This window comes from Gorillibacterium sp. sgz306347 (genome assembly GCF_059735245.1).
Genome location: NZ_JCAPET010000005.1, coordinates 115,343 through 156,419, shown reverse-complemented (window position 1 = coordinate 156,419; position 41,077 = coordinate 115,343). Strand labels below are relative to the sequence as shown.

Here is a 41,077-nt window from a genome sequence, read left to right as displayed (position 1 = left end):
TTCATTTTCTGTGGTGCCCGCCAGGGCATGGGTGGCTAACGGTTGTGGTGGAGCTTATTTGGCCAAAAAACCCCTGTCTCTTTTTCTAACGGTTGTGAGCGAGCTTATTTGCTCCAGAAAGACGAAAAACCCCCTCCTCATGGCCAAATAAGCTCCGTGGCAACCGTTACATTTTGAAAAGGCTCGTTTTAAGCTCAATAAGCTCGCTGGCAACCGTTAGAATTTTCCCGACCGCTGCAAACCGCTCCCCACCCTGCACCAAATAAAAAACCGCCCGATCGCACTGCGGCGAACGGACGGTTTGCGGCGGGCACGCCATGACCCGCGGATACGCCCGGATCGGCGGGGGCGCCCCAATCGGCAGGCGCACCCGGATGGGGGCCCGGATCGGCGGGGGCGCCCCAATCGGCGGGGGCGCCCGGGCCGCCGGGCTGGCCGCGAGGAAAACTCAAGGCTTGCGCACGATATAGTCCAGGTAGCCTTGGCGCAGGACTTCGCCTTCGTAAAGCCGCGTCACCCGGCGTTCCTCCTTGAACAGAATGTCCAGTCCGCCGAAATGGCGGCGCTCCGCCTCATCTTCATCATAGTAGCTGTGGACCACCATTTCCCCGTACTCCTCCTGAAGGAACTCGTCCGGGCCAAGCGCCTCGCCGGCTCCGTACCAGCCGTCCTCCTTGGACAAAAAGTTGAAGCAGGCCAGTCCGCCGGGCTTCAGCACCCGCAGCAGCTCTCCGACCGACCGGTCGATGTCTTTTTTGACCATATGAAAAATTGCGTTATACGAGTACACGCAGCCGAACGATTCCGACTCGTAAGGCAAGCTCCGCATGTCCCCCTGGATCAGGTTCAGCTCCACGCCGTGCGTTTTGCAGAAATCGCGGGCTTTGGCCAGCTGCGGCTCGCTGAGCTCGATCCCCGCCGTGCGGAAGCCGTGCTCGGCAAACAAGGCGAGCGGGGGATTCGCTCCTCCCGCCCCGCCGTCCAATACGCTTTTTTCGGTCGGGTGCGCCATGCAATAGCTGATAAACCGGTAAAGCTGTACCTGTGCGACCAAATGTCCCATTCCGTATGTCTCCCTTCCCTCCACTGCCGGCGGCTCCCCGCGAAGCCTGTCCGGGTCGTTATCAGCTTAGCAAGCGGAACAGCGCCCCGCCATGCCAAATATCACGTGCCAGCGAAGGCTTGCAAAAGAGGTTGAAAAACGGGTATCCGCCTAAAAATATGCACCTTTACACACTTCGGGCGGTACACAATAATGGAATTATCGAAACCGGTTTCGTGAACCGGCGTCCCTACTCGCACAGGAAAAGGATGATACCGAATGAAACATGATCGCAAGCCGCCCGCCGGGTGGCATTTTACAGACGGCCAAGGCGGATTTGCTCTGGAGGACCCGGGGGCCAGCCGTTATCTTTATTTTCCCCTGGTGAATGAAGCGGGCATGATGTCCTCCGTTACCCCTACGCTGGCCGGAGACGTCAAGGCGGGGCATAACGCCTTTCTGACTCCGCCCGTGTCGGCGGAAGATCTGCATGAGTCGCGGGCGTCCCGCAATTTCTGGGTTTACGCAGACGGCAAAGGTGCCTGGTCCGCCGCAGGCAGGTCCGCCCGGCAGACCGCGAAGGCGTTTGCGCCTGCGGAAGAGCGCGAGCAGGTTCGGCTGGAGGCCGGCTTCCTGTGGCACCGGGTAACCCGGCGCAGCGCCGAAATGGGCCTGGAGGCCGTCATCACCAGCGTTGTTCCGGCGACCAGCCCGGACAAGGTCGAGCTGATGCAGGTGACGCTGACCAATATCGGAACGGAGCCGCTCACGATCACGCCCACCGCCGCCATTCCGCTGTACGGCCGTTCCGCGGACAATCTGCGGGACCACCGCCATGTCACCTCTCTGCTCCATCGGACCTCCACGTTCGCAAACGGGGTGGCGGTCCAGCCCAGCCTGTCCTTCGACGAGCGCGGGCACCGCGTCAACCGGACGGCTTACGCCGTGTTCGGGGCCGACCAGGACGGCAATGCGCCGGCCGGCTTTTTTCCGGACCTGGAGGAATTCACCGGCGAGGGAGGAACGCTGGACTGGCCGGAGGCGGTCGTCGCCAACCTGTCCCCCGCAGCCGGTCCCGGAGAAACGCGGGAAGGCTATGAAGCGGTTGGCGCGCTTCGCTTTGCGGACCGCACGCTGGCCCGGGGCGAATCGGTGTCTTATGTCGTGGCGATGAGCATCACGGAAGGGTTCTCCGACCTTGCGCGGCTGACCCGCGAGTACGCGTCCGTTTCGCGCTTTGGCGAGTGGCTCCGGGAAACCGAGCGGTTCTGGGAGGAAAAGCTGGCGGCCGTGTCGTTTCAATCCGCCGATCCCGACTTTGACCGCTGGATGAAATGGGTGACGCTCCAGCCGGTGCTGCGCCGCCTGTTCGGCAACTCCTTCCTGCCGCATCACGACTACGGCCGGGGCGGACGCGGCTGGCGCGACCTGTGGCAGGACTGCCTGGCGCTCCTGATGATGGAGCCGGAAGGCGTGCGCAGCCTGCTCCTGAACAATTTCGCGGGCGTCCGCTTTGACGGCAGCAACGCCACCATCATCGGCGCGCGGCCGGGCGAATTTGTGGCGGACCGGAACAACATCCCCCGCGTCTGGATGGACCACGGGGCCTGGCCGCTTCTGACCACGCTGCTTTATCTGGAGCAGAGCGGCGACCTCGGCTTCCTTTTTGAAGAACAGCCTTATTTCTATGACCGGTTCCTCCGGCGCTGCAAAGACCGGGACAACGAATGGACGCCGGAGCAGGGGAGCGTGCTGCGGACCGCGGACGGAACGGAATACCGGGGTTCTGTTTTGGAGCATCTGCTGGTGCAGAACCTGGTGCCCTTTTTCCACGCCGGGGAGCATCACAACCTGCTGCTGGAGGGCGCGGACTGGAACGACGGCCTCGACATGGCCGCCGACAAGGGGGAAAGCGTGGCGTTCACCGCCTTTTACGCGGGCAACCTGCGCCAGCTGGCGGCTCTCGCCGGAGAAATCAAACGCCGCACCGGCCGCACGCACGCGGAGCTGGCCGAGGAGCTGCTGATTTTGCTCGATACCCTGGAGCATCCGATCAACTACGCTTCGGTTTCGGACCGGCGGCGCCGGCTGTCCGGCTACTATGACGCCATCGGAACGCGGATCAGCGGACGCCGGAGGGCGGTCGGGCTGGACCTGCTCGCGGCGGACCTGGCGGCCAAGGCGGATTTTCTGACCGGACATCTGCGCCAAAACGAGTGGATTCAAAGCGCGGACGGCGAGGAATGGTTCAACGGTTATTACAATAATGACGGGGAGCGCGTGGAAGGAGACCATCCGGAGGGCGTGCGGATGACGCTGACCGGCCAGGTGTTTGCGCTCATGAGCGGCACGGCCACGGAGGTTCAAGCGCGCCGCGTCGTCCGCGCCGTAGACCGCTACCTGTATGATCCGCGCATCGGCTACCGCCTCAACAGCCGGTTCGGCGGCATTCAGCAAAACCTGGGCCGGGCGTTCGGCTTTGCCTTCGGCCACAAGGAGAACGGCGCGATGTTCAGCCACATGACGGTCATGTACGCCAATGCGCTGTACAAACGCGGACTCCCCGCCGAAGGCCGGAAGGTGCTGGACTCCGTTTACCGGCTCAGCAGCGACTTTTCCGCAAGCCGGATGTATCCGGGCGTGCCCGAATACATCAACGAGAAAGGGCGCGGCATGTACAGCTACCTGACCGGCTCGGCCAGCTGGCTGCTGCTCACCCTGCTGACCGAAGTATACGGGGTCAAAGGTTCGTTTGGCGATCTGGCGCTGCGCCCCCGGCTGGCGGCGGAGCAGTTTGACGGCAACGGCGAAGCGGCCGTACGGGCCTTGTTCGCGGGGCGGAAGCTCCGCGTTGTGTACAGCAACGCCGCCCGGCTGGAGCCGGACGGGTATAAGGTCACCGCTGTCGAGATCGGCGGCCGGGCCCGTTCCTTCCAGCCGTTGGACGGAGGAGCGCTTTTGGCCCGGGAGGCTGTTCTGGCCTTGGCCCCGGAGGAGACGCACGACATCCGGGTTACGCTCGGATAAGACGGGCGGGAGGGAGCGGTTTCACCGTGTTCAAGCTGAGCAATGATCAACTGGAGGCAGACATCGCCTCCCCACATCATCCGGCGCGTCCGGGCAGGACCATGGTCCGGTTTGACCGGACGGCCTTTATCACCCAGGTGCGTTTGAAAAAAAGCGGCCTTTCGTTCTGCGTGCCGGAAACGCCGGAGGCTGGTGAAGGCTGCGGCGGCGCGGGCCTCTGCGGGGAATTCGGGCTTGAAACCCCCGACGGGTATGAGGAGGCAGCGCCCGGCGAGCCGTTCCCCAAATGGGGCGTCGGCCTTCTCACGCGGCTCGATGAAACGCCCTACGATTTTTTCCGCCCCTACCCCGCCGAGCCCTTTCGGATCGAGACGGAGGCGGGCGCCGATTGGGCGCTGTTCACGGTGCAGCCGCGCGAATGCCGGGGTTATGCGGCCCGGTTGACCAAAGCCGTAGCCTTGGACGGCGCTTCGCTGACAATCCGTTACCGGCTGGAGAACACCGGAACCAGGCGGATCGAAACCGCCGAATACGTCCATAACTTTTTGCGAATCGGCGATCATCCGATCGGGCACGGCTATACGCTCTCGTTCGCCCGGCCGTTTGCGCCGGCGGCGCCGGAGCCCGGGCTGATCCGCCCCCTGCGGTTAGAGGGGGCGGCGGTTCGCTGGCGCGAGGAAGCGGCGGCCCTCTTCTACGCCGCCATGCCGGTTGCGCCGCCGGAAGCCGCGGAACCCGCTTTGCCGGAAGGTGCGGCCTTCCTCCCCGGGCGGGCCGTCGCTTCCCGTTTCCGTCCGGGGACGGAGGGCAACGGCCTCTCCCCGCGCTGGGAGCTCCGCCACGAGCCGACCGGGGCCGCCGTACGCGAATCGGGCGATGCGCCCGCGGTCAAGCTGGCCCTCTGGGGCCACGCTTCCGTCGTTTCGCCCGAGGTGTTCGTGGCCGTGACGGCGGAGCCCGGAAGCCAGATGGAGTGGACGCGCCGCTACGACTTTCTGGCGGACTGAAAGCGGCTTGCGCACGTCAGACACACGCTTGGGCAGAAAGGCCCGCTCCCGGCAACCCGGGCGGCGGGCCTTTCGGTTATTGTCCCTGCGGCGCGTACACGCGGATTTCCGTCACTTCGGCGCGCGGGCAGCCGTTGGTCGCTTCGACGGTCAGGCGAAGCCGCTCCGCCCGGACCGGCCGGGCGATCCGGTGCACCCGCTTGCGTTTGCGGTTGCCCGTCTCCCGGTGCAGGAGCTGCCACTGGCCGCCGGCATACGCTTCAAGCCGGTAATCCCGGACCAGCTCGGGGATGACCGGGAACGGGGTGAAATGATGGTGCAGGTTGATCAAATCTTCATTGACGTCGTCATTGAAGACCAGCTGCACCTTCCCGATCTCGACCGGCTCGTTCCAGGCCAGCGCCAGCCAGGCTTCTTGCTCCGGCGCAAGCGGCTCGGACACCCACAGGTGCGGCCCGCCGTAAGGCCGCAGGTAGCCGCCCGCCGCTTCCCGCGCTTCGTACGCTTCCGTCTCCGGATAAGCGCGGAAGCAAAACGGACGGCGCGGAAGCCCGCTCATCGCCCATTCCACCACCGGCTGCTTGGGCGCGGTCTCCTCCGGCTCGCCCGTCAGGTTCGGCGCCTTGCTCCGCTTCAGGCACAGAACGCCCGTGAGCGGCTGCGAGGCTTGGCGCAGCGACACGCTGGAGTTTGCTCTGAGAATAACAAAGGCGTTTTGCGCCTCATCCGGCCGCCAGGCAAACGGGAATGACACCCATTTGCGCTCCCCCGCCGCCACCTGCGCTTCTCCGGCGGCGATAAAAGCATGGGGCACGTAATTTTCCGGCCGGCCGGTCGCCCACAGCTCCGCTTTCAGCACGGTTTCCTCCGAAGCGTCCACCAGAAGCTCCAGCCCCGTCAGCTCGGGGTGAACGGGGAACAGCAGCCCTGCATCCTCGTCCAGCCGGTGCACCGCCCCCGCTGCCCCCGCCTCCTCCGGCTCCTCCACCGCCAGCCGGCGGAGCGTCGAGGAGGCCTTCGCGGCCGCCCGGCGGGCCAGGTCCGCTTCGTCCCGGTTGGCGATTCCGAGCACCGAGCCGTCCTGCCGCAGCAGCGTCTGCTGCAGCTCCTCCAGATGCCGATCGTAAACGCCGCGCGGCGTGGTGCCGTGCCGCAGCGCAAGCGCCGCGCCCGTCCCGGCGGCTTCGCCCATCACCGCACAGGTCGCCATCACCCGGGTCGTGCCGAAGGCGACATGGCTGGCGCTGATGTTCCGGCCGGCGAACAGCAGGTTCGACACGTTGGCCGAATACAGGCAGCGGAACGGAATGTGATAGTTGCCGTCCATGTGCAGGTGCTTCGAGCCGCTTTCCGCTGCATACATGCCCTGCGGCGGATGCAGGTCGATCGACCAGCCGCCGAACGCGACCCGGTCCGCAAACCGGCGCTGGGCCAGAAGATCGTTCTGGGTCAGCACGTAATCGCCGACAAACCGGCGGTACTCCCGCTTGCCCGGAATCGAGCCGACCCATTCCAGCGTTAAATGATCGGCCTCAAAGCGTCCGGAATTTTTGATGTAAGCCCAAATGCCGTAAATCACGGCCCACAGCTCGTCCCGGATGCGCTCGTTTTCATGCAGCACGTCATGCTCGCCGCCCCATTCGATCCACCAGTAGTGGCAGCCGGAATCGCCGCTTTTGATGACCCGGCGCAGCGGAATCGGAGTCGCGGCGATGTCCTTGGCGAAGGCCGGCGGCACAAAGGGGACCGGACGGCCCGCGTCCTTGGTGTAAAACAGGAGCGTGCTGCCGAGCGTAATCCCGTCCGCTTGCTCCGGCGCCCAGGCCTCCCCGTACTCGTCCCGCGCTTCGCGCCCGATGCGGTGCCGGGCTCCGGCCAGAAAGCCGACCAGCCCGTCCCCGGTGCAGTCGAGAAACATCCCGCTTTCAAACCGGAGCATCCGCTCCGAGCCCATCATCCAGCCGGTGACGGACAAAATCCGGCGGTCCTCCTCCGGCCCTTCCGCTTCCACCTCATGCACATCCGTGTTCAAAAAAAGCCGCAGGTTTTTCTCCGCCCGCGCCGCGTCCAAAAGCACCGCGTCCCAATAATACGGGTTCCCTTCCGCGTTGCGGTACTGGTTTTCCACAAACAACTCGCCCATAATGCCGGTCTCGCGCGCGTAACGGTGCGTGCCGTGGGCGGTCGCCCCGCAGACCCAAACCCGCACCTCGCTGCTGGAATTGCCTCCGAGCACCGGCCGGTTATGCACCAGCGCCACCGTTTGCCCCAAGCGCGCCGCCGCGATGGCCGCGTTCAGCCCCGCCAAACCGCCGCCGACGACCGTGATGTCCGCCTGAATCGTTTCCCGTCTCATTCGCTCGCACCCCGTTTATCCAAAATTTCCGCCCCGCTTCTTGAAAGAGCTTCATTCGAAAGGTTATAGTGTCATTATAAAAAGGCGAATTCCCGAATGCCATGCACGGAATTAATATGTGCCTATCCATAATTTCACCCGGGAGGCTTGAATCGATGGTTATCCCCGACGCCCGGCTCGACCCGGTTGCCACTTCCCATTACTATTGGGAGGCCAAGCCGGCTTTTCAACTCGACTCGGATGTATACGAGGAATGGGTGCTGTTTGCCGTGGCCGGGGGCCGCTTCCGGTTTGGCATCGGCGAGGCGGAGGGACTCGCTTCCCGCGGCGATCTCGTGCTTTGCCCGCCGGGCGAAGCCTTCCGCCGGACGGTGGTTGAGCCCGTTTCGTTCCACTTTTTCCGGTTCCGCTGGCAGCCCGCAGCGGAAGACGGCAAAGCGCCGATCCCGCTGCCAAGGGGAGGCCGGCTGACGCTGCTGGACCGGCGGCGGGTAGACTCGACCTACGACTACCTGGAGCGGCTGTCCGGCTCGCCTGCCGAGCCGGCCGCCCTGCTTCGGGCCGGCCATTTTCTGCGGGACCTGTGGCAGCTTGCCTGCCTGGAAGCCGACCGGCCGGGAGGCCCGCCGGCGGAACCCGGCGATCCGGCGATGCGGGAGGCCGCCGAGCTGATCCGTCGCCACGCGTTCGACAAAACGCTGCTGAAGGACCTTTCCGCCCGGCTGGACCTGTCGCCCGTCCAGTTTACGCGCCGCTTCCGACGGACGCACGGGCAGACCCCGATGGAATACGCCACCTCCCTCCGGCTGGAGCACGCCCGGCGGCTTCTGCTGGAAAGCGGCCTGACGCTGGACCGGATCGCGGAGGCGTGCGGGTACGAGAACGGATTTTACCTGAGCCGCATGTTCCGGAAGAAGTTTCATCTGCCGCCTTCGGAATACCGCAAAGCCCACCGCATGTAAGGGCCCGGCTCGCGGGGGAATGCCGGGAGAGCGGTCCGCACGCCGCCGTCCCGGCGTTCATAAACAAAGCCCGAAGGCGCCGTTATCATGGCGTTTCGGGCTTTGCTTCTTTCCAGACGATGGCGTGGCCGGTTCCGCTCCACCGCTCGTAAAACAGCTTTCGCTCCCGGTTGAAAAGGCAGCGCAGAAGCTGGAAGCCGAGTACGGCGTCGATCCCGAACAGCGCCCAGACATAGCCGAACCGGATAATGCCCGGCACCGGGACGCCCGTGCTCAGCAGGTACAGCAGGACGAGATGCAGCCCGCCGAGGCCCAAATAAAGCGGTCCGTACCGGAGAATCAACTCGCTGAAGCGGATTCGCTCCCCCTGCCCCGTCACGCGGATGCGGACCATCCACTTGCCGAACGTCAGCCCCCCGGTCAAAAAGGGCAGCGCGACAAAATAGACAAAGCAGCCGATGAAATAGCACATGGGGCCGTAAAAATGGATCAGCACCCCCAGCAAGGGAAACAGAATAACCCAGTCGATTCCAAAAGCCAGCAGCCGCCGCGTATACGTGACCCTTTTGGCCGAGCGGTCCAGCTTTTCGTCCAGCTTGTCGATTTTGGGCAGCCGCGAGCCGATCCACTCGCCTACTAAATAACCGAGCATGCCGCCAAGCATATTCGTCATCAGATCGTCCACGTCGAACAGCCGGTACGGATAATCAAAAATTCCGTAAAGCCCGGTCACCTGCGTCAGCTCGAAAAACAGCGACAGCGCAAACGAGGCGGCCAGACAGGCCGTCCAGCGGAACCGAAAGTAATAGCGCATGAAAAGGCCGAACGGCACCATCAAAAGCACGTTGAAGGCCACCTGCAGGACGGCCGGCTCGGTCAGCAGGCCGAGATAAGTCGCAGGGACGTCCGCACGGAAGGCCGTCTCCCGCAGAATGTCCCGAATGAATTGGAACGGGACGAGCTGCATGTAAGACGCCGCCTGGGGCGGATCGTTGTGGATGCTCGACGGAAAAGGAAGAATCACAAGAAAGAGCGCGTTCAGCAGATAAAGCAGAAACAAATAAAGCAAAACCGCGCGGGTTTTGTTTACGTAGCCGTGCCGGCGGTACTGCACCAACAGAAAAGGCAGGGTGAACAGCAGCGCGGCGAACGGAAAGCCCGCAAAGGCGTAGGAGATCGGGAACAGGTAGGAATTTAGCATTTCGTTCCCCCTTCTCCACGGCGGGCTGTCAGGCCGTGCAGCGTTTGCATCATGAATCAAATCCTTCAGGTAAGTTTTCGCCGACCACGTCCGGGTATCTCCGGGAAACGCGGTTGCGGCCATTTTGCTTCGCTTCGTACAGTGCCGTATCCGCCAGCCGGTAAATGGCCTCCAGGGGAAGGCGGGCGGCGGCGTTTACCGTTACGAGCCCCATGCTGATCGTCCGTGCGCCGGAGGAGCAGGGCGCAAGGCCGCGTTCCGCCGCACTGCGCAGCCGGGCGGCCATCCGGTCCGATTCCGCCTCCCCGGCTCCGGGCAGCGCGATCGCAAACTCGTCTCCCCCGTAACGCCCGAAAAACGCTTCCGGCGGAAGCACGGCCGTTACCGACCGGGAAAATTGAACAAGCACTTCATCGCCTGCTTCGTGTCCGCAGGTGTCGTTGACCTCCTTGAAATGGTCGATGTCGACAAGGAGGAAGGAAAGGGGCTCACCCTGTCTGCCAAGCCGCTCCAGCGCCCGCCGGGTCTCCGCGATAAACGTCCGCCGGTTCAAAATCCCTGTAAGGTCGTCCACGGCGGCCAGCACCGTCAATTCGGCGTCCGCCCGCTCCTTGGAAAGCAGAATAAAGCCCGTATTGCCCAGGATCATCACCAGATAAAGCGCCAGAAACGACATCGTCTGATAATAGCTGGCGGCAAACAGGCTGACCGTATCGCCCGAAGCCAAAGCGCCCAGGGCGCGGCCGACGAGCGCGGCCATTACGAACGCGTAAAGCCACCCCATCACATGCTTCAGGGAGGACGCGGGACGGGCCTTCAAAAGCTTGTAAGCCGGATAAACGATAAAGCCGATCGTCACCAGCGAAGCATAGAAAATCCGTACCGACTCGACGTTATAGAACAGAACCAGCAGGTGAAAGCCGGCAAGGCCTCCCAGCGTATAGGCAAAATAAAAGCGCCTTATTCCCGGCGTCAACGCCCCCAGGACAAGCGCAAGCGAGATCGTTTCCAGCGAAGCGCCCAGCATAAGCAGCGAATTCCCCAGCGTGACGGTCACATAATCCGCGGCCACACCGCGAAGCCCGAGCAGGCACCAGGCGACGGCCTGCAGCCACTTGGCTGCATAAAAGGTGTTTACGGCGTTGTCGATGGCGTGATGCCGGCGGTAGGCGGCAATCAGAATCATCGAAAACAGATGCCCGAACACCAGGGAAATCATGACCGTTTTCATATCCAAGAGCAGTTCCATCGGCAAACTCACCACCACAACCCGGAACCCGAACCGGGCCGGTTTTATTGATTATAGCACGAAAATCCGTTTGCGCCCCCGGCTTCGGACCGGTATCCGCCCGTTCCGGGGACCGGCAGGTACGTAGCTTCGGCCCAACCCCAAGCTTCTACTCCCCGCGATTCGCCTAGATATTAACACCGATTGCTTTATTTCGGCGGCCGCCGTCCCATTTCCTTCCTGCCGCCGGAAAAAGCCGCGGCCTCCGGTGCGCATGCGGCGAAACCTCCGACGTGATAATATGAGGGGAGACGAAAGAAGGAGGCCATCACGCCGATGAAAAACGAGATTGTTGAGCGGTTTGTTACCTATGTAAAAGTAGATACGCAATCCGACGACGCAAGCGACACCTGTCCTTCCACGGCCGGGCAGTGGACGCTGGCGCGCATGCTGGTCGAGGAGCTGAAAGTGATCGGCATGGAGGATGTCTCCGTTGACGACAACGGGTATGTCATGGCTACCCTTCCGGCGAATACGGATAAGCCGGTGCCGACAATCGGCTTCCTGGCCCATATGGACACCGCAACCGACTTTACGGGCGCGGGCGTCAATCCGCAGCTGGTCGAAAATTACGACGGCGGCAGCATCGTGCTGAACGAGGCGCTGTCCGTCGTGCTGACGCCGTCGGTTTTCCCCGAGCTTACGCTGTACAAGGGACATACCCTTATCACCACGGACGGCACAACGCTGCTCGGCGCCGACAACAAGGCCGGCATCGCCGAAATCATGACCGCGATGGCCTATCTGATCCGCCACCCGGAAATCCGGCACGGAAAGGTCCGCGTCGCCTTCACCCCGGACGAGGAAATCGGCCGCGGGGCGCACCGATTCGACGTCGACGCGTTCGGCGCCGCCTTCGCGTATACGGTGGACGGAGGCCGGCTGGGCGAGCTGGAATACGAAAGCTTTAACGCCGCCCAGGCGTCCGTGCTGCTGAAAGGCAACAACGTCCACCCCGGAACCGCCAAGGGCAAAATGGTCAACTCCACCAAAATGGCCATGGAGTTTCACGCCCGTCTGCCCCAGAACGAAGTGCCGGAGCAAACGGAAGGCTACGAAGGCTTCTTCCATCTGAATACGATGGTCGGAGAAGTCGAGCAAACCCGGCTGAAGTACCTGATCCGCGACCACGACAAAGAAAAGTTCCTCGCCCGGAAAGCGCGCATGGTAGCCGTAGCGGAAGAAATCCGGCAGCTCTACGGCGCGGACAGCGTGCAGCTGGAAATCAAGGACCAGTATTACAACATGCGCGAAAAAATCGAACCGGTCATGGAAATTGTCGAGGTGGCCTCGGAAGCGATGAAGTCGCTCGGGATCGAGCCCAGGATCGCGCCGATCCGCGGCGGTACGGACGGCTCGCAGCTGTCCTTCAAAGGGCTGCCGACGCCGAACCTGTTTACGGGCGGGGAGAACTTCCACGGCAAATACGAGTATATTTCGGTCGACAACATGCTGCTTGCGGTGCAAACCGTCATCGAGATCGTCAAGCGGTTCGAGGAACGGGTGGAGCAGGCGGCGAAATAACACCGACGCCTTGCGCCGAAAGCCGGCCGTTCACCCCGAAGCTCATTCTCGATCGTTCCGAGGACCCAACCGGCGATTTTCCGCCGGTTGGGTCTTCTTCGCGAATTTCCGGCAGCGGAACGGCTTCCCAGGGCGAAACGCCTTTGGGAACCGTTCCGTTTTTGCATTGCCGCCGGCCTCCATCCCTTTCGGCTCCCCCCCGCTCCACGCGCTTCTCCGGGACACCTGCTAAAAGAACCGCTCCTTGCGGCCGATAAATAGGACAGACATGAAATCATTCCCAGAGTTAGGGGCTGAAAGCTTGAGCAACGAACAGCAATCCCCATCCAAAACCAAAGGCTGGCTGAAAGGCGTTTGGGCCGCACGGCCGGAATCGGCGGACGCCCGCCCGGATTCCGGTGCACCCGGCAGCACACAGGGCTTGCCGGAATCCGGCGGCGCCGAACCGGACCAGCCGCGGCAGGACCCGCCTCCCGTACCCGCTCCGTCTATTCTGGAGCAGGACCAATTTGCGCTCGCGCTTACAGTGGCTGTTGAAAACATGCTTCACGACCGGCAATTGGCGCAGTTCAAGCTGAGGGACCTGGAAAACGCGCTGCAATCGGCCGGCGAGACGATCAACCGGCTGAAAACCGACAACGGCACCAAGGATCGCCTTTTGCTGGACAAGGACAAGGAAATCCGCAGTCTGGAAGACGCGCTTACGGGCCGGCAGATGAGCTACGACCAGCTTTTGGAGGATTACAAGGACTTTCAAAGCACGTCGGGCAGCGCAATTGACAACCTGAAATACCAGCTGGAGAAAGAGCGGGCCAAGTACAGCAAGCTGAACGAGGAGCTGGCCCGGCAGCAGCTGGACGCATTGGAGAAAGCCAAACGCCTGGAGGAGAAAATCCGCGACCTGGAAGCCGAAAACGCCCAGCTCGCCGGCCAGCAGGCGCGCATGGCGGAGGAAAAAGCGCAGCTTCTGCAAACCGTCAGCGACTTTACCGAACGGATGACCTTTTCTTTCTCCCAGTCCGATAAACCGAAATCCGCCGTCCTTCCGCAGACCGCCGACTAACCTACCCTCCGGGAGGAACGACCGATGATTCCATACACCGAAAAACGGCTGGAGCTTTTGGCCGTGGAGCATGATTCTTCCCTGTCCGGCGCCGCCTTGGTGAACGTATCCTTTGGGCAGAGCTGCGAAGTGAAATGGCGGCTCGACCGGGAAACGGCGGAGGAGCTTGCGCTTGCGCTTCCGCTGCCGCCCGGCACCCGCTGCCGTCTTTCGTTCCGGGTCCAGTGGGATGCCTCCCGGCAGCGCTATTACAGCCGCTATACCCGGACGGCCGGCGGCGTCAGCCGGCACACACGCTTCCCCTGTTCAAAGCAGTACGCCGACGCCCTCGCTTCGCTAAGGGACGCCGCCACTCCGGACGACCTGCTGCGTCTGCCGTTTCTCACCCCGCTTGCCGCAGCGGCCCCCGCCGGAGCGCAGCCGGCGGCGGAACACAGAGGCGGCGCGGCCTGCGGCGAAGCCGCCGCTTCCGGGCGGCGCGGCCCGGCAGCCCGTGCCCCGGGAAAACGCCGGGCCGGCGGCCTGCTGTCGCTCGGGCTTCTGACCGGCCTGGCGCTATTGCTCGTTTCCGGCACCGATGCGGAGCCCCCTTCCTTGCTGAACGGCGGGGCGGGGGCTCCGGCCGCACCGCCTTCCGGTTTTTCCGCCGGCAGGCCCGAGGCTCCGCTTGGACCGGCCTTGCCGATCAAAAGCGGGACAGCGGGGCCGGGCGGTTTTCTTGCGTCCGTTCCGCGCAAGGCGGAAGCGCCCGCACCGCCCGCAGCAGAGGCGGCGGACGCGGAGACGTCCGCCCCTCCCGAAGCGGAGCTGCCGGTTTTCCTCCTCGACCGGACGGTGACCTTTGACGTGCCCGAGGACTCGGTGGCGCTGACGTTTGATGACGGCCCTTCCGTCTACACGGACGAAATTGCCGCCCTTCTGAAAAAAAGGAATGCGGGCGGCACCTTCTTTTTCGTCGGCCAGCAGGCCGAGAAGTTCCCGGACCAGGTCCGGCGCGCCGCGGAGGCCGGCTTTTCGGTCGGCAACCACTCCATGAACCACCGGGACCTCAGCAAGCTGCCTTATGCCAAGCAAGAGGCCGAAATTCTTGACAGCCGCCGGCTGCTGGAGCAATTGGCGGGCGTTTCCGTTCATTTGTTCCGCCCTCCCTACGGGGCCAAGAACGAAGCCACTCTAAAGCTCGCGGAAAAAGAAGGCCTGAAAATCGTTCTGTGGAACGAAGACCCGATGGATTGGAAGGCGAAAGACAAGGACGCCATCGTGAATGCCGTCGTCCGGTCCGATCCCGCCGGCTCGATCATTCTCCTGCACGAATCGGAGGCAACCCTCCGGGCCCTTCCGGACATTCTTGCCTTCCTGGAGAAACAGCGGTTAAAACCCGTTCGGCTGCAATAAAGCCGAAATGTTAACAAGCTTGTAAAGAATGCGGGCAAGCCGAGGGCGCTTCGCGTGGTATAATGAAAATCGAATGAAAACAAGAATGATTTTAAATATTCTTACAGTAGGGATGAGTGCAAACATGAACGGCGTCTTCGCCCGGTTGGAGAAATACGGGCTTTCCCTCTATGTCATCCGTGTAACCCTGGCTGCTTCGCTGTCCTGGGTTATTGTGCATTCCCTTTACGGGGACCGTTACTTCTACTTCGCGCCTCTGGCGGCGATTCTGATTACCCAGGGCAGCGTAAAAGCTTCATTCGAAAAAGGCGTCTACCGGCTGATCGGTGTCCTGCTCGGCGGCGTCGTCAGTCTGGTCGTCGGCAGCCTGTTCGGCTTGAGCGCCCTGTCCATCCTGCTTATGCTTCTGATCGGCATCGGCGCCGCAACCGCCTGCCGGATCAACATCCTGGCCGTTACGCAGATCGGCGTCACCTCGGTGCTCGCCTTGTCCTTTTTTCATGACGATTACGTTTTGTGGCGGCTCGCCGAAACGTCCATCGGCGTGGCGCTTGCCCTCCTCGCCAACATGGTGATCGTCCCGCCGAACAGCTTTGCCGGGGCCAAACGCGCGGCGCTCGACTCCGCCCGGCTGCTGGCGGAAGCCTTGAACGGCCTGCTTCCCGGCGCAGGCAAAGCATGCCGCGACGAGGCCGCCGCTTCCCTGGACCGCGCCGCCGCCCTTCTCGAGCAGAGCGCACAGGACCAGAAAGACCTGCATTTTACGGTGGCGCATTACAAATGCCGCTTTGAGATCAAGGAGCTTGCCGCCACGACGGGCCACCTGCGAACGATAGCCGCGCTTTCCGGGCAAATCCGGGAAGATCTGGCCCTGCTGCCCTCCTACGACAACGAGATGGCTTCCCGCCTCCATCCGGTGTTCGCGCACACGGCGGATTGCATTCGGCTCTACGGGGAAGAAAGGCTTGGCGGGCCGCCCGTACCCGGCAAATCGCTGCTGCAGGCCATCCAGCAGGCCCGGGCGGAGCAGCTCGTGTTGTTCTCGGAGGTGCAGGGGGTATTTCCGCTTACGGCCATCCGGGATCTGGGCGCCGTGTTCTCGCACCTGAACCGCCTCCTGGACGACATGGAATCGGCTGTCCGCGACCAGTACGCCGCCGCTCCGCTGCCGGCGAAGGCCGCGCAAACGCGCGCGCTGCTTCCCTGAGCGGGCACTATCGCGCCCAAGCTGCGGCCCCAAAAGCGAGCGCTCGGCCGCAAGCAAGCATGAACAAAAAAGCTGTCCCCGGTTTCCCGGGGACTGATCCCTGTTTGTGAGACAGGATCAGTCCTCCCGCCGGAAGGACAGCTTTTTCGTTTGGTTTTATGACCCGGAAGGCTCGCCCGCCCAATCCAGAAAACCGTCGATGTCCCCGCACTGCAGGTAGGGCACCGCCGCTTCGATCCGATCCAGCGGCCAGTTCCACCAGCAGGTTTCGAGAAGGCGTTCGATTTGCTCCGGGGCAAACCGGAATTTGACAACCGCCGCCGGGTTCCCGGCGACAACCGAATAGGGCGGCACATCCCGGGTAACCAGCGCATTGGCGCCAATGACCGCTCCATCCCCTATGGTAACCCCGGACAGAATAGTAGCCCCCGAGGCAATCCAGACATCATGACCGATGATGACGTCGCCTTTCGATGCCGGATGGCCTTTGATGTGTGAAAAAGCCGGATGAAGGCCATTGAACGGGTAGGTGGTCACCCAGTCGGTGCGGTGATTTCCGCCCAGAAAAACCGTCACCTTGTCGGCAATGGAACAAAACTTGCCGATTCTTAGCGACGTGTCTTCTCCCCAGGATTTGATTTCCGGCGTTCCGTAAGTGAACGCGCCGATGACGACCCGCCCGTTCCGCCTTTCCGGAAATGCCGCTTTCAGCTCTTCCAGCCGCATAAGGCGTCCCCGCTTTCCGTAAAATCTCTTGCTGTTTCCCGACCTCTGCTTCATAACGGACGGAGGCTGTTTCTGTGCAGCGGATGTTCCGCTTTAAACTTATATCGGCCAAAAGTAGATCGCCTGTTAGCGCATCAACCCATTCCCTCGCACGGCTGTTCACCTGCGGTAAACATAAACCTTGGTCCGGTACAGATCGCCGCAGGTCACGACCCGTTCCGGCTGCCAGCCCGGCAAAGCGAAGTAGACGCTGACAACGCAGGCCCCCGGCTTGAGGCGCTCCGCAAGGATGCCGCTCAGCCGCCGCATACCGCCCGGGTACAAATAGCAAACCACCGCGTCCGCCTGCCCGAAGGGATACGCATAGAGATCGCCTCGCCGGAAGGAAAGCCGGCCCTTCGCAGCATGCTGCGGATGCAGGCGAGCGGCAAGCGCGGCCCGCGCCCGCGAAACCAATAGCGGGAGGGGGGAATTCTCGATTCCGGTGACGGTCAGGCCCGGATGCCGGCGGGCCAGCTCCAGCGCAAGCGCCCCCCAGCCCGACCCGGCTTCGACCACGTTCCCCCGTCCCGCAAGCGCCGCCGCCGTCTCCCTGACTGCCGCCCGGCGCGCGGGGGCGGAGGAAGGCATCGGCGAAATGCCGTTCCGGATGCTCCGGATGACCAGGGACAACAGCGCCCCAAGCATAACCGCCGCCGCAAAAGCAAACACCGCCGCTTCCATCTTCCTCCTCCTCTTCCGCAACGGTACCCGGACCGTGGAATCCGCCTCCTTAGCCGCGCAGCGCTTGCTCCAGCGAGCGCGTCCGCCGGCTGACCTTCCAGAAGACCGTGACGGTATCGATCAGGAGCGCCAGCGCGATCAGGTAGATCGTTCCTTCCGTTCCCTTGGTCCAGATGGTGCTAACCGTTTGATAGGCCTCACTCCCGGAGGCAAGAATACCGGCCTGCACCAGCTCGTTCATAAAATCCGGGTTCCATACCGCCGGGTCCGCAAAAAGAAAAGCCAGGAGCACGAGCTGAACCGCATTGCATCCTAAATTCCACACGGCAAGGGCCATCGTCCACCGGCCGCGCACCAGCTTCCAGATTTGAAAGCCGATCGACAAGGCCGTGATGACGTAAAGGAGAGGCAGGTAGGCACGGATTGTCCCCGGATCAAAGATGGGGACCATTGGCGTAATGCTTCCGTCGACCTGGGAGTATACGCCGAACAGGTGGCTGTACCGCGTGAGAATCAGCAGAAAGAAGATCGAAAAAACAATCGACACGGCCGGCTCCCCCCAGCAGATTTTGGTCCGCTGTTCCGTGATCGGAGGGAGCTGGGAGGGACTCCACGGCTTTTCTTTCCTCAAGCTGTACCCGTCCATTCGCACGCCCGCCCGCTCCACCAAAAAAACCGCCAGGGTGACCCAGGCAAACCCCTGCACAACCGCTCCAAAAAGAGTCCCGAAATAGTCGGCGGTATCCTTCGCAATGCTGGCCGGCTCAACGATGATGCGAACCGCAAAGACCGCCGTGATGCCGAGCAAAATGGAGAACCCGACGATCTTCAGGAGCTGCACATACAGATCAAACACGCCCGGGCCGATCAAATGGCGCGGACCTCCCCGGTATTTGGCCGCCAGATCGGCCGGATTGCCCAATGCCAGCAGAACCGCTTCGATGTCCTCGGCGCTTGCGGGGCCGCCTCCTGTCCGCTCCTCCAGCATGTCCTCGATCAGTCCTTGAAGTTCCTTTTCAATATCCGCCCGCTGGCTTTCCGGCAGCCGCTGACTGACGGCCTGAATATACCTTTCAATCAAGTCCATGCTCGCGCCCTCCTAAGATTGGATTAACCGCTCCATCGTTTCCGCCATGCTCCGCCATTCGTCGCACAGCCGGCGGTAGACCGTCCGGCCCGCTTCGCTCAGCTGATAATACTTGCGCGGCCGCGCTTCGTTTGTGTCCCAGCTGCTTTCCAGCAGCTCCTGCTTTTCCAGCCGCCGCAGAAGCGGGTACAGCGTTCCCGGATCGACGGCGATTCCCTTCTCCTCGAGCGTGGCGACCAGAGAATACCCGTATTGCGGCTGCTCCAGCTGGCTGAGCACGCCGATAATAATCGTTCCCCGGCGCAACTCCTGAAGCATGCCGGCTACCGCGTCCTTGTCTTCGTTCATGTCATCAGCTCCTGGAAATGATTATACTGTGTAACGCACACTATTGTAAATAGCACATTAGTGGATTATATAAAATACCCACCGAAAGGCGGACCATCTGTCGAGAAAGTCTCGATAACCTTTGACCGAAGGCACCTGTTCCGAACATCAATTGGAGCAGAGAGCCATAACCAACTCGGCCCGCCGCTGGTTTCGGACCCTATTAGCGCCCTCCGGCACCGTAATTTGGAAAAGAACGGCAAGGTGATGGGCGTCTACCGGCAAAAGGGTGCGGGTGCGAAACTCCCTATAACCAGAGGGCTTCGCGCTTGCAGGCGGGACAGGAGGTGCAAAAAAGCAACTAATCACCCCTTTATCGGCTATTTTCGATCGAATAAGTGCAAAAAGGCAATTATTTCTCCCGTTTTCTCCGGTTATTGTATCTTTAGCTAGAAATAAGTGCGTATATGAAATTATTTCGTGATTGGAACGAGAAACCACTGGAAATAAGTGTCGTTGAGCACCTATTTCCTTCTTTGGTCATCGTCGTTGGTTTGTGCTCCCTCCTAGCATTTTTCAGCCAAGCAAGCAGAAGCAGAAGGAAGAGTGAGCAAGACAAACGGGGAGCTCTGACGACGGCAGCCGTATAGAACATGAAGAAGATGGCTACCCACCAGGAGCGCCGAGACAAACGCAACGATCCCCTCGTTTTTCCCCTTTACAACGAGACAAACGCAAAAGAAACCCGCGATCATTAAAATGATCCGGGTTTCTCGACAAGCTGAGCCGCCGCAAGGCGGGTGTTCCCGTATAACGTGTGCATAAATGCGTTGCGTTTCTCCAACCAGGTTGAAAGCTCCCCTACCGGACGTACCGGAGCCCGTCTTCACCCCTGCAGCGTGCGCCAAAAATAAAACGTCGCGTACGCTTCCCAACCTGCGTATGGGAGGAACACTTCCCGCAGCTCCGCCGGAGTCGGCTTTCGTTCCATCCCGAGCAGCCGCTTGACGGCGTTCTGGAGCCCGACGTCCCCGACCGGAAAGGCTGTCGGATCGCCCAGGCACCGCATCCGCACATACTGCGACGTCCACGGTCCAATGCCCGGCATGCCGGTTAGCCGTTCCTCCACCCGCGCCGGATCGTTCCAGGCCAGCAAATCCTCGCGCCGCAGCGCGCCCGACGCCATCTGCACAGCAGCCTCCCGGATCGCCCGGGTTTTGGCCCGGCTGAATTGAAGGCCGGCCCATTCCTCTTCGCGCGAATCGGCGATCCGGGCCGGTTCGGGAAACCGCCAATACGTCCGGCCTTCCCAAACGGCGCTTTCCCCGAACGCGCGGGCCAGGTTGCCCTTCAGCTGATACGCGAAGGTCAAATTGACCTGCTGCCCGGCAATCGCCCAGCACAGCGCTTCAAACAGATCCGGAATGCCGACCACGCGAAGGCCCCGGTATTCCGCTGCGACCGGACCGAGCAGCGGGTCCGCCGCCGCCAGTTCGTAGAATGGCGTCAGCTCCCGGTCCAGGTCGAACCAGTCACGGATATAGCGGGCCAGCTCTTCCTGCTCCCGAGGCGTAAATTCCCCTTCTCCTTCGGGCAGCTCTACCCGCAGAAGACGGCCGTCCGGGCTGTACAGGCGAATCAGCCGGTTTCTCCCCCCGATGCGAAGGAGACGGGTCACATGCGTTTCATCCGTCGCATAGAGGCACTCCAGCGGGGACCGGGCCAGATAGTCCAGGCAAGCCGGGAAGCTGAAATCGGGAGGCGGGAGCAGCTCAAAAACGGAAGCGGGCATGTCCCACAGCCTCCACATGGCGAATGCCTTCGAGCTCCAGCAGCTCCTGCTTGATCGTGAGGCCGCCCCGGTAACCCGTCAGCGTTCCGTTTGTTCCGATAACCCGGTGACAGGGCAAAATGACCGGCAGCGGATTCCGCCCGTTCGCCGTCCCGACGGCGCGCACTGCGTTGGGCCGCCCAAGCATGCCGGCAAACTCCCGGTACGTTCTCGTCTCGCCCCAGGGAATCCGGGCGAGCCCGAGCCAAACCTCCTTCTGGAACGCCGTTCCCCACAGGTCCAGCGGAATGCCCTCAAAATCGACGCGGCGGCCTTCAAAATAGTTCTCCAGCCGCTCGGCGACGCCATACTCCGTAAACAGCCCGCGCTCCTCCGTCAGCGAGTGGCCGGGCGCAAAACGTCCCAGCCAGCCGGACGCTTTCTCCAGGCCGTCCCCCCGAAACAGCAGGCGGACAACGCCTTTGGCGCTGGCCAATATGATCCACGGCTGGCCGTTCAGGGCCAGCGTGCTGTAATAAATGCGCTGCGCGTTCATGCGCGCTCCTCCTCTCGGGCAAGCGCCCGGTAGTCTTTGGGTGAGCAGCCGGTCTTCCGGTGAAACCAGGAGGAAAAATGGGAGGCGCTGCGGTAGCCGACAGCTTCTCCGACCTCCGCCACGGACCGCGCGGAGCCGCGAAGCAGCTCCTGCGCCGCCCGCAGCCGCACCTGCTCCAGCTTCTCGGACGGCGTCCGTCCGGCGGCGCGCTTGTAGGTCTTCTGCAGGTGAAACGGGCTTACCCCCAGCACGGATGCCAAACCGGACAAGGTGATCGGGCGATGATAGTCCGTCTCGAGAATGCCGTCCACTTGACTCGCCAGCACGGCATCCGGCGCCAGCCGGCCGTTTGTTTCCGGCTTGCAGCGCTTGCAGGCCCGGAAGCCGGCGCGTTCCGCTTCCCGGATTGAATAGAAAAACGTGACGTTCTCCGCCTTGGGCGTCTTGGCCCGGCAGGACGGCCGGCAGTAAATCCGCGTCGTGCGGACGCCGGTATAATAGATTCCGTCAAAGGTCGTCTCGCGGCGCACCACCGTCTCGTAAACCCGGCGAAACAAGCTTTCCTCCATGTCCTTCACCTCACACCGCCAGTATAAGCCATCCCCCCGGCTTTTAACAGAAAACCGCAACAAGTGCGCAAGATTCCGCAAGAAAAAGACGGGCGCCCGCGCCCGTCCTTTCGCTTCAATATGGTCAGCTGCCCGCCAGTTCCACGGAGATGGTTTCGGGGGCGGCGCTTTGGTATTTGCGGATAATGGAAACCTCCACCCGCCGGTTTTTGGCCCGGCCCGCTTCCGTGCCGTTGTCGGCGATCGGGTGCGTTTCTCCGTAGGCCACCGCGCTGAATTTGGCCGGATCCACGTTCGGATCGAGCAAAAGCAGCTTCATGAAGTTGAGCGCCCGGTCGGAGCTCAAATCCCAGTTGGAGTAATACCTGCTGTTGGAGATCGGCACATTGTCCGTGTGACCCGACACCACGACGTTGTACTCCGGGAACTGCTGAAGCATGTCCGAGATGGAAGCCGCCAGCTGGCGCGATTCCGTCTTAATGGCAGCGTCGCCCGACGCAAACAGCGCATTGTCGCTGATGGTGATCATCAGCTGCGAGTGATTCAGCTTGGTGTCCAGCTCGGCGCTGAGCCCGTTCTGCTTGATATAAGCGTCCAGCTGCTTCTTGAGGTTCTCCAGGTCTTCCTGCTCCTGCTGCTGCTTCGCTTCGTACTGCTTCTGGGCCTCTTCGGCCTTCTTGTCCGTGGCGTCCGTCTCCACAAGCGGCGGCTGCCCGTCCTTGACCTCCGTCAGGCTCGGTTTGTTGATGCTGGCATCGAACAGCCCGTTGCCTCCGTGGAAGGCCGAGTTAAAGCCCTGCGCCATTTCCTGCATCTTCTGCGTATCGACCGCACTCATGGCATACAGCACGAGGAACAGCGCGACCAAAAGCGTCATCAAGTCCGAATAAGGGAGCAGCCAGGATTCATCTGCGTGCTCCTCATGATCGTCATGCTTCTTCTTTTTGCTCACCGGCTCCGCCCTCCTTCGCTTCCAGTTTGGCTCTTTCCGGAGCGGTCAGGAACACAGCCAGCTTCTGCGACACGGCTGTCGGGGAAACGCCCGATTGAATCGACAGCACGCCTTCCAGCATGATCGTCTTCACTTCCATCTCCTGCTTGGAAAGGCGCTTCAGTTTGTTCGCGATGGGGTGCCAAAGCACGTACCCGGTAAAAATACCGAGCAGCGTGGCGATAAACGCGGCCGCGATGGCCTTCGTCAGCTTCTCGATTTCGCTCATGTCGGCAAGCGCCGCGATCAGACCGATAACGGCGCCAAGCACCCCGAGGGTCGGCGCGTACATGCCGGCCTGCGAAAAGATCAGCGCACCCGATTTATGGCGCTCCTCGCTCGCCTGGATTTTCTCCAGCAGCACTTCCCGGACGAAATCCTGGTCGTTGCCGTCGATAATCATCCGCATGCCGCTTTTCAGGAAATCGTCTTCTATCTCTTCCACCTTGGATTCAAGAGCGAGCAGCCCTTCTCTCCGGCTGATGGACGTCCAATCGGTAAACATGTGAACCAGATCGCTTTTGGAAGCCGTCTTTTGCTTCACGAATACAATTTTGAACAGCTTGGGAATGCGTTTGACCTCGTTCATCGGAAACGCCATAAAGATGGAGGCCGCCGTCCCGACCAGGATGATGACGAACGCCGCCGGATTGGCCAAGCTGGACAGCGGAGCGTGCTTGAGAATCATTCCCCCGACAACGGCAACGAAACCCAGAATCAGACCGATAATTGTCGCTATTTCCATGATGCACCTCATTCAAAAAAAGTAAGCCCCTGACGCCCTGGCGCGGCGCACCGGTTCCCGGAGCGGCGGCCGTTTATGCTGAGGCACATACTCTTTTATCGACAAAACCGGTCCGAGATTTGAGTCTTTTTTAACAGGAATAAATTCACTGGAAGCATCAAGAAAAACGGCCAGATCTTCGTGCGGATGGGCTTCTAGTCCCCGAGCCGCTTTTTCCGTCTGCGCAGAGCCCGTACCGCCGCCCAGACAGCCGCCGCCAGAAGGGGCAGAACGATCAGGGCAATTCGCGCGGGATTCGGCACCCAAACCGAAGCGCGGATTTCGGTCGGCTCGGTTAATGCCACGTTCCAGACCAGGGTGCGTCCTTCATCCCGGTCCGCGTTGTTCTCACCCACCAGATCCAGCGGAAGCGTAATCCCCGCCTCGAAGTCCACCTGGCTTTCCACCAGGCCAAGCAGCAGGCCGGACGCCGGCAGGTTGTCCTTCAGCTCCTGCAGTCCCCCGCCGGGCAGACGGTCCAGGTCGCGGAGCGGGTCAAGCACAGCCTCCACCCGGTAAGCGGTGCCGAAAAATCCTTTATCCGCCGTCACCTGCACCCAATCCTCCAAACGGTCAAAGCCCTCGCGCTTCCCGGAGAACGCAAATTGCTTGCGGATGGTATAAAGGACCGAACCGCCGGAGACGGAACGCTCGTATGCAAAGCCGTTTTCCCGCGCGGCGTCCTCCAGCCGCTTTTCGGCCGATGCGAAGCGCGAAGCGACGTTTTCTTTTACCGCCAGGGTAACGGCCAGCTCGGCGCTCCGGTCCGCGTGCACCGTAACGTGAACGTTTCCTTTTACGCATCCGACCAATAAAAATATGAGAGCGGCCACCATCGGCAGCAGGCGAATGATTGGTTTGTTCATGGCTTCCTCCCGTGATCCGTCGGGAAGACTTGTCCCGGCTTCCCGTTTCCTTAACTGTACCACGGCTGACCCTCCCCAGACACAAAAAAAGAAGCGCCCCGCGGCAGTCTTCCCTGCAGCGGAGCGCCCGGAGCCTTGCGGCGTGCCGGCTCTTTCGTATTCCGTTCCCGATCCGCCGGCCGCCTTTCATACCGGGCGCCGGCGGGCGTCCCGCGCCTTCCCGTCCGGAAGCCCTGGGAGCGCTAGGTCGTCGCCAAAACCCGCACCGGGACGCCGAGGTCCTCGGCCAGCTTCCGGTAATGGCCGCCCTTTGCCAGGATCGCCTGGATGCCGACCATTTCGACGCCCATCTCGGCAAATTGCGCCGCGATGCAGCGGATCGTCGCGCCCGAGCTGATCACGTCGTCGAGCAGCAGGACCCGGTCCCCGGCCTTAAACCCGTCGAAATAAAGGTAGTTTTCGTTATATGCCGTTTCCCGCTTGATGCAAATTTTGAATTCCTCGTACCGCTCTTTGCTCAGCCTAAGAATGTTGACCGGCTTGCCGGTCTGATAAGAGACGAGCATGCCCCAGGTGTGCCCGCCCGGCTCTGGGGAAACAAGGTAATCGAAGGCCGGAAACCGCTCCAGCACGCTTTCCGCCAAGCGGTCCGCAATTTCGCGGGTGAGCTCCGGTTCAATGAACGTTCCCCGTTCCCCGAAGGGGTAAAGCTTGAAATCGTAACGCGTATCGCCGTTTTTGTACAAAATGACATTTCGCGCAAGGCGGATCGACTCGTTCAGCTTGACGCCAGGCTCGGACATGCGTTTCACTCCCGTCGCAAGGATTTTGGCCGGATGCCGGACGGCTGCCGGCCCGCGCAAAAAGCCCCGGGCGGCAAAAGACAAGCGCCGCGAAGCACCGCTCTGCGGCATGCCGTTGACAGGCAAGCCGAAGCAAACGCTCCGCGCCGATGTCTCTTGTAGCCTGGGGCAATTTCCGGTTGCCTGTAGATACGCTCAAACCCGATTATTGAGCTTATACAAGAGTTCGCGTCAGATTATCTGACCTTATTATTACTATGCATGCTATCACTTTGATGTTCCTCTGTCAATTCAGGATTTTTACGTTATCTTATATCACACAAAGATCATATATTATACAACAAAAGGCGGAGGCACTCCCTCCGCCTCACTCCCTCCGTCTTTTTAGGCTGTCGAGAAAGTATCGGTAGGCATTTTTGTGCATAAGTGCAACGGGCGCGATTTCCCATTAACCGGAAGGTTTCGCGCTTGCAGCGTGGACAGGAAGTGCAAAAAAGCAACTAATCAGATCATTTCTGCCTGTTATCGACCGATTAGATACAAAAAAGCAATTATTTCTCCGTTTTTCTCCGGATACCGTTTGTTTTGCCGGAATTAAGTGCGGGTAGGGAATTATTTCGCGATCGGAACGGGATACCATCGAAAATAAGTGTCGCTGTGCACCTAGTTGTCTTTTTTCCTGGGCTTCGTTGGCTTGTGCCCGCCACAAGCAGAGAGAAAAGAAGGGAGCACGAGGCAAACGGGGAGGCACCGATGACGGCAGCCGTACAGAATAGGAAGAAGATGGCGACCCAACAGGAGCGCTGAGATAAATGGAGCAAGCAACCCCTCGTTTTCTCCCTATACAACGATGACAAACGAAACGGAGTACCCATGGTGTCTAAAATGAACTGGGTTTCTCGACAAGCTGAAAAGGCGGAGGCACTCCCTCCGCCTTTTATCCTTTTCCGATCAGAAGCTGCCGCATCTGCTGCGCCAGAAGGCCGTCGGGCGATACGCCGAGCTCCGCCTCCAGCAGCTTGCGGTAGCTTTCGTAATGATGCTTGAGCATGCCGAATTCGTTCAGGCGCGCATAGCCCGTCAGAATGAGCGAGCAAAGCTCCACCGAAAACGGATCCAATTCCTGCAGCGCCAGAAGCCGCCGCATGGCCTGCCGTTCCCGGCCCGCGCCAAGCTCATATTCCGACAGCCGCATACTGAGCTGAAAGTAGCCGAGCTGGAGCTCCTTCCGCCGTGCTTCCGCCCACGCGTAATCATGCTCCTCCAGATAATCTCCCCGGTACAGCGCCAGCAGCCCCTCGACATATTCGCGGTCCCGCTCGTTCTTTATCGGACCGGCCGACAGCCCTTGAAGAAACCGCTCCGCATCGCTCGCTCTCCCGTGGTTCACGAGCCGGTACCGCTCCTGGGAAAACTCCACGCTGACGGGAAGCCCCCAGCTTTTGACCAGCTTCCGGATGTGATAGACCGTGGTGTGCAGGTTGGTGACCGCCTTGTTCAGCTCAAAATCCGGCCATACCAGATCGAGAATGCGGTCCTTCATGATCCACTGCCCTTCAAAATGAAGCAGCAAAGCGAACAACTCCTGCGCCTTGCTGGTCCGCCATCTCGGCTGCCTTCCGGGATCGGCGGGGTCCGCGAGCTCCATTCGCTTGAAGCAGAGAATGGAAACCGGGGCCGGCGCAGGCGCCGGCCGGACCTCCGGCGGCGCGCCGGTCAGCCGGTCCACGGTTTTCGCCAGCCGCTGCGGGGTGACCGGCTTCAGCAAGTAGTCGATCGCATGCAGCTCGAACGCATCGACCGCATATTCGGTGTAAGCCGTCACAAACACGATCCGGATGTTCCGGTCCATCTGCTGGATATGCTCCGCCGCCTCCAGCCCGTTCATGCCCGGCATTCCGATGTCCAGCAGCACGATATCCGCTTTTTCCTTCGCCAGATGCTCCAGCGCGAGTCTGGCGGACGTGAATTTGCCCGCCACCCCGAGACGGCCGTCTTTGTCGATCAGCCGCTCCAGGTGCTGCAAAGCGGGCTTTTCGTCGTCGATCAGTATCGCCTTCATCCTGAACACTCACTCCTGTTGTTTGTCCTCTGATCCGGCCGCCTGCCGGGGAACGCTGAAGCGTACGGTCGTCCCGCGGCCCGGCGCGCTTTCGATAACGAGGCCGCTGCCGTAAATTTTCAACAGCCGCTGCTGGATGTTCCGGAGCCCGACTCCGCCCGAAGGCCCGCTCTCGCCCAGCACGGCCTTTGCCCGCTCCGGCGTCATGCCGGGGCCGTCGTCGGATACCGAAACGTCGACTTGTCCGGCGGCCGCGCGAATCGTCAGCCGCACCGTGCCGCCCGCTTCTTTTTGCGTGGCGCCGTGATTGACCGCATTTTCCACGATCGGCTGGATGCTGAGGAGCGGCACAAATTCGCGCAGCTCCCCGGGCACGTCGATGACGATGCGCAGCCGGTCGTCAAACCTTGCCTTTTCCAGCGCCAGATAGGATTGGACCAGCTCCAGCTCCTTCTGGATCGGCACCGTCTGGCCCCGGATGCGGAAATCAAAGCTGTTGCGCAGGTAATGGCTCAGCTCCAACAGCAGGTCCGTGGCCTGGTCAGGGTCCTCGGGCGTCACGGAGATAATCGCGTTCAAAGCGTTGTAAAGAAAATGGGGCTTGATCTGCGCCTGCAAAAAGGCGATCTCCGCCTGCAGCGTCTGGCGGACCGATCTCCTCAGGGTGAGCAGGGTCCGCACCCGCGCCCGCAGCTCCCGAATGTCGGCCGGAATGCCGAGAAAATCGTTTGCGCCCGACTCGAAGGCGGCCTGGATGACATCGGGCCGGTCGAACGCCGTCAGCACCAGAATCGGCAGCTCGGAGAGGGGATACCGCTCCCGGATCGCTTTGCACAGCGCCAGTCCGGAAACGTCCGGCATCATCCACTTCGTTACCACCAGATCAAGGTTCGACTCCCGGCGGATGATCGCCAGGGCTTCATCCCCGTTGTCGACCGCGATGACGCGGTGGCGCTCCAGCCGGAGGACATTGGCGAGCACCTGCAGGTGAAGCGTATCGTTGCTGACGATCAGCACCTCGCATTCGCCGCCTTCGGGCACGCCGGCGGCTCCGGCCTCCCATTCGGTGCCGTTATCAGCCGGCAGCAGCGGGATACCCGCTTGCTTTTCGTCCATTCCCCGGAGCTGCAGCGGGATTTTTTCCCGCAGCGCGGGCATTTCGATGCGAAAGACGGTTCCCTTGCCGGTTTCCGACTGGACCCCGATGGTTCCGCCGTGCAGCTCGATCAGCTTCCGCGTGATGCCGAGGCCGAGCCCGCCGCCCGGGCGGTTCCGTCCGTCTTCCGTTTCCGCCCGCTCGTAGGTATCGAAAATGGATGCGAGCCGTTCCTTTTCGATTCCCCGCCCGGTATCGGCAATCCGGATGACGACCTGGTCCCCTTCCGGCTTGGCGGCAAGCAAAACCGATCCTTCCGTCGTAAACCGGGCGGCGTTGCCGAGCAGATGGAAGAGCACCTGGCCCAGCCGGTCCTCGTCCGCGTCCAGGTGGGGCAAGCCGTCCGGCACCTCCAGCCGGAACGCGACGCGGGAGCCGCCCGCCACCTGGCGGGTGACGTCCATTACGGAGGCGGCCAGCGTCCGCAAATCCACCGCCTGTCGGCGGAGCACGATGTCGCCGTTGTTGAGCCGGACAAAGTCAGCCATGTCGTCGAGCAGCGACGAAAGTCGCCGCCCGGTGGAAGCGATCAGCTTGAGCTGCTTTTCCCGCTCCCCATCCCCGGGACCGGGAGCCCCCTCCATGAGCGTTTCCGCCAGGTTGACGATGCCGTTCAGCGGAGCTTTCAGTTCATGCGAGGTGTGGGCGATATAATCGTCCCTCACGCGGCCAAGCGCAAACAGCCTTCGGGACAGACGATTGACCTCCCGGAACGACTCGGCGAACTGCTGCATCATGGAAAAGGCCTGCGCAAAAACAAACAGCAGCATTTCATAGGGCACCAGATACGGAACGGCGGCGAACCCGACCAGATTGAGCAGATACAGCACGATAATGGACAGAAGGCTCTGTACGCTGAGCATCGTGAGAAACACCGCCCGGCTGGAGTGAGCCAGCCCCTTGAGCAGCGCATACAAGACATAAGTCACGGAGAAGACGGAAATGGACAAAATGACCGGCTCCAGATGCGAAAAGATACGCGCCGGAAGCAAAATGGAAATCAGCACGAACAGCACCGTGCCGGCATTTGCGAGCGACATGATCACCCGGGGGAACGTTCCGGAAATGGTAGAAGCCACATAACGGATCAGGAACAGATAGACGAGCGTCGAAGAGGCGAGCTGGAGGCGCATCACCACCTCGTAGCTCATGGCGGACAGATAGGCGGGGAGCAGCTTCTCCCCGTGCGTGACGATATAAACCATCGCGGCGATACAGAAAAGCCCCAGATAAAGCGCCGTCTTTTCTTTCTCGCGGAAACGGGACAAAATCAGCAGAAAGCAGGCCGGGATCACCATGCACACGGCGGCGACCAGATCATAGGAAATGGCGGAAATGCGCTTGTCGGCAACCCCTTGGGCATCCCCCAGCCAAACCTGGGAGACGATACCCCCGGAGGAATAGCTGTAATTGGCCACCTGGATGATGATTTCGACGCTCTCTCCCGAGGCGGCGGCATACCCCGCAAACGGCACATTCCGCTGCGAGCCTTCGCCGGATGCTTCCGCAGGCATTCCGCTGCGGCCGATTTCCTTTCCGTTCAGGAAGGCCCGGCTGGCCGACCGGATGTTTTCGGTTTTTAACCCGAAAACCTGGGGACCTTCTCCGTCCGTCCGTACAAGCAGCCGGTACGTGCCGAAGCCGTGGGCGGCGTTATCGTCCGTTTCCGAGAGATAGCCGTTCCACTTCCCGGGAACCGGGACACGCTCCGCCTGGGCGGACAGACGCAGGGCAGCTTCGGGCGTCCGGAAATCCTCCGGCTCAAGCAGCCGCCCCCGGTAAAACTCCCATTCCCCGTCCAGCGGGATAACCCCGTCACGCCCGAAATCCCAGCCCGTCGCATCCACCTGCCCGCCGCGGGCGGCAGGCCAGTCTCGGTCCGGAAAAAACACATCCACCGCCGCGATAACCGGAACCGCCAGCACCAGCACCAAACTGGCGAGAACGCTTAACCAAAATTTTTTCACGCCGCGAACCTCTTCCGTAAATACCTGTTGTAAGCCATTATTATACTTTCTATTAAATTCAAATTCCATAAACATCTATTAAAAAAAGGAAAGAAAAAATAGAGTAGACCGGGAGAATTCCCGGCCCTCTCAACAGGACGTTTCCTTGGAGGATGCGGTGCGGCTTCCGCAAGCAGCCCCATCCGTTACGCGTGCGCCTCCCGCGAAGGCTCCGACCGCCGGTACCACAGGAGCAGGGCGGCCGAGCAGACGGCCACGCCAAGCAAACCCCGGTATACGTTCTGGTAGGCGTGAACGGGCGGCGCCAGCTTCTGCCGGCCGAGCAAAAGCCCGCAGAACGCCACGGACACCGAGCCGCCGAAAAACTGAATGAGCTGCAGCAGCCCCATGCCCGAGCCGATCAGCGGCGCCGGCAAAATGCGCGCGGCTTCGTTGTTGAGGGAGGCCAACGCGGCCGAGAAAGCGGGCGAGAAGAACAGGTAGCCCACCAAAACGACGGCGTACGAGACGGAAAGCTCAAACGAGAACACAAGCATAACCGCCAGCAGCAAAACATGGCCTAGCGAAATACTATCCAAATAAAAAGAGGCCGGACCCGGGGCCACCGGGAGCCGACCTCTGTCGTTTTATTGAGCCGCAGGCGGACAAACGTCCGGGAACACGGCGGGGAATTGCTTGACGATGCCCGCCGCAAGCGTATCCGAAAGCTCCAGAAGGTGCAAAAGCCCTTCGTCAAAGACGGAAATGCCGCGCTGCCAATCCTTTTTCAGCCGGGCGTCCAGGATGGCCGCCACCTGCAGCAGGTGTTTGTGCAGCATGGCTTTCAGCTCCGCATAGGGCCAGTTCGGATTGGCGCCGCTCAGCAGGCGGGCAATCTCGTCCGCGTTCCGGTACCAGTCCCGGTTCAGCCTGCCGAGCTCCGCCTCCCGGCCGTTCTTGGCGGCGTCCACGATTTTCCCGGCAATCGCTATATGCTCCTTCAGCAGCTCCGTCAGCCGGTTTCCCGCCGCCACTCCGTAATACGGCTTAATGGCGTTTCCAATGTCCTCCTGATTCTTCATCAGCCGCGCCAACACCTGCTCTTGATCTGCCAGGCCGTCTACGGCGCTTACGATGTAAGCGCGTGTCCAAACGGCGTGATCCGTCCACAGCTTCCGCAGGTTTTCCTTCAGCTCCGCCGCCTTCGGACTGACGCACTTCACTTCCGGCCGTCCGGCATCCGCCGGCTCCGCCCGAAGCGCCGCCGGCGCCCAAGCGATCGCCAGCGCCAAGGCCAGCAGCAGTCCCTTTCCCATCCAGCGCTTCATCCGTCGCCCTCCGTTTCTTCAAAGTGTGCGGTCTGTTATAGTGTGGATGAACCGCTCCCTTTTATTCTCCGTATAGATGGGTAAAAAAATAGACAAGCGCTAAAGGAGGAAACCGGATTAATGGAAGTGAACGGGAAAGATTTGAAATACTCCAACAAACTGTCCCGGGGGGCAAAAGGGCTGCAGTGGGGCCTGGCTGTCTTTTTTCTGCTGCTTGCCCTGGCGGGCTTCGGGTTCGGCGTGTACTTTCTGGCGGAGAGGGATACGGCGGGCTCGGCGGCCGCTTTTTGTGCCGGCATCCTGTTCGCCTTGCTGTCGCTTTTCATTTACCGGGTGACCCGCATTGCGGAGACCTTCGAGCTGCGCGTTGAATTAAACGAAGCGGGTTATTATACATACTGGAAAAACCGGAAAACCGGGCAGGAAGCCGAGCATCTGATTCCCTACGCCCGCATGCGCGAGGCGACCTTCGGCCGCATGACCCGCTACATCACCCGCGGCTCCAATGCCCCGGGCTTTTATCAAATTCTAGCGCGCCTCGTCATGCAGTGGGAGGACGAAACCGGCCGCATCCGGTACGCGCTGTTTGCGGAAGGATCGGCGCAGGAGACGGAGAAGTGGATCGCCCGGCTCGAGGAAAACGGCGTACCGGTTTACCTTACTCACGCGCATATCGGAGAGGTGACCGAAGCCGATCTGGAGACCGGGTACGCGGAGCTTCCCAAGCATCCCCGCGGGGCGAACGCCCCCGAGCTGGCCGTCGGGAAGACGATGAGCCGCAATCTTCCTCCCTGGCAAAGCGAAGCCATGAAAAAACGCCGGCTCGACAAGCAGCGCCGCAACGACCGGAAGTGGTTTCGCCCGATCCTGCTGGGAGCCTTGGCGCTGAACCTGGCGCTCGCCGCCTTCTGGCTGCCGGGCTGGGCGCTGGAGGACGGCATGTTTGCAGACGACTCCCCGTCGTTTTTGCTCGCGGCGCTTAATTTCCTGCTGATGGCGGTGGCGGGCACGTATTGGCGGCGGGGCCTCAGCTGGTTCCGGCCGCTGCTGAATACGTTTTACGTGACGGCCGCCCAGTTCCTTGGAATCGGACTGGCGATGCTGATGGGAACGGCCGGAGGCGTTCATCTGGAAGCGGTTTTGATCGACGGGGTTTCGCTGGGCTTTTTCCTCTGCGCCGGCTTTCTCGTTACCCGGCTGATTTTGCTGTCCCGCCCGGCCCGGGGCGGCGTATAGTTCCCGGGTCCGCGCACACGCTAATGGGAACGCCTCGCTTTGAATGCGCCGCATATGCTGCGCATTCGGACGGACAGCACCGTCCGGGCTTTGAGGCAACCTGCAAAGGAGGATTAGCAGCCCATGACGACCCTTCCCTCTGATATCCTGTGTTTGCGGACGCTGATCTCCAACGTCGTTCTGGCGGGGTATCCCCTGACCGACGAATGGGTACTCGTGGACGCCGGTTTGCACGGCTTCGCCGGGAAGATCGCCGGCGCGGCGGCCGAACGGTTCGGCCCTTTCGCTCCCCGGGCCATCATTTTGACGCACGGCCATTTCGACCATGTCGGCTCGCTGGAAGCTTTGCTGGAGCAATGGGATGTGCCGGTGTTCGCGCATGAAAAAGAGTTGCCTTACCTGACCGGCCGGGCCGATTATCCCGAGCCCGATCCTTCGGTTGGCGGCGGCCTGCTCTCCCGGGTCTCGCCGCTGTTTCCCCGCAAAGGGATCGACCTCGGCTCCCGCGTGCAGCCCCTGCCGGAAGACGGCAGTGTGCCGGGCCTGCCCGGCTGGCGGTGGCTGCACACCCCCGGCCACACGGACGGACACGTCTCTTTGTTCCGCGATTCCGACCGCATGCTGATCGCCGGAGACGCCTTCGTCACGGTCAAGGAAGAATCGGCCGTCGCCATGCTGCTGCAAAAAGAAGACGTTCACCGTCCGCCGGCTTACTTCACGACGGACTGGGACGCCGCCTGGCAGTCCGTCAAGCTGCTGGAGTCGCTGGCCCCGCGTACGGCGATTGCCGGCCACGGCGCGCCGATGGCCGGAGAAGACCTGCGGCAGGGGCTTGCCGAGCTGGCGCAGGGCTTCGGCGTCCTTTCCATCCCCGAGCATGGGCGCTATGTTCATGCCGAACGGCCGGAGCAGGAGCCCGCGTCCTTCTCCTGAGGCGCTCCGCACCGCGAACGCAAACGCAAGCAGCCCGAAGCCTCCTCCGGCTCCGGGCTGCTTTTTATTTGCACGGGGCCGCTCCACGGCCTCCGTCAGCTTACGGCTTTTGCGGCGAAGCGGCGAAACCGCAGCACCGCCGCCGCCAAGCCGGCCAGTCCGAAGGCGAACAGCACGGCGGCGGGCAGCCAGACGCCGCCCAGATGGGCCCCGCGGATCATCACGTCCTGCATGCCGTGCTGCGCCCAATACTGCGGCGTTAGACGGCCGACGGTCTGAATGGCGGCGGGCAGCAGGTCAAAGGGCACCCACAGCCCGCCGACGATGGCGCCGCCCATCGCGATGATCTGCACGACGGCGATGCCCATGTTTTCGCTGCTTACCACCAGCGAAAGAATCAGGCCGAGGCCGGTCGAGCAGACGGCGAGCCCGAGCACGAGAAGCGCGATGGCGGACAAGTCCCCCAGCTCCAGCCCGTAGACGAAATGGCCGAACAGGAGCAGCACGGTGCTTTGGGTCAGGACGACCAGCAGGTTCGGCAGCCACATCCCGACCAGGTAGTGGACCGCCTTCATTTGCGTCCCCTGCAGCCGTGTCAGCATGCCCGATTCGCGGTCCCGCAGAAACCGGTGCACCATGGTAATCATGATGAAGAAAACGAACATGACCGTGTAGCCGGGAACGATTTGCGTCACCGTATCCGTTCTGGCGGCGTTCTCCTTGATCTCCTTCACCTGAACCGGAGGGGCCAGAAGCTCCTCGGCCTGCCCGCCTTGCCCCGATGCCGCCAGCACCGCGCGAAGCTTTTCCTGCTGATAGGAATGGATCAGGTTATCCAGCACGGCGGAAAGCGGGGCGACCGCTTCGTCCGCCGCTGCATCCCGGTAAAGCTCAAGCTCGGCCGCCCTTCCCGCGCTTAAAGCTTCGCCGTACCCTTCGGGAATGACCAGAAGCGCGGTCAGCGAGCCGTTCCGCACCTTTTCCAGCTGTCCGTCCAGGGGCCCGGCTTCATCCGTTTTCAGCTCGAAGCCGTCAATCCTTTTCAACGCATCCACAACTTGCCCGGCTTGCGGGGATTTGTCGGCGTCGTAGTAATGGATGGCATAGGTCGAGCTGCCGACGCTGCCGAAAATGGAAGCGAACATAACGATAAAGAGAACCGGAAGAATGAAAAGCCAGAAAAACGTTCCTTTGTCCTTCAGCAGAAGCTGGATTTCCTTGCGCGCCATACTCCGGATCATCATCCGCACATCCTTTTCCCGTAAAAGTGTATCGATCCGCCCGCCGCTAGTCGCGCAGCTTGGTTCCCGTCAATTTCAAAAATACGCTGTCCAGCGTCGGCTTCGTCAATTGCAGCGCGCCCACCTTGCCGCCCTGCCCGGCAAGAAGCGCGGACAGCCTTTGCAGCACCTCCAGCGGGCAGTCGCTCTCCAGCTCCCAGCCCCGGCCCTTCCGGACGGCGCTCCGCACGCCTTCGACGCGCGGCGGTTCCGCCAGCGCCTCCGCTTCCACATATACCGCTTTGGCGGCGTGCCGCTCCAGCAGCTCCTCCAGGCTCCCCTGCGCAATGACCTTTCCCTGGTCGATGATGGCCGCATCGCCGCACAGCGCTTCGACTTCCTCCATGTAATGGGTCGAGTAGACAAGGGTGACGCCCTCCCGCTGCAGCCCCCGGATCATTTCAAAAATGTGGTTTCGCGATTGCGGGTCGATGCCGACGGTCGGCTCGTCCAGAATCACCAGCCGGGGCCGGTGCAGAAGCGCCGCGGCGATGTTGATCCGCCGTTTCATGCCGCCGGAATAACGGCCCACCGGCTCCTTGGCCCGGTCCGCCAGTCCGACCTGCTCCAGCACGGCCGCGATCCGCCGTTTCAGCTCCGCGCCCCGGACGCCGTTCATTTCCCCGAAAAAGCTCAGGTTCTGCACCGCGCTCAGCCGGTCGTGAAGCGTAATCTCCTGCGGCACGTAACCGATCTGCCGGCCGAGCGCCGCCGCCTGACCCAGGGCGTCCATGCCGAGCGCTTCAATGCTCCCGCTGTCCGGCCGCATGATGCCGGTGATGATTTTCATCAGCGTCGATTTCCCCGCCCCGTTCGGGCCGAGCAGCCCGAAGCAGCCTCCCTCGGGAACGCGGATGCCCGCTCCGTCCAGCGCCGTTTTGGCGCCGTACCGCTTCACAATGTTTTCCGCCTGCAGCGCATAAGTCATGTCACTTCTTCCCTTCTTTCGGTTCCTTCACGGATGCGTTCAATTCCTTGGCCTGCCGCCGGAAATAGAAGCTGAAGCTGGTCCAGAAGACCGCGTAAATGACGGCAAACATCCCCAGCCCGATCAGAAGCGGGCCCGTGCGGTCCGCCTCCAGCCAGCCCACGTTCAGGGCGACGAGGAAAAAGACGGCGACCGACAGGCAAAAATGCGCCAGCAGCGATTTCAAAGGGCTCCACCGCTCAACCTCGAACAGAAACGACGCCAGCCCGAAATAGACGCCCATGATCATGCTGCCCAGCATATTCAGCCAGATCAGCCGGGCTTCGATGACCATGTCCTTCTGCATCAGCACCGTCAGCGCCGCAAACGTGATGATGGCCGCCATCGCCAGGCCGCTCATCACCCTTCTCAGAATATTAAGCGCCATCCTTGCCGCCTCCCCCCATAATCAGCCGCTGCTTGAGTTCTCCGACGTAAGCGCGGGACACGTACTCCTTACCGCCCGACTTGAAGTGGACGCAGAGGGTTCCGTTAAACATCACCTCAAAGCGCGCGATTTGATCCAGGTTGCCGATGACCGACTTGGAAAAGCGGATAAAATTGTATGGTGCCAGGAGCTCCTCCACCTCGTACAGCTTCATGCGCAGCTCGACCCGCCGCTGCCGGACGGCCGCCAGCACCCGGCGGTTTTCCGCGAACACGCAGTCGATTTCGGACGGCTCCAGAAGGACCGACCGCTCCTCCTCCACTCCGACCAGCCGCCCGCTGGCGGGGCTCTGAAGCTTCTTCATCAGCGCGGCCAGCTCCTCGGTCCATTCCTTGGCCTGGATGGTGATCACCGTTTCTTCGTACTTGTCCTGAAGGTCCACTTGAATTTTCACCCTTATGCCTCACCCCGGTCTGTGCTGTCATTATGGCATGCTGGCGGCGATTGGTATCGCCTTTTGGTTTAACCTGCCGGTTTTCCCGTCTGAACGGGCGGATTTCCGGTCTGTGCTTGCTCCTAAGGGTATACCAAAACATTCCCCCGCGTCACGGTCTTTTGCTGGCAGGCTCCTCTCGCGCAACTCGCCCGGCTGTTGGCGGCGCGGTTGCCCATGTGCGGGTTGCCCGACGGGCGGCAGTGTGTGTCCATGCCGGTATGCCCAGCCTTTGGCGACGCGTGTCCCGCCGTGCCGTCCGCCGTTTCCTCTCCCCCCGCAGCACATACACTACTATCGAAGGACACGGATTATATACCGGGAGGGAATGACATGGGGACAAGCGCACGGCCGCCGGACGGCCGGGAGGGAATCTCCGTTATCTGCTGCACCAACCGGGAGCATTATTTGCATGCGCTCGCCGGCAATTTTCTCCGGCAGCGGCACCCCGTCAAGGAGCTGATTATCCTTGTCAACCGGGACAGTCTCCCGCTTGGCCCGTACCGCCGGCTGGCCCGCAAGCACAGCGGCATCCGGGTGTACCGGCTGCCGGAACGCGTTTCGCTGGGCGCCTGCCTGAACTACGCGGTCCGCAAGGCGGTTTATCCGTACATCGCCAAGTTCGACGATGACGATTATTACGCCCCGGCTTATCTTTCCGACAGCCTGCGGACCCTCAAAAAAGCCCGGGCCGATGTGGTCGGAAAGCGGACGCACTACATGTACCTCCGCGGCTCCAAAGCGCTCATTCTCCGGTTTGACGGAGAAGACAACCGCCCGGCTTCGCCTCTCCCCGGCGCGACGCTTCTTGCGAAGCGCAGCGTCTTCCGCAAGGTCCGTTTTCCGGACCGCAGCGTGGGCGAAGACGATGCGTTCTGCCAGGGCAGCCTGCGCCGCGGCTTCCGCGTGTACTCGGGGAACCGGTATCATTTCGCCGCGGTCCGCCGCAAAAATTCGGCCGGTCATACCTGGGTGATCGCGGAAGATAAGCTGCTTCGCTACCACCGCAAAATCCCCGGCGTGCATAACTTCCGCGCTTTTGTGCAGCGGAAACCGGCGTCGCGGGGGAGCGTCCGGCTATGACATTCCTCGCGCCGTCCACTCACGCGCCTGCTCCCCGCCGCGGGGTGTCGGTGATCACCTGCACCTGCCGGGGAGCTTTCCGCGAAGCCCTTTTCGCCAATTACGCCCGGCAGTCTCATCCGGACAAAGAGCTGATCATCGTCCTGAACAAGGACAGCCTGAGCCGGGCCCCGTACGAGACCGAAGCCCAATGGCATCCGAACGTGCGCATCGTCCGGGTGCCCGAGCGGACCAGCCTCGGCCGCTGCCTGAACCTGGCGGTCGGCCTGGCCCGCTATCCGTATATCGCCAAATTTGACGACGACGATTACTACGGGCCGGACTACCTGTCCGGCAGCCTGCGGGACATGAGGCGTTCCAAGGCGGACGTGATCGGAAAACGGGCCCACTATATGTATCTGGAGGGAAGCCGCCTGCTCCTTCTGCGGTATAACCGCCTGGAGCACCGGTACGTTACCATGCTCCCCGGGGCGACGCTGGTGGCGAAGCGGTCCGTGTTCCGCCGGATTCGGTTCCGCAACCGGAATCAGGGCGAATGCGCCGCCTTCTGTCTCGACTGCAAAGCCGCCGGCTTGCGGCTTTATTCCGGCGGCCGCAGCGATTTTCTGGCCATCCGCCGAAAAAATTCCGGCTCCCATACCTGGAAGGTCAGCGACCGGACCCTGCTGGCCCGCGGGGGGATCGTTTACACGCCGGCCGACATCCGCCGGCTGGGCCGGCAAACGCAAAAACCCTCGGCTCGCCGGTAAAGCGAACCGAGGGTTTTTGCATGCCGCATGCCGGGCCGCAGCTTGGGAGTGACCGTGCCCGCTCAGGGAAGCAGCACGCTCTACCGCCCCGCGATCTTCCGGTACGTAGGATCGTCGGATACGATATACAGCCGGGCGCCCGGCGGAATCGGAGCATCCAGCTTGCGGTTGATGCCCATGTCGCTGCGGTCGGCGATCAGCGTCGCGCCCTGCCCGAGCAGGTCGTGAAACGCGTCGCCGTACGTTTTCCAGGCCCGGTCGACCGCAATCTCGTACAGATCGTCGCCATGCGTGCGGCTGAGCAGCTGGCCGATGACCTCCGAATTTCCTTCCCGGAGGGCCGAACGGACCGCCAGCCGGGAGATGGCGTCATGCGACAGCACAAAATCGTCGACCTTCGCATGCCGGAAATTTTGCACGTTCTTTTCCTGCACGATCTCCACGGTGGTATGTACGTTCGGCGCCATCCGCTCGATCGTCGACACGATAAGCAGCGATTTGCCGTCTACCAGCGCCGCCTCGTCGATCCGCACGTCCGCAAAAACAATGACCGCCTGCGCCTCCCGGATGCCTGCCTTTTCCAGCGTTTCCTCGGCGGACGGGTCGCCGCTGACGAAATGAACCTGGTGCATCTGATCAAGCGGATGCCGGTTCGATTCGTCGACGATGACGATGTGGGCGTCCGGCCGGAAGCTGAGGATTTCGTCCACGGCCGCCTGCGCCTTTTTGCTCCAATTGATCACCACGATCTGGTTTTGCCCCCGGAAATTCAAGGCCCCCGCCCCTCTCTTGCGCTGAATCGCCCCGATGGAATCGATCACCTTGCCGATCACCAGACTGAGCAGGCCGATTCCGAAGACGTATACAAACATGGTAAAGGTTTTGCCGAGCGGCGTTTTCATGTAGTAATCGCCGTAGCCGACCGTCGCCATCGTGGTCATTACCCAATAAAGGGCGGTAAACCAGGTGCCGAACGTGTCCGGCTCCATCAGGTAGGCCGCCGTCGTGCTGATCAGAACGAAAGCGACAATGGCCGCGGCGATGGTTGTTTTGCGCAGCCGCATTAATTTGGTGGATAGCCGGAGAAAAAAATGCACGCCGACCGAACCCCTTCCCCCGCGTTAAATGATCAGGCTGCTGACGGCGAACGCCGTTCCGATGAAGACCATAGCCAGCATTACGCCGACCGCCACATTGCCTTTCTTCAGCTCTACCGAAATGGTCAGGTTTGGCGTCAGAAGCTCGAAAATCCAGTAGGAAGCGATCAGGCAAACGTAGCCGACCGCAAACCAGAGCGCGAGAAACCAGATCGAAGTATTGGTAAAAGCGGATACCCCGAGAATAATGGCCGTCCCCAAATATTTGCCGCCCATGGCCAGACCGACGGCCACATTGCCCTTTTTCAGCTCTTCCATGTCCTTGTAAGGCGTCATCCAGTTAAAAACCAGCATGCCGATGACCTGGAGCACGATCATCACCGCGATGCTCACCACAATGTTAATGACGATTGTCACTTGGCCCACCCCCGAAATTTTGCATACGCCAGATCATAATCGGCGAAGTCGTGCACTTCCTCCAGCACGACGGACGCGGTTTTCGCTTTTTCCAAGGCGGTGTACCGGGCGTCGTCGATGGGCTGCTTGATCCGGTTGCCGGTGGGCAGCTCCAGCACGGCGAAGTTGCGCGTTTTGTTCTGGTATTCCGTTTTGTACACGCCCACCAGGTCGACGTCGGTCGTGACCGAAACCTTCAGATTGGCCAGGTCCGTTTCGGCGGATTTCTGGTCCGGGTAAGATTTGATCGTCGTCCAGGAGGACAGGCGGATGTCGTTGCGGTTATCGGCGCCCGTCACCAGCTCGGCGTCCATGAACTGGAGCGTCCAGACTTTGTCCCCGGTGGCGTAATTGCCGTCGTTCGGCAGCATCTCGTTGTCAGGCAGCACCGTCATGTCGCTGCCGATCAGGTCGCCGACCGTTCCTTCGACGATGCGGTAATCCCAGGGCACCCGGGCCACGTTTGACGTGGAGCCGGCGTCGGGATTTGTATGGAAGACCGACGACGTGTCCTGCCCGCAGCCGCCGAGCAGAAGCGCGAGCGTCAGGAGGACGCCGAAAAGGCTGAATGTTCCTTTCCGAAGCCGTCTTCCCGGCCGCTTCCGTTGCAATTCTTGCATCTATCTCA

Annotated in this window: 38 protein-coding genes and 1 riboswitch (1 of these 39 only partly in view); of the genes, 11 read left to right on the top strand and 27 right to left on the bottom strand. The window is 61.6% G+C overall.

All coding sequences use genetic code 11. The annotated features are described in order from the left end of the window. Positions 1–448: 448 nt before the first annotated feature. The gene (locus tag AC6I6H_RS05015; RefSeq protein ID WP_497952257.1) at positions 449–1,063 is read right to left on the bottom strand and encodes a class I SAM-dependent methyltransferase; all 615 of its coding nucleotides are present in this window, start codon (positions 1,061–1,063) and stop codon (positions 449–451) included. A gap of 258 nt (positions 1,064–1,321) precedes the next feature. Between AC6I6H_RS05015 and AC6I6H_RS05010 the strand changes: the two genes are divergently transcribed. Next, entirely contained in the window at positions 1,322–4,069 is a 2,748-nt protein-coding gene (locus AC6I6H_RS05010; protein ID WP_497952254.1) for a GH36-type glycosyl hydrolase domain-containing protein, read from the top strand. Positions 4,070–4,095: 26 nt separating this feature from the next. Further along, complete coding sequence (locus AC6I6H_RS05005; RefSeq protein ID WP_497952252.1) at positions 4,096–5,076, top strand: hypothetical protein; 981 nt, start codon at positions 4,096–4,098, stop codon at positions 5,074–5,076. A gap of 76 nt (positions 5,077–5,152) precedes the next feature. Here the strand turns inward: AC6I6H_RS05005 and AC6I6H_RS05000 are convergent, their stop codons facing one another. Then, complete coding sequence (locus AC6I6H_RS05000) at positions 5,153–7,432, bottom strand: FAD-dependent oxidoreductase (protein WP_497952250.1); 2,280 nt, start codon at positions 7,430–7,432, stop codon at positions 5,153–5,155. Positions 7,433–7,587: 155 nt separating this feature from the next. Between AC6I6H_RS05000 and AC6I6H_RS04995 the strand changes: the two genes are divergently transcribed. Beyond that, positions 7,588–8,394, top strand: coding sequence for an AraC family transcriptional regulator (locus tag AC6I6H_RS04995; protein ID WP_497952248.1), 807 nt, complete (start codon positions 7,588–7,590; stop codon positions 8,392–8,394). 85 nt (positions 8,395–8,479) lie between these two features. Here AC6I6H_RS04995 and AC6I6H_RS04990 read toward each other — a convergent pair whose 3' ends face one another. Both AC6I6H_RS04990 and AC6I6H_RS04985 read right to left on the bottom strand, forming a co-directional pair. Then, the gene (locus tag AC6I6H_RS04990; protein WP_497952246.1) at positions 8,480–9,595 is read right to left on the bottom strand and encodes a VanZ family protein; all 1,116 of its coding nucleotides are present in this window, start codon (positions 9,593–9,595) and stop codon (positions 8,480–8,482) included. Positions 9,596–9,644: 49 nt separating this feature from the next. Then, a complete protein-coding gene (locus AC6I6H_RS04985; protein ID WP_497952244.1) occupies positions 9,645–10,844 on the bottom strand; it encodes a GGDEF domain-containing protein in 1,200 nt (399 codons plus the stop codon). 315 nt (positions 10,845–11,159) lie between these two features. Between AC6I6H_RS04985 and pepT the strand changes: the two genes are divergently transcribed. From pepT to AC6I6H_RS04965, 4 genes are all read left to right on the top strand, one after another. Further along, positions 11,160–12,407: a peptidase T gene (pepT, locus tag AC6I6H_RS04980; RefSeq protein ID WP_497952242.1), complete on the top strand. Its 1,248-nt coding sequence runs from the start codon at positions 11,160–11,162 to the stop codon at positions 12,405–12,407. A 301-nt stretch (positions 12,408–12,708) separates the two neighbouring features. Continuing rightward, positions 12,709–13,470 carry a hypothetical protein gene (locus tag AC6I6H_RS04975; protein WP_497952240.1) on the top strand — a complete coding sequence of 254 codons (762 nt, stop codon included), beginning with the start codon at positions 12,709–12,711 and terminating at the stop codon, positions 13,468–13,470. 24 nt (positions 13,471–13,494) lie between these two features. Then, a complete protein-coding gene (locus tag AC6I6H_RS04970) occupies positions 13,495–14,865 on the top strand; it encodes a polysaccharide deacetylase family protein (protein ID WP_497952238.1) in 1,371 nt (456 codons plus the stop codon). 124 nt (positions 14,866–14,989) lie between these two features. Beyond that, on the top strand, positions 14,990–16,072 hold the full coding sequence (locus AC6I6H_RS04965; protein ID WP_497952236.1) for an FUSC family protein: 1,083 nt from the start codon (positions 14,990–14,992) through the stop codon (positions 16,070–16,072). Positions 16,073–16,228: 156 nt separating this feature from the next. On the opposite strand, the gene AC6I6H_RS04960 is transcribed toward AC6I6H_RS04965, so the two are convergent. The 15 genes from AC6I6H_RS04960 to AC6I6H_RS04890 all read right to left on the bottom strand — a co-directional run bounded on the left by AC6I6H_RS04960 (position 16,229) and on the right by AC6I6H_RS04890 (position 31,767). Then, positions 16,229–16,798 (bottom strand): CatB-related O-acetyltransferase, encoded by a 570-nt coding sequence (locus tag AC6I6H_RS04960; RefSeq protein WP_497952234.1) that lies wholly within the window; start codon positions 16,796–16,798, stop codon positions 16,229–16,231. Between the two features lie 159 nt (positions 16,799–16,957). Further along, positions 16,958–17,521 (bottom strand): SAM-dependent methyltransferase, encoded by a 564-nt coding sequence (locus AC6I6H_RS04955; RefSeq protein WP_497952231.1) that lies wholly within the window; start codon positions 17,519–17,521, stop codon positions 16,958–16,960. A 49-nt stretch (positions 17,522–17,570) separates the two neighbouring features. After that, positions 17,571–18,608: an HAAS signaling domain-containing protein gene (locus AC6I6H_RS04950; RefSeq protein WP_497952229.1), complete on the bottom strand. Its 1,038-nt coding sequence runs from the start codon at positions 18,606–18,608 to the stop codon at positions 17,571–17,573. Between the two features lie 12 nt (positions 18,609–18,620). Next, positions 18,621–18,956: a PadR family transcriptional regulator gene (locus AC6I6H_RS04945; protein ID WP_497952227.1), complete on the bottom strand. Its 336-nt coding sequence runs from the start codon at positions 18,954–18,956 to the stop codon at positions 18,621–18,623. Positions 18,957–19,821: 865 nt separating this feature from the next. Continuing rightward, positions 19,822–20,727, bottom strand: a complete 906-nt coding sequence (locus AC6I6H_RS04940; protein ID WP_497952225.1) for a DNA-3-methyladenine glycosylase family protein — start codon at positions 20,725–20,727, stop codon at positions 19,822–19,824. Continuing rightward, the gene (locus tag AC6I6H_RS04935) at positions 20,708–21,262 is read right to left on the bottom strand and encodes a methylated-DNA--[protein]-cysteine S-methyltransferase (RefSeq protein ID WP_497952223.1); all 555 of its coding nucleotides are present in this window, start codon (positions 21,260–21,262) and stop codon (positions 20,708–20,710) included. Before AC6I6H_RS04935 ends, AC6I6H_RS04940 begins: the two co-directional genes overlap by 20 nt. After that, positions 21,259–21,831 (bottom strand): bifunctional transcriptional activator/DNA repair enzyme AdaA, encoded by a 573-nt coding sequence (locus tag AC6I6H_RS04930; protein WP_497952221.1) that lies wholly within the window; start codon positions 21,829–21,831, stop codon positions 21,259–21,261. Before AC6I6H_RS04930 ends, AC6I6H_RS04935 begins: the two co-directional genes overlap by 4 nt. Before the next feature lie 124 nt (positions 21,832–21,955). Then, positions 21,956–22,783, bottom strand: a complete 828-nt coding sequence (locus AC6I6H_RS04925) for a flagellar motor protein MotB (RefSeq protein WP_497952219.1) — start codon at positions 22,781–22,783, stop codon at positions 21,956–21,958. Next, positions 22,761–23,567: a flagellar motor stator protein MotA gene (gene motA / locus AC6I6H_RS04920; protein WP_497952217.1), complete on the bottom strand. Its 807-nt coding sequence runs from the start codon at positions 23,565–23,567 to the stop codon at positions 22,761–22,763. The genes AC6I6H_RS04925 and motA overlap by 23 nt, the downstream gene beginning before the upstream one ends. A 194-nt stretch (positions 23,568–23,761) precedes the next feature. Further along, positions 23,762–24,472 (bottom strand): hypothetical protein, encoded by a 711-nt coding sequence (locus tag AC6I6H_RS04915; RefSeq protein WP_497952215.1) that lies wholly within the window; start codon positions 24,470–24,472, stop codon positions 23,762–23,764. Positions 24,473–24,714: 242 nt separating this feature from the next. Beyond that, positions 24,715–25,275, bottom strand: coding sequence for a phosphoribosyltransferase (locus AC6I6H_RS04910; protein WP_497952213.1), 561 nt, complete (start codon positions 25,273–25,275; stop codon positions 24,715–24,717). A 139-nt stretch (positions 25,276–25,414) separates the two neighbouring features. Next, positions 25,415–25,517, bottom strand: a riboswitch (purine riboswitch). A 695-nt stretch (positions 25,518–26,212) separates the two neighbouring features. Then, positions 26,213–27,337 (bottom strand): response regulator, encoded by a 1,125-nt coding sequence (locus AC6I6H_RS04905; protein WP_497952211.1) that lies wholly within the window; start codon positions 27,335–27,337, stop codon positions 26,213–26,215. A gap of 9 nt (positions 27,338–27,346) precedes the next feature. Beyond that, positions 27,347–30,460, bottom strand: coding sequence for a hybrid sensor histidine kinase/response regulator (locus AC6I6H_RS04900; RefSeq protein WP_497952209.1), 3,114 nt, complete (start codon positions 30,458–30,460; stop codon positions 27,347–27,349). A 185-nt stretch (positions 30,461–30,645) separates the two neighbouring features. Next, the gene (locus AC6I6H_RS04895; RefSeq protein ID WP_497952207.1) at positions 30,646–31,065 is read right to left on the bottom strand and encodes a hypothetical protein; all 420 of its coding nucleotides are present in this window, start codon (positions 31,063–31,065) and stop codon (positions 30,646–30,648) included. A gap of 21 nt (positions 31,066–31,086) precedes the next feature. Next, positions 31,087–31,767: a glycosyltransferase gene (locus AC6I6H_RS04890; protein ID WP_497952205.1), complete on the bottom strand. Its 681-nt coding sequence runs from the start codon at positions 31,765–31,767 to the stop codon at positions 31,087–31,089. Positions 31,768–31,887: 120 nt separating this feature from the next. Between AC6I6H_RS04890 and AC6I6H_RS04885 the strand changes: the two genes are divergently transcribed. Further along, positions 31,888–33,003, top strand: a complete 1,116-nt coding sequence (locus tag AC6I6H_RS04885; RefSeq protein WP_497952203.1) for a hypothetical protein — start codon at positions 31,888–31,890, stop codon at positions 33,001–33,003. Positions 33,004–33,126: 123 nt separating this feature from the next. Further along, positions 33,127–33,936, top strand: a complete 810-nt coding sequence (locus AC6I6H_RS04880; protein ID WP_497952201.1) for an MBL fold metallo-hydrolase — start codon at positions 33,127–33,129, stop codon at positions 33,934–33,936. 95 nt (positions 33,937–34,031) lie between these two features. Here the strand turns inward: AC6I6H_RS04880 and AC6I6H_RS04875 are convergent, their stop codons facing one another. From AC6I6H_RS04875 to AC6I6H_RS04860, 4 genes are read right to left on the bottom strand one after another with little or no spacing between them, the layout of a single operon-like run. Next, positions 34,032–35,180: an ABC transporter permease gene (locus AC6I6H_RS04875; RefSeq protein WP_497952199.1), complete on the bottom strand. Its 1,149-nt coding sequence runs from the start codon at positions 35,178–35,180 to the stop codon at positions 34,032–34,034. A gap of 43 nt (positions 35,181–35,223) precedes the next feature. Then, on the bottom strand, positions 35,224–36,144 hold the full coding sequence (locus tag AC6I6H_RS04870) for an ABC transporter ATP-binding protein (RefSeq protein ID WP_497952197.1): 921 nt from the start codon (positions 36,142–36,144) through the stop codon (positions 35,224–35,226). Between the two features lies 1 nt (position 36,145). Continuing rightward, complete coding sequence (locus tag AC6I6H_RS04865) at positions 36,146–36,571, bottom strand: DUF3021 domain-containing protein (RefSeq protein WP_497952195.1); 426 nt, start codon at positions 36,569–36,571, stop codon at positions 36,146–36,148. Beyond that, positions 36,561–37,025 carry a LytTR family DNA-binding domain-containing protein gene (locus AC6I6H_RS04860; protein ID WP_497952193.1) on the bottom strand — a complete coding sequence of 155 codons (465 nt, stop codon included), beginning with the start codon at positions 37,023–37,025 and terminating at the stop codon, positions 36,561–36,563. Before AC6I6H_RS04860 ends, AC6I6H_RS04865 begins: the two co-directional genes overlap by 11 nt. 372 nt (positions 37,026–37,397) lie before the next feature. Here AC6I6H_RS04860 and AC6I6H_RS04855 point away from each other — a divergent pair, with 372 nt between their 5' ends. Continuing rightward, entirely contained in the window at positions 37,398–38,147 is a 750-nt protein-coding gene (locus tag AC6I6H_RS04855; protein ID WP_497952191.1) for a glycosyltransferase family 2 protein, read from the top strand. Continuing rightward, positions 38,144–38,896, top strand: coding sequence for a glycosyltransferase (locus AC6I6H_RS04850; RefSeq protein WP_497952186.1), 753 nt, complete (start codon positions 38,144–38,146; stop codon positions 38,894–38,896). Before AC6I6H_RS04855 ends, AC6I6H_RS04850 begins: the two co-directional genes overlap by 4 nt. Before the next feature lie 80 nt (positions 38,897–38,976). Here the strand turns inward: AC6I6H_RS04850 and AC6I6H_RS04845 are convergent, their stop codons facing one another. The 4 genes in view from AC6I6H_RS04845 to AC6I6H_RS04830 are tightly spaced (at most 24 nt apart) and all read right to left on the bottom strand, a layout consistent with a single transcriptional unit that may run on beyond the window. Next, positions 38,977–39,993 (bottom strand): potassium channel family protein, encoded by a 1,017-nt coding sequence (locus AC6I6H_RS04845; RefSeq protein ID WP_497952184.1) that lies wholly within the window; start codon positions 39,991–39,993, stop codon positions 38,977–38,979. 24 nt (positions 39,994–40,017) lie between these two features. Then, complete coding sequence (locus AC6I6H_RS04840) at positions 40,018–40,410, bottom strand: DUF350 domain-containing protein (protein ID WP_497952181.1); 393 nt, start codon at positions 40,408–40,410, stop codon at positions 40,018–40,020. Further along, positions 40,407–41,069: a signal peptide protein gene (locus tag AC6I6H_RS04835; protein WP_497952179.1), complete on the bottom strand. Its 663-nt coding sequence runs from the start codon at positions 41,067–41,069 to the stop codon at positions 40,407–40,409. The genes AC6I6H_RS04840 and AC6I6H_RS04835 overlap by 4 nt, the downstream gene beginning before the upstream one ends. Next, on the bottom strand, positions 41,070–41,077 hold the 3' end of the coding sequence (locus tag AC6I6H_RS04830) for a glutathionylspermidine synthase family protein (RefSeq protein WP_497952177.1). Its footprint extends 1,186 nt past the window's final position; only the last 8 of its 1,194 coding nucleotides appear in the window; its start codon lies off the right edge, out of view; its stop codon occupies positions 41,070–41,072. It abuts the gene before it with no gap.

Bases quoted from the DNA above. Each gene is read 5' to 3' on its own strand.
- AC6I6H_RS04905 (WP_497952211.1), bottom strand. From the start codon at position 27,337: ATGAAGGCGATACTGATCGACGACGAAAAGCCCGCTTTGCAGCACCTG.
- AC6I6H_RS04910 (WP_497952213.1), bottom strand. From the start codon at position 25,275: ATGTCCGAGCCTGGCGTCAAGCTGAACGAGTCGATCCGCCTTGCGCGA.
- motA (WP_497952217.1), bottom strand. From the start codon at position 23,567: ATGGAAATAGCGACAATTATCGGTCTGATTCTGGGTTTCGTTGCCGTT.
- AC6I6H_RS04870 (WP_497952197.1), bottom strand. From the start codon at position 36,144: ATGACTTATGCGCTGCAGGCGGAAAACATTGTGAAGCGGTACGGCGCC.
- AC6I6H_RS04850 (WP_497952186.1), top strand. From the start codon at position 38,144: ATGACATTCCTCGCGCCGTCCACTCACGCGCCTGCTCCCCGCCGCGGG.
- AC6I6H_RS04855 (WP_497952191.1), top strand. From the start codon at position 37,398: ATGGGGACAAGCGCACGGCCGCCGGACGGCCGGGAGGGAATCTCCGTT.
- AC6I6H_RS04990 (WP_497952246.1), bottom strand. From the start codon at position 9,595: ATGCTAAATTCCTACCTGTTCCCGATCTCCTACGCCTTTGCGGGCTTT.
- AC6I6H_RS04915 (WP_497952215.1), bottom strand. From the start codon at position 24,472: ATGAACAAACCAATCATTCGCCTGCTGCCGATGGTGGCCGCTCTCATA.
- AC6I6H_RS04835 (WP_497952179.1), bottom strand. From the start codon at position 41,069: ATGCAAGAATTGCAACGGAAGCGGCCGGGAAGACGGCTTCGGAAAGGA.
- AC6I6H_RS04995 (WP_497952248.1), top strand. From the start codon at position 7,588: ATGGTTATCCCCGACGCCCGGCTCGACCCGGTTGCCACTTCCCATTAC.
- AC6I6H_RS04970 (WP_497952238.1), top strand. From the start codon at position 13,495: ATGATTCCATACACCGAAAAACGGCTGGAGCTTTTGGCCGTGGAGCAT.
- AC6I6H_RS05000 (WP_497952250.1), bottom strand. From the start codon at position 7,432: ATGAGACGGGAAACGATTCAGGCGGACATCACGGTCGTCGGCGGCGGT.
- AC6I6H_RS04875 (WP_497952199.1), bottom strand. From the start codon at position 35,180: ATGATGATCCGGAGTATGGCGCGCAAGGAAATCCAGCTTCTGCTGAAG.
- pepT (WP_497952242.1), top strand. From the start codon at position 11,160: ATGAAAAACGAGATTGTTGAGCGGTTTGTTACCTATGTAAAAGTAGAT.
- AC6I6H_RS04985 (WP_497952244.1), bottom strand. From the start codon at position 10,844: ATGGAACTGCTCTTGGATATGAAAACGGTCATGATTTCCCTGGTGTTC.
- AC6I6H_RS05015 (WP_497952257.1), bottom strand. From the start codon at position 1,063: ATGGGACATTTGGTCGCACAGGTACAGCTTTACCGGTTTATCAGCTAT.
- AC6I6H_RS04935 (WP_497952223.1), bottom strand. From the start codon at position 21,262: ATGAACGCGCAGCGCATTTATTACAGCACGCTGGCCCTGAACGGCCAG.
- AC6I6H_RS04930 (WP_497952221.1), bottom strand. From the start codon at position 21,831: ATGGAGGAAAGCTTGTTTCGCCGGGTTTACGAGACGGTGGTGCGCCGC.
- AC6I6H_RS04960 (WP_497952234.1), bottom strand. From the start codon at position 16,798: ATGCGGCTGGAAGAGCTGAAAGCGGCATTTCCGGAAAGGCGGAACGGG.
- AC6I6H_RS04940 (WP_497952225.1), bottom strand. From the start codon at position 20,727: ATGCCCGCTTCCGTTTTTGAGCTGCTCCCGCCTCCCGATTTCAGCTTC.
- AC6I6H_RS04880 (WP_497952201.1), top strand. From the start codon at position 33,127: ATGACGACCCTTCCCTCTGATATCCTGTGTTTGCGGACGCTGATCTCC.
- AC6I6H_RS04965 (WP_497952236.1), top strand. From the start codon at position 14,990: ATGAACGGCGTCTTCGCCCGGTTGGAGAAATACGGGCTTTCCCTCTAT.
- AC6I6H_RS04945 (WP_497952227.1), bottom strand. From the start codon at position 18,956: ATGAACGAAGACAAGGACGCGGTAGCCGGCATGCTTCAGGAGTTGCGC.
- AC6I6H_RS04865 (WP_497952195.1), bottom strand. From the start codon at position 36,571: ATGGCGCTTAATATTCTGAGAAGGGTGATGAGCGGCCTGGCGATGGCG.
- AC6I6H_RS04955 (WP_497952231.1), bottom strand. From the start codon at position 17,521: ATGGAAGCGGCGGTGTTTGCTTTTGCGGCGGCGGTTATGCTTGGGGCG.
- AC6I6H_RS04950 (WP_497952229.1), bottom strand. From the start codon at position 18,608: ATGGACTTGATTGAAAGGTATATTCAGGCCGTCAGTCAGCGGCTGCCG.
- AC6I6H_RS05010 (WP_497952254.1), top strand. From the start codon at position 1,322: ATGAAACATGATCGCAAGCCGCCCGCCGGGTGGCATTTTACAGACGGC.
- AC6I6H_RS04890 (WP_497952205.1), bottom strand. From the start codon at position 31,767: ATGAAGCGCTGGATGGGAAAGGGACTGCTGCTGGCCTTGGCGCTGGCG.
- AC6I6H_RS04885 (WP_497952203.1), top strand. From the start codon at position 31,888: ATGGAAGTGAACGGGAAAGATTTGAAATACTCCAACAAACTGTCCCGG.